This window comes from Vibrio sp. 1562, assembly GCF_033340155.1.
Classification (GTDB): domain Bacteria; phylum Pseudomonadota; class Gammaproteobacteria; order Enterobacterales; family Vibrionaceae; genus Vibrio; species Vibrio alginolyticus.
In genome coordinates, this window is sequence record NZ_JAWOVY010000010.1 from 60,403 (window position 1) to 118,073 (window position 57,671).

The 57,671-nt window shown below is 45.0% G+C and carries 50 protein-coding genes (1 of these 50 running past the window's edge); 31 read left to right on the forward strand and 19 right to left on the reverse strand.

Annotated elements, in window-relative coordinates; all coding sequences use genetic code 11:
* The first annotated feature begins 628 nt into the window (after positions 1 to 628).
* The 9 genes from R7Z49_RS12580 to luxS all read left to right on the forward strand — a co-directional run bounded on the left by R7Z49_RS12580 (position 629) and on the right by luxS (position 11,181).
* Positions 629 to 886, forward strand: coding sequence for an oxaloacetate decarboxylase subunit gamma (locus R7Z49_RS12580; protein ID WP_005379932.1), 258 nt, complete (start codon positions 629 to 631; stop codon positions 884 to 886).
* Between the two features lie 31 nt (positions 887 to 917).
* Positions 918 to 2,702, forward strand: coding sequence for a sodium-extruding oxaloacetate decarboxylase subunit alpha (oadA, locus tag R7Z49_RS12585; RefSeq protein WP_053306769.1), 1,785 nt, complete (start codon positions 918 to 920; stop codon positions 2,700 to 2,702).
* A gap of 9 nt (positions 2,703 to 2,711) precedes the next feature.
* Complete coding sequence (locus R7Z49_RS12590) at positions 2,712 to 3,842, forward strand: sodium ion-translocating decarboxylase subunit beta (protein WP_064368765.1); 1,131 nt, start codon at positions 2,712 to 2,714, stop codon at positions 3,840 to 3,842.
* 123 nt (positions 3,843 to 3,965) lie between these two features.
* Entirely contained in the window at positions 3,966 to 4,916 is a 951-nt protein-coding gene (locus tag R7Z49_RS12595; RefSeq protein WP_064368764.1) for an NADP-dependent oxidoreductase, read from the forward strand.
* Positions 4,910 to 5,371 (forward strand): YqaA family protein, encoded by a 462-nt coding sequence (locus R7Z49_RS12600; RefSeq protein ID WP_318111703.1) that lies wholly within the window; start codon positions 4,910 to 4,912, stop codon positions 5,369 to 5,371. The genes R7Z49_RS12595 and R7Z49_RS12600 overlap by 7 nt, the downstream gene beginning before the upstream one ends.
* A 9-nt stretch (positions 5,372 to 5,380) precedes the next feature.
* Positions 5,381 to 8,224: a M16 family metallopeptidase gene (locus R7Z49_RS12605; RefSeq protein ID WP_064368763.1), complete on the forward strand. Its 2,844-nt coding sequence runs from the start codon at positions 5,381 to 5,383 to the stop codon at positions 8,222 to 8,224.
* 156 nt (positions 8,225 to 8,380) lie between these two features.
* A complete protein-coding gene (gene gshA, locus R7Z49_RS12610; protein ID WP_064368762.1) occupies positions 8,381 to 9,949 on the forward strand; it encodes a glutamate--cysteine ligase in 1,569 nt (522 codons plus the stop codon).
* 23 nt (positions 9,950 to 9,972) lie between these two features.
* Positions 9,973 to 10,578 (forward strand): hypothetical protein, encoded by a 606-nt coding sequence (locus R7Z49_RS12615; RefSeq protein WP_171343190.1) that lies wholly within the window; start codon positions 9,973 to 9,975, stop codon positions 10,576 to 10,578.
* A gap of 84 nt (positions 10,579 to 10,662) precedes the next feature.
* A complete protein-coding gene (gene luxS / locus R7Z49_RS12620; protein WP_017820391.1) occupies positions 10,663 to 11,181 on the forward strand; it encodes an S-ribosylhomocysteine lyase in 519 nt (172 codons plus the stop codon).
* Positions 11,182 to 11,249: 68 nt separating this feature from the next.
* On the opposite strand, the gene R7Z49_RS12625 is transcribed toward luxS, so the two are convergent.
* Both R7Z49_RS12625 and R7Z49_RS12630 read right to left on the reverse strand, forming a co-directional pair.
* Positions 11,250 to 12,530 carry an HlyC/CorC family transporter gene (locus R7Z49_RS12625; protein WP_005379948.1) on the reverse strand — a complete coding sequence of 427 codons (1,281 nt, stop codon included), beginning with the start codon at positions 12,528 to 12,530 and terminating at the stop codon, positions 11,250 to 11,252.
* Between the two features lie 124 nt (positions 12,531 to 12,654).
* Positions 12,655 to 13,449, reverse strand: coding sequence for an inner membrane protein YpjD (locus tag R7Z49_RS12630; RefSeq protein WP_318111704.1), 795 nt, complete (start codon positions 13,447 to 13,449; stop codon positions 12,655 to 12,657).
* Between the two features lie 224 nt (positions 13,450 to 13,673).
* Between R7Z49_RS12630 and ffh the strand changes: the two genes are divergently transcribed.
* The 5 genes from ffh to rplS all read left to right on the forward strand — a co-directional run bounded on the left by ffh (position 13,674) and on the right by rplS (position 17,276).
* Positions 13,674 to 15,056: a signal recognition particle protein gene (ffh, locus tag R7Z49_RS12635; protein WP_005385423.1), complete on the forward strand. Its 1,383-nt coding sequence runs from the start codon at positions 13,674 to 13,676 to the stop codon at positions 15,054 to 15,056.
* 209 nt (positions 15,057 to 15,265) lie between these two features.
* Positions 15,266 to 15,514: a 30S ribosomal protein S16 gene (rpsP, locus tag R7Z49_RS12640; RefSeq protein ID WP_005379962.1), complete on the forward strand. Its 249-nt coding sequence runs from the start codon at positions 15,266 to 15,268 to the stop codon at positions 15,512 to 15,514.
* A gap of 29 nt (positions 15,515 to 15,543) precedes the next feature.
* Complete coding sequence (gene rimM, locus R7Z49_RS12645; protein ID WP_005379964.1) at positions 15,544 to 16,092, forward strand: ribosome maturation factor RimM; 549 nt, start codon at positions 15,544 to 15,546, stop codon at positions 16,090 to 16,092.
* Positions 16,093 to 16,119: 27 nt separating this feature from the next.
* Positions 16,120 to 16,881: a tRNA (guanosine(37)-N1)-methyltransferase TrmD gene (gene trmD, locus R7Z49_RS12650; RefSeq protein WP_064354293.1), complete on the forward strand. Its 762-nt coding sequence runs from the start codon at positions 16,120 to 16,122 to the stop codon at positions 16,879 to 16,881.
* Between the two features lie 41 nt (positions 16,882 to 16,922).
* Complete coding sequence (gene rplS / locus R7Z49_RS12655; protein WP_005379971.1) at positions 16,923 to 17,276, forward strand: 50S ribosomal protein L19; 354 nt, start codon at positions 16,923 to 16,925, stop codon at positions 17,274 to 17,276.
* 483 nt (positions 17,277 to 17,759) lie between these two features.
* Here rplS and yacG read toward each other — a convergent pair whose 3' ends face one another.
* From yacG to nadC, 8 genes are all read right to left on the reverse strand, one after another.
* On the reverse strand, positions 17,760 to 17,954 hold the full coding sequence (yacG, locus tag R7Z49_RS12660) for a DNA gyrase inhibitor YacG (protein WP_017635922.1): 195 nt from the start codon (positions 17,952 to 17,954) through the stop codon (positions 17,760 to 17,762).
* A 158-nt stretch (positions 17,955 to 18,112) separates the two neighbouring features.
* Positions 18,113 to 18,853, reverse strand: a complete 741-nt coding sequence (gene zapD, locus R7Z49_RS12665; RefSeq protein WP_005373086.1) for a cell division protein ZapD — start codon at positions 18,851 to 18,853, stop codon at positions 18,113 to 18,115.
* Between the two features lie 27 nt (positions 18,854 to 18,880).
* On the reverse strand, positions 18,881 to 19,495 hold the full coding sequence (gene coaE / locus R7Z49_RS12670) for a dephospho-CoA kinase (protein WP_064354292.1): 615 nt from the start codon (positions 19,493 to 19,495) through the stop codon (positions 18,881 to 18,883).
* The gene (locus R7Z49_RS12675) at positions 19,496 to 20,365 is read right to left on the reverse strand and encodes a prepilin peptidase (protein ID WP_064354291.1); all 870 of its coding nucleotides are present in this window, start codon (positions 20,363 to 20,365) and stop codon (positions 19,496 to 19,498) included.
* A 64-nt stretch (positions 20,366 to 20,429) separates the two neighbouring features.
* The gene (locus tag R7Z49_RS12680) at positions 20,430 to 21,653 is read right to left on the reverse strand and encodes a type II secretion system F family protein (RefSeq protein ID WP_064368761.1); all 1,224 of its coding nucleotides are present in this window, start codon (positions 21,651 to 21,653) and stop codon (positions 20,430 to 20,432) included.
* Positions 21,654 to 21,676: 23 nt separating this feature from the next.
* On the reverse strand, positions 21,677 to 23,362 hold the full coding sequence (gene pilB, locus R7Z49_RS12685) for a type IV-A pilus assembly ATPase PilB (protein WP_005379975.1): 1,686 nt from the start codon (positions 23,360 to 23,362) through the stop codon (positions 21,677 to 21,679).
* Positions 23,362 to 23,820: a prepilin-type N-terminal cleavage/methylation domain-containing protein gene (locus R7Z49_RS12690; RefSeq protein WP_064368760.1), complete on the reverse strand. Its 459-nt coding sequence runs from the start codon at positions 23,818 to 23,820 to the stop codon at positions 23,362 to 23,364. The genes pilB and R7Z49_RS12690 overlap by 1 nt, the downstream gene beginning before the upstream one ends.
* A 261-nt stretch (positions 23,821 to 24,081) precedes the next feature.
* Positions 24,082 to 24,969: a carboxylating nicotinate-nucleotide diphosphorylase gene (gene nadC / locus R7Z49_RS12695; RefSeq protein WP_017820396.1), complete on the reverse strand. Its 888-nt coding sequence runs from the start codon at positions 24,967 to 24,969 to the stop codon at positions 24,082 to 24,084.
* Between the two features lie 92 nt (positions 24,970 to 25,061).
* Here nadC and ampD point away from each other — a divergent pair, with 92 nt between their 5' ends.
* The 5 genes from ampD to lpdA all read left to right on the forward strand — a co-directional run bounded on the left by ampD (position 25,062) and on the right by lpdA (position 33,105).
* Entirely contained in the window at positions 25,062 to 25,613 is a 552-nt protein-coding gene (gene ampD / locus R7Z49_RS12700; RefSeq protein ID WP_005386614.1) for a 1,6-anhydro-N-acetylmuramyl-L-alanine amidase AmpD, read from the forward strand.
* Between the two features lie 405 nt (positions 25,614 to 26,018).
* Positions 26,019 to 26,786, forward strand: a complete 768-nt coding sequence (gene pdhR / locus R7Z49_RS12705) for a pyruvate dehydrogenase complex transcriptional repressor PdhR (RefSeq protein WP_005379989.1) — start codon at positions 26,019 to 26,021, stop codon at positions 26,784 to 26,786.
* A gap of 48 nt (positions 26,787 to 26,834) precedes the next feature.
* Positions 26,835 to 29,498 carry a pyruvate dehydrogenase (acetyl-transferring), homodimeric type gene (aceE, locus tag R7Z49_RS12710; protein ID WP_005386612.1) on the forward strand — a complete coding sequence of 888 codons (2,664 nt, stop codon included), beginning with the start codon at positions 26,835 to 26,837 and terminating at the stop codon, positions 29,496 to 29,498.
* A gap of 19 nt (positions 29,499 to 29,517) precedes the next feature.
* Complete coding sequence (gene aceF / locus R7Z49_RS12715) at positions 29,518 to 31,410, forward strand: pyruvate dehydrogenase complex dihydrolipoyllysine-residue acetyltransferase (RefSeq protein ID WP_132936923.1); 1,893 nt, start codon at positions 29,518 to 29,520, stop codon at positions 31,408 to 31,410.
* A 267-nt stretch (positions 31,411 to 31,677) separates the two neighbouring features.
* Entirely contained in the window at positions 31,678 to 33,105 is a 1,428-nt protein-coding gene (gene lpdA / locus R7Z49_RS12720) for a dihydrolipoyl dehydrogenase (protein WP_005379993.1), read from the forward strand.
* Between the two features lie 145 nt (positions 33,106 to 33,250).
* Here lpdA and opaR read toward each other — a convergent pair whose 3' ends face one another.
* The gene (opaR, locus tag R7Z49_RS12725) at positions 33,251 to 33,865 is read right to left on the reverse strand and encodes a transcriptional regulator OpaR (protein ID WP_005379994.1); all 615 of its coding nucleotides are present in this window, start codon (positions 33,863 to 33,865) and stop codon (positions 33,251 to 33,253) included.
* Between the two features lie 319 nt (positions 33,866 to 34,184).
* Between opaR and hpt the strand changes: the two genes are divergently transcribed.
* Positions 34,185 to 34,715 (forward strand): hypoxanthine phosphoribosyltransferase, encoded by a 531-nt coding sequence (gene hpt / locus R7Z49_RS12730; protein ID WP_005379995.1) that lies wholly within the window; start codon positions 34,185 to 34,187, stop codon positions 34,713 to 34,715.
* Positions 34,716 to 34,793: 78 nt separating this feature from the next.
* On the opposite strand, the gene can is transcribed toward hpt, so the two are convergent.
* Complete coding sequence (gene can / locus R7Z49_RS12735; RefSeq protein ID WP_005379996.1) at positions 34,794 to 35,462, reverse strand: carbonate dehydratase; 669 nt, start codon at positions 35,460 to 35,462, stop codon at positions 34,794 to 34,796.
* A 281-nt stretch (positions 35,463 to 35,743) separates the two neighbouring features.
* Here can and R7Z49_RS12740 point away from each other — a divergent pair, with 281 nt between their 5' ends.
* The 4 genes from R7Z49_RS12740 to R7Z49_RS12755 all read left to right on the forward strand — a co-directional run bounded on the left by R7Z49_RS12740 (position 35,744) and on the right by R7Z49_RS12755 (position 40,410).
* The gene (locus R7Z49_RS12740) at positions 35,744 to 37,414 is read left to right on the forward strand and encodes a SulP family inorganic anion transporter (protein WP_005379997.1); all 1,671 of its coding nucleotides are present in this window, start codon (positions 35,744 to 35,746) and stop codon (positions 37,412 to 37,414) included.
* A gap of 250 nt (positions 37,415 to 37,664) precedes the next feature.
* The gene (locus tag R7Z49_RS12745) at positions 37,665 to 38,582 is read left to right on the forward strand and encodes an ABC transporter ATP-binding protein (protein ID WP_005380000.1); all 918 of its coding nucleotides are present in this window, start codon (positions 37,665 to 37,667) and stop codon (positions 38,580 to 38,582) included.
* Positions 38,583 to 39,353, forward strand: coding sequence for an ABC transporter permease (locus R7Z49_RS12750; RefSeq protein ID WP_005386598.1), 771 nt, complete (start codon positions 38,583 to 38,585; stop codon positions 39,351 to 39,353).
* Between the two features lie 127 nt (positions 39,354 to 39,480).
* On the forward strand, positions 39,481 to 40,410 hold the full coding sequence (locus R7Z49_RS12755; RefSeq protein ID WP_025768188.1) for a Kdo(2)-lipid IV(A) acyltransferase: 930 nt from the start codon (positions 39,481 to 39,483) through the stop codon (positions 40,408 to 40,410).
* A 53-nt stretch (positions 40,411 to 40,463) separates the two neighbouring features.
* Here the strand turns inward: R7Z49_RS12755 and panC are convergent, their stop codons facing one another.
* The 7 genes from panC to sfsA form a co-directional block, all read right to left on the reverse strand.
* Positions 40,464 to 41,369 carry a pantoate--beta-alanine ligase gene (panC, locus tag R7Z49_RS12760; protein ID WP_005380005.1) on the reverse strand — a complete coding sequence of 302 codons (906 nt, stop codon included), beginning with the start codon at positions 41,367 to 41,369 and terminating at the stop codon, positions 40,464 to 40,466.
* An 11-nt stretch (positions 41,370 to 41,380) separates the two neighbouring features.
* On the reverse strand, positions 41,381 to 42,175 hold the full coding sequence (gene panB, locus R7Z49_RS12765; RefSeq protein ID WP_005386592.1) for a 3-methyl-2-oxobutanoate hydroxymethyltransferase: 795 nt from the start codon (positions 42,173 to 42,175) through the stop codon (positions 41,381 to 41,383).
* A gap of 24 nt (positions 42,176 to 42,199) precedes the next feature.
* Positions 42,200 to 42,685, reverse strand: a complete 486-nt coding sequence (folK, locus tag R7Z49_RS12770) for a 2-amino-4-hydroxy-6-hydroxymethyldihydropteridine diphosphokinase (RefSeq protein ID WP_017635910.1) — start codon at positions 42,683 to 42,685, stop codon at positions 42,200 to 42,202.
* Positions 42,682 to 44,049: a polynucleotide adenylyltransferase PcnB gene (gene pcnB, locus R7Z49_RS12775; RefSeq protein WP_005386589.1), complete on the reverse strand. Its 1,368-nt coding sequence runs from the start codon at positions 44,047 to 44,049 to the stop codon at positions 42,682 to 42,684. Before pcnB ends, folK begins: the two co-directional genes overlap by 4 nt.
* Before the next feature lie 102 nt (positions 44,050 to 44,151).
* Positions 44,152 to 45,015 carry a tRNA glutamyl-Q(34) synthetase GluQRS gene (gene gluQRS, locus R7Z49_RS12780; RefSeq protein ID WP_047102653.1) on the reverse strand — a complete coding sequence of 288 codons (864 nt, stop codon included), beginning with the start codon at positions 45,013 to 45,015 and terminating at the stop codon, positions 44,152 to 44,154.
* A gap of 95 nt (positions 45,016 to 45,110) precedes the next feature.
* Positions 45,111 to 45,557: an RNA polymerase-binding protein DksA gene (dksA, locus tag R7Z49_RS12785; RefSeq protein WP_005386584.1), complete on the reverse strand. Its 447-nt coding sequence runs from the start codon at positions 45,555 to 45,557 to the stop codon at positions 45,111 to 45,113.
* A gap of 136 nt (positions 45,558 to 45,693) precedes the next feature.
* Positions 45,694 to 46,410 (reverse strand): DNA/RNA nuclease SfsA, encoded by a 717-nt coding sequence (gene sfsA / locus R7Z49_RS12790; RefSeq protein ID WP_017635909.1) that lies wholly within the window; start codon positions 46,408 to 46,410, stop codon positions 45,694 to 45,696.
* A gap of 33 nt (positions 46,411 to 46,443) precedes the next feature.
* Here sfsA and hrpB point away from each other — a divergent pair, with 33 nt between their 5' ends.
* The 7 genes from hrpB to R7Z49_RS12825 form a co-directional block, all read left to right on the forward strand.
* Positions 46,444 to 48,945, forward strand: a complete 2,502-nt coding sequence (hrpB, locus tag R7Z49_RS12795) for an ATP-dependent helicase HrpB (protein ID WP_206169861.1) — start codon at positions 46,444 to 46,446, stop codon at positions 48,943 to 48,945.
* Positions 48,938 to 51,310: a penicillin-binding protein 1B gene (mrcB, locus tag R7Z49_RS12800; RefSeq protein WP_005380020.1), complete on the forward strand. Its 2,373-nt coding sequence runs from the start codon at positions 48,938 to 48,940 to the stop codon at positions 51,308 to 51,310. Before hrpB ends, mrcB begins: the two co-directional genes overlap by 8 nt.
* Before the next feature lie 122 nt (positions 51,311 to 51,432).
* Entirely contained in the window at positions 51,433 to 53,763 is a 2,331-nt protein-coding gene (locus R7Z49_RS12805; protein WP_318111707.1) for a patatin-like phospholipase family protein, read from the forward strand.
* 268 nt (positions 53,764 to 54,031) lie between these two features.
* A complete protein-coding gene (gene acnB, locus R7Z49_RS12810; RefSeq protein ID WP_318111708.1) occupies positions 54,032 to 56,629 on the forward strand; it encodes a bifunctional aconitate hydratase 2/2-methylisocitrate dehydratase in 2,598 nt (865 codons plus the stop codon).
* Between the two features lie 99 nt (positions 56,630 to 56,728).
* Entirely contained in the window at positions 56,729 to 57,097 is a 369-nt protein-coding gene (locus R7Z49_RS12815) for a YacL family protein (RefSeq protein WP_017635908.1), read from the forward strand.
* 188 nt (positions 57,098 to 57,285) lie between these two features.
* Positions 57,286 to 57,624, forward strand: a complete 339-nt coding sequence (locus R7Z49_RS12820; RefSeq protein WP_005386570.1) for a P-II family nitrogen regulator — start codon at positions 57,286 to 57,288, stop codon at positions 57,622 to 57,624.
* Between the two features lie 27 nt (positions 57,625 to 57,651).
* A protein-coding gene (locus R7Z49_RS12825; protein WP_005386568.1) for an ammonium transporter crosses the window boundary here: on the forward strand, positions 57,652 to 57,671 show its 5' portion. 1,210 nt of this gene lie beyond the right edge of the window; only the first 20 of its 1,230 coding nucleotides appear in the window; its start codon is at positions 57,652 to 57,654; its stop codon lies beyond the right edge, outside the window.

Here is a 57,671-nt window from a genome sequence, read left to right on the forward strand (position 1 = left end):
GTCCTTAGCTCAGCTGGATAGAGTACCTGGCTACGAACCAGGCGGTCGGAGGTTCGAATCCTCCAGGACGCGCCACTCATTGAAACAGCCTCGCAATTGCGAGGCTTTTTTGTATCTAGACATCTGAAATATGGCGTAGGATCACTAGAGCCTATGTTCCTCTTTTTTAAAAGCGAATATGTGCGTATCTAAGCAATTTGCTATCAAGCTTCTGTCGCATCGTGTGAAATCATCCTGATTATCCCTCCTATACACTGACTTCCATTTTTCATTTCAATTACTCTTATGTAGTTACTTTGTTTGTTATTTGTTTATTAATTGTTAGTTTTATTCATCTTTTTGTTTTTGTTGGTTTTTACTGCGTGAGTACCGATTTGATTTTGAAATCTAAATCGCAGTTTTTATTTATGTCCTCCTTTACTCTGTTCATAAGGTGGTAGCGATTTGAAGTGATTATTTTGTCATGAACTGTGATCTGGGTAGTGAATAAATAATCATTTATCAGGATTACTACAAACCTTCCTTAAACAAAATTGACAAAATTTAACCAATCGAGATAATCCATGGGTCGGGATTTGACACTATTAAAGTCCTGCACGTTGTCAGGATGACAAAGAAAGGAAGCAACATGACTAATATAGGAAGCCTGCTAGTAGATGCGGCCACCCTGATGCTAACGGGGATGGCGGTCGTATTTATTTTCCTCACTATTCTTGTTTATCTCGTTCGGTTAATGTCGAAATTGGTACCAGAAGAAGTACCAGAGCCGATCGCAGCACCAAAAACAAACACTAATATTCAATCAACCTCTTCAGCTGTTAGTCCACAAGTAGTGGCGGCGATCTCGGCTGCGATTCATAAACATCGCGCCTCATTCGCGAAGTAGCCGAACTAGGATTAAAAAGGAGTTTAAGAGCATGTCTAAACCACTAGCTATTACTGATGTGGTCCTTCGTGATGCCCATCAATCACTATTTGCTACGCGTATGCGTATTGAGGATATGCTGCCTATCGCAGCTGAGTTGGATAAGGTTGGTTACTGGTCTCTAGAGACTTGGGGTGGTGCAACATTTGATTCTTGTATTCGATTCTTAGGGGAAGACCCTTGGGAGCGTTTACGTGAACTAAAAAAAGCGATGCCTAATACACCAATGCAAATGCTACTGCGTGGTCAAAACCTTTTAGGATACCGCCATTATGCCGACGACGTAGTAGAGAAGTTTGTTGAACGCGCGCATGCTAACGGCATGGATGTATTCCGTATTTTTGATGCAATGAATGACGTGCGAAACTTCCAGAAAGCCGTTAAAGCAACGGTTGATGTTGGTGCGCATGCTCAAGGTACGTTGTCTTACACTACGAGCCCAGTGCATAACGCAGACACTTGGGTTGACTTGGCAAAACGCCTAGAGGATTTAGGTTGTCATTCGCTGTGTATTAAAGATATGTCTGGCTTACTTAAGCCTTATGAAGCGGAAGAGCTTATCACGCGTATCAAAGCGTCTTGTGATGTGCCATTGGCACTTCATTGTCATGCAACAACGGGGCTGTCTACAGCAACAGCGGTAAAAGCAGTAGAAGCCGGTATTGATATTCTCGATACTGCGATTTCTTCAATGAGTTGTACTTACGGTCATACACCGACTGAAACGGTAGTCGCTATGCTAGAAGGCACCGAGCGAGATACCAATTTGAAACTCGAGCAACTGGAACCTATCGCCGCATATTTCCGTGAGGTACGTAAGAAGTATGCGAAGTGGGAAGGCCAGTTAAAAGGAGTCGATTCACGCATCCTGATTGCTCAAGTGCCTGGTGGTATGTTGACCAATATGGAAGGCCAGTTGAAAGAGCAGGGCGCTGCGGATCGCATTGATGAAGTATTAGAAGAGATCCCTCGTGTACGTGAAGATCTTGGTTTCATTCCATTGGTGACTCCAACTTCACAGATCGTCGGTACGCAAGCGGTGATTAACGTTCTTACTGGCGAGCGCTATAAGAGTATTACCAAGGAAACCGCTGGCCTATTGAAAGGTGAGTACGGTCAAGCGCCAGCGGAGTTAAATGCAGAACTGCAAGCGAAAGTGCTTGATGGTAAAGAGCCAATTACCTGTCGTCCTGCCGATTTACTTGAGCCTGAAATGGAGACGCTTACGGTTGATCTGATGGAGAAAGCGAAATCAGAAGGCATTAAGCTAGCAAGTGAGCGTGTTGATGACGTACTCACTTATGCACTTTTCCCTCAAGTTGGACTTAAGTTCCTTAAGAATCGTGAAAACCCAGAAGCATTTGAGCCAGCACCAACGCTAGAAGCTGCGAAGCCTGCTGTACCTGTAGCTCAACCAGCAACTGGTGGTGTAGAAACTTATAGTGTACGTGTTGACGGACAGGTGTATGAGGTGGAAGTTGGCCCTCAAGGTGAACTGACATCTGTTGCTCCTTCTAATGCACCGGCAAAATCGGCTACACCTAGCACACCTTCTAATGCTTCAGCTGAAGCGGTGCCTGCTCCTCTTGCAGGTAACATCTTCAAAGTGAATGTTCAGCCTGGTGCTGAGGTAGCTGAAGGCGATGTATTGCTCATCCTTGAAGCGATGAAAATGGAAACTGAAGTACGAGCGGCGCGTGGTGGTGTGGTTCAAGAGCTGAACGTTAAAGAAGGCGATGCTGTCACAGTAGGTGCGCCTCTGTTGAGCCTGGCGTAAGGGAGTATCATGGACGGATTGTTAACCCTTTGGGCAGAAACAGGGATCGCTAACTTCGAGTTCGGCCAAATCTGTATGATGCTGGTTGGTTGTACTTTGCTGTTTTTGGCAATTAAAAAAGGATTTGAACCTTTACTGTTATTGCCGATTGGTTTCGGTGCTATTTTGGCGAATATTCCAAATGCTGGCTTTACTGAGCCTGGTGGCTTGCTCTACTACGTTTACTACATTGGGATTGAATCGGGTGTGTTCCCGCTATTGATCTTCATGGGTGTGGGCGCGATGACTGACTTTGGTGCTTTGATCGCAAACCCAAAAACGTTGTGGTTAGGTGCGGCTGCGCAGTTTGGTATTTTTGCAACACTGTTTGGCGCTATTTTGCTCAACTATGTACCTGGCATGGAGTTCTCCATGGCAGATGCTTCGTCTATCGCGATCATCGGTGGTGCTGATGGGCCAACAGCGATTTTCTTAGCGAGTAAGCTCTCTCCAGATCTGCTAGGTGCGATTGCAGTCGCGGCATACAGCTATATGGCATTGGTGCCGATCATCCAGCCACCAATCATGAAAGCACTGACAACCAAGGAAGAGCGTCAAATCAAGATGGCTCAGCTTCGTCATGTTGGTAAATGGGAGAAAGTCATCTTCCCGCTTGCTGTATTACTGATGACGATTCTGTTCTTACCTTCAGCTACGCCATTGGTTGGTATGTTCTGTTTGGGTAACTTGATGCGTGAAGCTGGTGTGGTCGATCGTTTATCGAAAACTGCTCAAAATGAATTGATCAACATAGTGACTATCTTTTTAGGTCTTGGTGTTGGTTCTAAGCTGCAAGCTGAGCAGTTCTTGAACCTAGAAACGTTAGGTATCTTGGGGTTAGGCGCAATTGCATTTAGTATCGGTACTGGTGCGGGCGTCCTGATGGCGAAACTGCTTAACAAGTTCTCGAAAGAAGACATCAACCCACTTATTGGTGCGGCTGGCGTTTCTGCGGTACCAATGGCCGCGCGAGTCGTAAACAAAGTTGGTTTACAAGCTAACCCGCAAAACTTTTTGTTAATGCATGCGATGGGACCAAACGTTGCTGGTGTGCTGGGTTCAGCCGTTGCGGCTGGTATATTGTTAGCACTTGTTGGTTAGACATTATTGAAAATGGAATGATCAACCAATTTACAAAATCACGATTAACTTAGGTTAACAAAATGGTTTATAGTCAAAGGGATGCTTTCGCATCCCTTTTTGTTTTCTTGCAGGGAATGGTTTATGGAACACAAACAGATCGTTACCACTGAGTTTGGTGATGCCAACGTACTCGCGATTCAACATGCTTCTACACCATCACCACAGCCTGGTGAAGTCTTAGTAAAAGTCGCTTTTTCAGGCGTAAATCCTATTGATGTCAAAACTCGAGCTGGGCTCGGTTGGGCAGCAGCGCAGAATAAGGATAATTTACCTTGGGTGCCAGGTTACGACATCTCAGGAAAAGTGATGTCTTGTGGAGAGGGGGCATCACGTTTTAATGAAGGTGATGAGGTGGCTGGATTTATTGGTTTCCCAGTTCGAGGCGGTGGTTACAGCCAATACATATGTGTTCCAGAAACAGAGTTAAGTCATGTTCCTAGCTCTGTCACTTTGGAGGCAGCTGCTGCATTACCGCTGGCGGGACAAACTGCGGCACAAGCTCTCAGTAAGGCTAATGTGACTGAAAACGATCGCGTACTTATCCTTGCTGGAGCCGGTGGTGTTGGACACCTCGCGGTACAAATTGCGATCGCGACGAAAGCGGAAGTCTTTACAACCTGCAGTGAACGAAATCTAGACTACCTTGCGACGCTCGGTGCTCATGCAGTGAACTATCAATTTGCACCAGTGTCAGAACGTGTTGAAGATGTTGATGTTTTGATTGATTTAGTAGGCGGAGATGCTGCGTTAGATGCGCTTAAATGCCTGAAAGACAATGCGAGAGTCATCACCGTTCCAACCATAACTGCTGAGCTGATTTGTGAAAAAGCCAAACTCCTAGGCTTTGAGGCTAGTGGCATGTTGGTTGAACCAGACCCTGCGCAGTTAGATACCTTGTTGTACATGGTCGGCGTTGGCTTACTGAAGACTGAAATTCAACAGGTTTATCCTATGAGTGATGTCATTGGTGCTCACCAGCAGGTCGAATCAGGAAGAACCAGAGGCAAGGTGTTGCTTGATATGACATGCTAGAAGCATTTAACACGAGTTTTGAAAGTTTAGCGCTTTGGTTTTCAGATTCAGCATTATGGGTGCTTTTCATGACCGGTTTTCTCAGTGCCACGTTGTTGCCTGGTGGTTCTGAGGCGGGCTTAGTTGCCACTCTCTCATTAAATCAATACTCCGTTTCTTCAATTGTTATGGTCGCTACTATCGGTAATACGCTTGGTGGCTTAACAAATTATTGGCTTGGCTTGTGGATTCCCAACAAAGCACAAGACGAAAAGCACGGTCATACCGCATTAAAGTGGCTCTCTAAGTATGGCTATTGGGGATTATTTTTTAGCTGGTTACCTGTAATAGGAGACCCGCTGTGTTTAGCCGCAGGGTGGCTAAGAATGAAGTTTCTGCCTTGCGTGATTTTAATATTTTTAGGAAAGGCTGCTAGGTATAGCTTACTTGCGGCCATCTATCTCGGATTATTTTAAGGAAAGTACATGAAGATGTTTTGGGTTGGCGCGTGTTCACTGTTGGTGATCACGGGCTGTGCATCAAATACGCCAGTTTCATCACTGCCGAAAGGGGTAACTTTCGTTGAGTCATCGAAAGCTGAAGAAGGAAAAGTTAAGATTCCATACCAAAAGTATAAACTCGATAATGGTTTAACGGTGATCTTAGCTCCTGAAGATTCTGACCCATTGGTCCATGTGGATGTGACTTACCATGTTGGTTCAGCTCGTGAAGAAGTGGGTAAGTCTGGTTTTGCGCATTTCTTTGAGCACATGATGTTCCAAGGTTCAGAGAACGTTGGTGACCAAGAGCACTTCAGGATCATCACAGAGGCTGGCGGCACGTTAAATGGTACAACAAACCGCGATCGTACTAACTACTTTGAAACTGTCCCTGCTAACCAGCTCGAGAAAATGCTGTGGTTAGAGTCTGACCGTATGGGCTTTTTGTTGGATGCGGTTTCTCAACGCAAATTTGAAATTCAGCGTTCTACTGTAAAAAATGAGCGAGCTCAGCGTTACGATAATCGCCCTTATGGCTTAATTTGGGAGCGCATGTCCGAAGCGCTATATCCTGAAGGTCATCCGTATTCGTGGCAAACCATTGGTTATGTTGAAGATCTTGATCGTGTTGATGTGAACGATCTCAAAGCGTTTTTCTTGCGTTGGTATGGCCCAAACAATGCGACTATCACGATCGGTGGTGACTTAGACGTTGAACAAACTCTAGAGTGGGTAAATAAGTACTTCGGTTCGATTCCTCGTGGTCCTGAGGTTGAAAATGCGCCGAAACAACCTGCAAAACTGCAAGAAGACAAATACATCACTCTAGAAGATCGTATTCAACAACCTATGGTGATGATCGCGTGGCCAACAACCTACAACGGCGAAGAAAGCCAAGCGTCTCTCGATACATTATCAGAAGTATTGGGTGGCGGTACCAACAGCGTGCTCTATCAAGACCTAGTGAAGACTCAAAAAGCGGTCGATGCTGGTTCATTCCATGACTGTGCTGAACTGGCGTGTAACTTTTTCGTTTACGCAATGGGTGATTCTGGAGACAAAGGCGACCTATCAAAACTGTACGACGAGCTTTTACAATCACTAAATCAGTTTGCGGAAAAAGGCGTGACAGAGGATCGCCTTGAGCAGTTGAAGGGTAAAGCGGAAGCGGATGCTATTTTTGCGCTAGAAAGCGTTAAAGGTAAAGTGACTCAGTTGGCTTCCAACGAGACATTTTTCGGCGATCCTGATCGTCTTGAGCAACAGCTTGAACAAATCCGTGCAGTTACGCCGACTTCGGTAGAAAAAGCGTATACGGACTTTATCCAAGGTAAGAACAAAGTGACCCTAAGCGTGGTCCCAAAAGGAAAAACAGACCTTGTCGTAAAACCTGCGACCTTTGTGACACCAAAGCGTACGCTGCCAGAATATGAGAAGATTTCCGATGACCAATTGGCGTATCGTCGTGCGACCGATAACTTCGATCGCTCAGTGCAACCGCCAGTAGGAGAACCAGTGAAAGCGACGATGCCAGAGCTGTACGAGTTACATTTCAAGAATGGCTCAGAGCTGCTTGGTGCAGTTAGCGATGAAACGCCGACGGTGATGATGCAATTTAGTCTACCTGCAGGGACACGTTTTGTTGAAAAGGGTAAAGAAGGTCTTGCCCAATTGACCGCTGCGATGTTGCAAGAAGGTACAACGAAACGCAGTGTCGAAGAGATTCAAGCTGAGCTTGATAAACTGGGTAGTGTTATCTCTGTTAATGCCACAGGTTATACAACAAACATCAGTGTTTCTGCTCTAGAAAAGAACTTAGAGCCGACGTTAAAAATTGTCGAAGAGATGTTGTTGTCTCCTGCATTTAATCAAGATGATTTCGAGCGTGTAAAAATGCAAGCGCTAGAAGGCCTGGTATATGAGCACCAAAATCCAAGTTGGATGGCGTCACAAGCGAGTCGCCAGGTGCTCTATGGGGATTCGGTTTTTGCTCGACCAAAAGACGGCACGCAAGCAGGTGTCAGTGCATTAACGTTGGATGATGTCCGTGAATTCTACTCGAAGCATTACACGCCACAAAGTGCGCAAATCGTCGTTGTTGGTGACATTGATCAACAGGAAATTGAGCAGCAACTGACGTTCTGGAAAAACTGGCAAGATGAAGCTGCGCCATTGTATGCACCGCAAAGCATTGCTGCATTAGGTGAGCAAAAGATCCATCTTGTTGATAAACCAGGAGCGCCGCAAAGTGTGGTCATGATGGTTCGTCAAGGTATGCCTTACGACGCAACGGGCGATTTTTACCTAAGCCAACTGGCAAACTTCAACTTAGCTGGGAACTTCAATAGCCGCATTAACCAAAATCTACGTGAAGACAAGGGTTACACATACGGTGCTTACGGATATTTCTCTGGTAATCCAGAAACAGGCTCGGTGGTTTTCACCGCGCAAGTACGAGCGGATGCAACGGTTGCTTCGATCATTGAGATGGAAAATGAGCTAAATGAATACTCGCAGTCAGGTATTACTGATGAAGAGATGAAATTTATGCGTCAAGCGGTCGGTCAAAAAGATGCACTGAAATATGAAACGCCAACACAAAAAGCGGAGCTCATCAGTGATATTCTTAAGTACAACCTCGATCATGATTACTTGCAGCAAAGAAACGCTATCGTAGAAAAAGTCGATAAGCAGACGTTGAATGCGCTGGCTCAGAAATGGTTTGATCCAAATGACTATCAAATTATCGTCGTTGGTGATGCTAAATCGTTGCGTCCTCAATTAGAAAAGTTGGGGAAAGACGTAGAAGAGCTTGAAATCATTCGATAGAGTACACATTTAATAGCGGAGAAACGTTTCTCCGCTATTCATCTAGATAAGCAACTTTTCGTGGGTTATTTATCTAGATGCATTAACTATCAATAACTTAGCTTACACTTGTGTTATGTAACAAGTGTCCTGCTCCCAATATAAGCGAACCTCATTTTGACTGATTTTGCTGCGCGACTAAAAAAAGTTGCATCAAACCCCGAAGTATTTAAGCAGTTTGGACGCGGTGTTGAGCGAGAAACTTTGCGCTATCGTCAGGATGGACATCTAGCTACAACTCCTCATCCTGAAGGGTTAGGCTCTGCGTTCACAAATCAATGGATCACAACGGATTTTTCGGAATCATTGTTAGAGTTCATTACGCCTGTGTCACATGAAATTCCAGAACTGATGGCACAGCTGAAAGATATCCATCATTTCACTCAAACCAAAATGGGTGAAGAGAAAATGTGGCCACTATCAATGCCTTGCTACGTAGGCTCAGAGGATGATATTCAGTTAGCCCAGTATGGCTCTTCGAATGCAGCGAAAATGAAAACGCTGTACCGAGAAGGCCTAAAGCGTCGCTATGGCAGCCTGATGCAAATTATTTCAGGTGTCCATTTTAACTTCTCGTTTCCTGAAACATTTTGGGATGCGCTCTATGGCGAGCAAGATGAACAAGCCCGCCAAGATGCTAAGTCTGATGCGTACTTTGCGTTGATCCGTAATTACTACCGCTTTGGCTGGATGATTCCCTACTTCTTTGGTGCATCACCAGCGTTATGTGGCTCTTTTATTCAAGGTCGTGAAACCGATCTGCCATTCGAGAAGATTGGCGGGACATTATATTTGCCGAAGTCGACGTCTTTGCGTTTGAGCGATCTTGGCTATACCAATAGTGCTCAAAGTGTGCTGAAAATTGGTTTTAACAGCATTGACCAATACCTCGATGGTTTGAGTGATGCGATTCGCCACCCATCAGAAGAGTTTGCGAAAATTGGGGTAAAAGTGGATGGTGAATACCGCCAGCTTAATTCCAATATCTTACAAATTGAGAATGAACTGTACGCTCCGATTCGTCCAAAACGTGTATCGAAAAGTGGTGAGAAGCCTTCAGATGCGTTACGACGCGGTGGTGTCGAATACATTGAAGTTCGTTCTCTAGATGTTAACCCATTCAGCGCAGTGGGCTTAAATGAAGAGCAAGTACGATTCTTGGATCTCTTCCTTACCTGGGCGGCCTTGTCAGACTCAGACCCTATGGATAACTGTGAATTAGAGTGTTGGCGCGATAACTGGAATAAAGTCATTGTTTCAGGCCGTGAAAAAGGTCTAATGCTGCAAATTGGTTGCCAAGGTGAGCGTCTATCTCTACAAGATTGGGCACACCGAGTTTTCGTCGAGTTACGTCAAATAGCACAGCAAATGGATATGACCGCTGGTGGCAGTGCATACCAAGATGTGTGTAATCAACTCGAGACATGGATTGATAACCCAGAACTAACGATCTCTGGTCAACTATTAGAGCTAACGAAAGAGCTGGGTGGGCTAGGTAAAGTCGGTTGTACTCTTGGTATGAAGTACCGTGATGAAAACCTAGCTCACGGTTATCAGTACTATTCACAAGATACGATGGAAACGGAAGTTGCGTCGTCCGTGGAAAAACAAAAGCAAGCAGAGCAGAGTGACATGCTTTCTTTTGATGATTTTTTGGAAGATTACTTTGCTTACCTGAAGCAGTAATGACTAACTAAGGATTGGTGGGGTTGAACATTAAGTCGTTAGTAGTAGCGGTACTTGGAAGTGTGTTACTTGCAGGTTGTGCTACGGCACCGCCAAAGCAGCAGAATAACTTATGCGAGATATTCCGAGAGAAATCCGGTTGGTACGATGATGCCAAAGATATGGAAGATGAATGGGGGACCCCTATTCATGTCGCTATGGCCATCATTAAACAAGAAAGCAGCTTTCGGCACGATGCAAAACCACCTAAAGATTATTTGCTAGGGTTTATTCCTTGGGGACGAGTCAGCAGTGCGTATGGTTACGCTCAAGCTCAAGACCCTGCTTGGGAAGACTTCCAAGATGCCACAGGTCAGGGTGGCTCTCGTACCAACTTCGATGATTCTATGATGTTTGTCGGTTGGTATACTCATGAAACACGGCGTCAGCTAGGGATTTCATTATGGGATCCCTATAACCAGTATCTGGCTTATCATGAAGGGCGAGGTGGGTATAAGCGAGGTACTTATAATCGAAAGCCTAGTTTAATCAAAGTCGCTCGACGTGTTGAACAAACAGCGAAAACTTATGGCTGGCAGCTGAAGCAATGTCGTCAGGAATTAGAAGACAACAGCAGCTGGTTCTTTTAGCCCACAGTCAGTTCATGTGCTGTAGGGATGAATGACATTTATCCATTACCGAAAGGTACTGGAGTTACAATCAGGAGAGATGTAATGCCTTTACTCGATAGTTTTACCGTGGACCACACTCGTATGAATGCACCCGCTGTACGAGTGGCGAAAACCATGCAGACCCCAAAAGGGGATACGATTACTGTTTTCGACTTACGCTTTACTGCGCCAAACAAAGACATTCTTTCTGAAAAAGGTATTCACACCCTAGAGCACCTTTATGCAGGCTTTATGCGTAATCACCTAAACGGTGATTCTGTTGAGATCATCGATATTTCGCCTATGGGTTGCCGCACAGGTTTTTACATGAGCCTGATTGGCACACCATCAGAGCAGCAAGTCGCAGATGCTTGGATTGCAGCAATGGAAGATGTGCTGAAGGTAGAAAGTCAGAATAAGATCCCTGAACTTAACGAATACCAATGCGGCACGGCAGCAATGCACTCTTTAAAAGAAGCACAACAGATCGCAAAGAACATTTTGGATGCTGGTGTTTCGGTGAACAAAAATGATGAACTTGCTTTGCCTGAGTCGATGTTAAAAGAGTTGCGCATCGACTAGGTGCTCATTAAGAAGCATATTGCCCCAATAAGTAAAAAAGCCTGACATGAGTCAGGCTTTTCTTTTGGTTATTTGGATGTCGATTTTTTCTTCTTCGGATAAACACGAACGAGCTTGATGCGGTTTTCTTCAATCTCAACAAGCTCCATTGGATGACCAGCCACTCTCACGCTTAAATGGCTCTCTGGAATATCTTCCAGGTGCTCCAAAATAAGGCCGTTTAACGTTCTTGGGCCATCCGTTGGTAAATCCCATTTCAGGCCTTTGTTAATATCTCGAATATTGGTGCTGCCTTCAATAAGGAAGCTTCCGTCACCTTGAGGACTGATCTCATCAGAGAGGCTTGGAGAAATTGACGTCGTGAACTCACCAATGATCTCTTCCAGAATATCTTCAAGAGTAATTAGACCGATGATATCACCGTACTCATCCACGATCAGACCGATACGTTGCTTGTTACGTTGGAATTTTAACATTTGCACGTTCAGTGGTGTGCCTTCTGGGATGTAATAGACCTCATCAGCAGCACGTAATAGCGTTTCTTTGTTGAATTCGTTCTTTTCCAACATCAGACGATAAGCTTCACGCAAGCGCAGCATGCCAACCACTTCATCAATTTGGTCACGATAGAAAACTATGCGTCCATGTGGTGAGTGTGTTAGCTGGCGAACAATGGATTTCCAGTCGTCGTTAATATCAATACCGGTAATTTCATTGCGTGGGACCATAATGTCGTTCACGGTGACGTGCTCAAGATCTAAAATAGACACTAGCATGTCTTGGTGTCGGCGAGGGATCAAACCGCCAGCTTCATTTACCACCGTACGCAGCTCATCGGAGCTAAGATGATCTTCTGCTGAGTGATCCGCTCTTACACCAAGTAAGCGGATAAAGCCATTCGTAATAAAGTTAACAAGCATCACTAAAGGCGACAGTAACTTCATCAGTATGGTCAATAATATACTGCTCGCGTAGGACACACGTTCAGGGTAAAGCGCTGCAATTGTTTTAGGGGTAACCTCGGCAAAAACCAATACAACCATAGTTAGTGCACCGGTTGCGATAGCGACACCTAAATCACCATACAAACGCATACCAATAATGGTCGCGATAGCAGACGCGAGAATATTAACGAGGTTGTTGCCGATAAGAATAAGACCAATCAAACGATCTGGACGGTCTAATAGTCTTTCGACTCGCTTAGCACCCTTATGCCCGTTTTTGGCTAAGTGTTTTAAGCGATAACGATTCAGAGACATCATCCCTGTTTCTGAACCGGAAAAGTAACCTGATATGACGATAAGACACGCGAGTAGCGCAAACAAGATACCCGTAGAGATGTCGTCCAAAACGTTGCTGTTCCTTGTAAGTATTGGGTTATATAACGGTTGAGTAAGTCCGTTAAGTCAAAGAGTTAAGGCGTACTGTATTTTATCTAGCCTAAAATATAAAGGATAGGAGCCCTAGAGCTCCTTAATTCAAGATGATTTCTTTTACAAAGCGACTGCCAAAATATGCCAGAGTCAACAGTGTTGCTCCTGCAACAGCGAACCATGTGACTTTTCTACCACGCCAGCCTTTTTGATAGTGACCCCAAAGTAGTATTGAGTACACCACCCAAGCGATGAAAGAAAGAATGCCCTTATGTGCCTTACCTTGGGCAAACATATCCTGCACAAAGACAAAGCCAGTAATGAGCGTGGCAGTTAACAATAAGTTACCGATCAAAATAATTTTGAAGAGTTGACGCTCCACCATTAATAGAGGCGGCAGGTTTGGGTTAATCGCCAAAGATTTTTTTGCTTTCAGTTTGTGATCCAGCCAAGCCAACTGAAGCGCATAGAGTGCCCCGATAGTTAAAGTCGCGTATGAGAAGAGCGCAAATGAAATATGAATGAGTAGCTTAGGGTCATTCTCTAGGTGCTTTATAAACGTGCTTGGCAAAAATGTGGCAGCAGATAAATTGATGGTAGCAAAGCTATAAACGACAGGCAATAAAAACCACAGTCGGTTTTTCAACATAGCAAGGCTCATGACCAGAGAAATAATAAAACTGATCAAAGAAGCCACGTTGAGAATACTCAGGTTTTGACCTGAACCATCAAAAATCAGATCACTCAAAATCCACGCATGAAAAACAAGCGCACAGGCAGCACTAGCAAACACTGTTTTTGCTTTGATTCCTGACTGTTGTGAGAGTCCGGGTATGATGGTCGCAATCGCCAAGACATAAAGTATGGCGGCCGCGATGGCTATTAAGCTATCCATGAATCCTAAATATTATTGTGCACGATGGAGAAATTATACCTTGCATTACACTTTGGGGCTACGTTATATCCGACATCAATCGTGAGAGATGAGATATTGAAATTAATAAGTTACCGCACCATATATAAATAGAGACAAGAATAGGACAGCGGTACGGGTATGACTCAGACCTTGGCTAATGTATACTCACACTAATTAATCGCCATTTTAGCGAAGAGACAAAGATGTTTGAGAATTTAACGGATCGATTATCCAAAACGCTGAAAAATATCAGTGGCAAAGGTCGTCTGACCGAAGACAACATTAAAGAAACCCTACGTGAAGTCCGAATGGCTCTACTTGAAGCTGACGTTGCGCTTCCGGTCGTTCGTGAATTTGTGAACCGCGTTAAAGAAAAAGCGGTGGGCGTAGAAGTTTCTAAATCTCTGACTCCAGGTCAGGAATTTATCAAGATCGTTCAAACAGAACTTGAAGCCGTAATGGGTGAGTCGAATGAGGCGCTAAACCTTGCCGCTCAACCACCTGCTGTGCTTCTTATGGCAGGTCTACAAGGTGCGGGTAAAACCACATCGGTAGGTAAGTTATCTAAGCTTCTAAAAGAACGTGACAAGAAGAAAGTTTTGGTTGTGTCTGCCGACGTTTACCGTCCTGCGGCAATCAAGCAGCTTGAAACACTGGCATCAGACATCGGTGTTGACTTCTTCCCATCATCACCAGACCAAAAGCCTATTGATATCGCCAATGCAGCGATTGACCATGCGAAGAAAAAATTCTACGACGTACTTATTGTCGATACCGCAGGTCGTTTGGCAATTGATGAAGAGATGATGGGGGAGATCAAAGATCTTCACGCAGCTATCAACCCAGTAGAAACGCTATTTGTTGTTGACGCCATGACGGGTCAAGACGCAGCAAATACAGCAAAAGCCTTTGGCGATGCGCTACCTCTTACCGGTGTAGTTCTAACTAAGGTTGATGGTGATGCTCGTGGTGGTGCGGCACTTTCAGTACGCCATGTCACGGGCAAACCAATCAAATTCTTGGGTGTCGGTGAAAAAACTGACGCGCTAGAACCGTTCCACCCAGATCGTGTTGCTTCACGTATTCTTGGCATGGGTGACGTTCTGTCTTTGATTGAAGACCTACAACGCAACGTTGACCAAGAAAAGGCAGAAAAGTTAGCGAAGAAGTTCAAAGAGAAGAAAGGTTTCGACCTTGAAGATTTCCGTGAACAGCTAGGCCAGATGCAAAACATGGGCGGCATGATGGGGATGATGGATAAGCTTCCAGGAATGTCCCAGCTACCAGACAATGTAAAAGACAAAGTCGATGACAAGATGTTCAAACAGATGGAAGCGATCATCAGCTCCATGACAATGAAAGAACGTCAACGCCCAGAAATTATCAAGGGCTCGCGCAAGAAGCGTATCGCGGCTGGTTCTGGTGTGCAGGTTCAAGATGTAAACCGCTTACTAAAACAGTTCACCCAAATGCAGAAAATGATGAAAAAGATGCAAAAAGGTGGCATGAAAGGCATGATGCGCAACATGCAAGGCATGATGGGCGGCATGGGTGGTGGCGGTGGCTTCAACCCATTTGGTCGTTAATTAATCGATCACGCATAGATTCAGGGTGTTAGGTACGTCACAAACTTTAAATTCAATTTATGTTGGTGAAAAAGTAACTAAACTCCTTGCATTGCTCCGGGAGAAGAGTAAAATTCCGGAGCTTTATTTTGGCACGAGACCCCAAACTGTTTAATTTCTTGAATGGTTTTTGGGGTTAATTTTATTTTTGAGAAAGCAAAGAGGACGACATGGTAACCATTCGTTTGGCACGTCACGGCGCTAAAAAGCGTCCATTTTATCAAATCGTAGTAGCGGACAGCCGCAACGCTGCAACTGGCCGTTTCATCGAGAAAGTTGGTTTCTTCAACCCAACTGCTAAAGGTCAAGAAGAAGGTCTACGTCTAGACCTAGACCGCGTTAACCACTGGGTTGGTCAAGGCGCGTCAGTATCTGACCGTGTTGCTAAGCTAGTTAAAGACGCTCAAAAAGCGGCTTAATTTTTTACTTGAAAAGTAGAAACTAGTTTATGTCGATGAAAGGTAAAGAAACAATGAGCAACGAAAAGATTGTTGTAGGCAAGTTTGGTGCTACTTACGGCATTCGTGGTTGGCTTAAGGTTTTTTCCTACACAGACAATGCTGAAAGCATTTTCGATTACAGCCCTTGGTACATTAACCAAAAGGGCAAGTGGGTTGAGTACAAAGTAGAAAGCTGGAAGCGCCATAACAAAGGTATGGTGGCTAAGCTGGAAGGCATGGATGTTCGTGAAGACGCGCATCTAATGACGAACTTTGAAATTGCTATTGACCCTGCGGTACTTCCTGAATTGTCAGAAGATGAGTTCTACTGGCGCGAATTGTTTGGGATGCAAGTTGTAACTACTAAAGGTTACGATCTAGGTGTCGTTACTGACATGCTAGAAACTGGCTCAAACGATGTTCTGGTTGTTAAAGCAAATCTTAAAGATGCTTTCGGGCAGAAGGAACGATTAATCCCGTTCCTTGAAGAGCAAGTGATCATTAATGTTGATCGCGAAGCTCAACGGATCGAAGTTGACTGGGATCCTGGATTCTAATCTCCAAAATTACAGAGCGAGATAAACATGTGGGTTGGCGTTATTAGCCTTTTTCCAGAAATGTTCCGTTCTGTTACTGATTTTGGAGTAACAGGTCAAGCGGTTAAAAAAGGTCTTTTGTCGATTGAGACTTGGAATCCTAGAGATTTCACTCACGACAAACATCGCACAGTCGATGACCGACCTTACGGTGGTGGCCCTGGTATGTTAATGATGGTTCAGCCTTTGCGCGATGCCATTCATACCGCGAAAGCAACATCACCGGGCAAGACGAAAGTCATCTACCTTTCTCCTCAAGGTCGCAAGCTCGACCAGAAAGGAGTGGAAGAACTGGCAACGAATGAGAACTTGCTTCTGATTTGTGGTCGTTATGAAGGGGTAGATGAGCGCATCATTCAATCTGAAGTCGACGAAGAATGGTCGATTGGTGATTTTGTGATGACGGGTGGTGAGATACCAGCCATGACGTTAATCGACTCTGTCTCTCGGTTTGTTCCGGGTGTACTAGGGGATTTCGCGTCAGCAGAAGAAGACTCTTTTGCAAATGGCTTGTTAGATTGCCCTCACTATACGCGTCCAGAAGTATTGGATGACAAAGAGGTACCAGCTGTACTGATGTCAGGCAATCACAAGGACATTCGTCAATGGCGACTCAAGCAGTCGTTGGGCCGTACTTGGCTAAGAAGACCAGAGCTCCTGGAAAACCTAGCTCTGACTGACGAACAGGAACAATTACTTGCTGAGTTTGTTAATGAGCATAAAGCCATTAAAGAACATAACGCAAAGTAACCTAATTTATTTAGTATCAGTTTATTCTAGGAATTTAAAAAATGAGTAACATCATCAAAGCTCTTGAAGAAGAGCAAATGAAATCAGACCTACCTAAATTTGCACCAGGTGACACTGTTGTAGTTCAAGTTAAGGTAAAAGAAGGTGACCGTGAGCGTCTACAGGCTTTCGAAGGCGTTGTAATCGCAATCCGTAACCGTGGTCTACACTCTGCTTTCACTGTACGTAAGATCTCTAACGGTGAAGGTGTTGAGCGTACGTTCCAAACACACTCTCCAATCGTTGATAGCATCGAAGTTAAACGCCGTGGTGCAGTACGTCGTGCCAAGTTGTACTACCTACGTGAGCGTTCTGGTAAGTCTGCTCGTATCAAAGAGAAACTTGCTAAGAAGTAATGCTATAACTAGCGTTCTCATCTTAAACGGAGTCCTTTTAGGGCTCCGTTTTTTTATTTGTGTAATTAGCTTGCTCGTTTCTTTTCGCCCGACCTGCACTGTCGATGCTCATGCACTGACGTACACTCCACGCCTCTGTCTTGTTGTGAATAGACTCCTGATGTCGCTATGGCTCCTCGGAATGACAGGAAATGATGGTCAAAGATTACAGAGTACCGTGGTTAAAATTCGTCATTCTGGACAGCGACGAAGGAGCGTGATTCAGAATCTACTAGTCTAGCATGCAATTGTTTACGTTGTTAGCTTCATCCTTGCTATGCGTAGATTCCTGATGCCGCTATGGCTCCTCGGAATGACAGGAAATGATGGTCAAAGATTATAGAGTACCGTGGTTAAAATTCGTCATTCTGGACAGCGACGAAGGAGCGTGATTCAGGTTCCCCAAGAAGGAACCTAGGGTATTCCTTTACCCTAGGTCTCAATTTAATACTGGTCTTCAGACCAGCCATCACTATCGGACATATCGGGTGCGCCTGGGATGGTGTTTTCTTCATCTGCCCATTCACCAAAATCAATCATTTGGCATTGTTTACTGCAGAAAGGGCGATGAGGACTTTGTTCTCCCCATTCTACGTCGGCGCCACATTGTGGACATTGAACGATGGTAACTTTAGACATAGTTGAGCGTCCCATTACTAATTGGTGTTAAAGGGTAGTATACCTAAACGAATTAAAGATGGCTTATTCAACGCGCTATTGCTGCTACGAAATTTTATCAAATATAAGCGCAATAAAGCGTTGAATTTTAGATTATGGAGGCGAGGCTGAGTGTCGTCTTAGCTGCACACAGCAAGTTCAAATTCAATATCTTGTGTGCACGCTTGACCGTTTTCAAACGACATGAACTTGATCGCAAAGCGGTTTTTATGGCCTGAAATCATAGGATACACGCCATATTCCATTGGGATGTGAAGTCTTAGAATGTTGGCTTCATCAGCGTCACTTTGGAAGAAACCTGCACGACCGATTTGAGCTTTGAAATGTCCGGTCTCTCTAGTGAGCTTTAACCATAACGAAAGCGCATCAGATAAGGGCTTTAAGCTTGCTTGCCACTGTTGTGCATCACGCTTTTTACGTTCAATAGGTAGATGAAGCCAGTAGTGTAATGCTGGCAGATCAAAACAGCATGAACCACCCGGTAGATTAAAGCGTTGACGGATAGAGCTTAGGAAGCGATCTTCTTTTAGTGCTTGACCAAAACGTTCTGCACCCATTAGTTGGCTATGAACGACATCTATCTCTTGTAGTAGGGTATTTAATGCGTCTTGATCGACGCCATCAACATTTAGCCAATGGCGGTACGACAGCCGTTGCTTCTCAAGATCTTTAGCCAGTTCACTTTTCAGTTGGATTTGTTCGAAGATCTCAACCATATCGAATAACGCACGGAAAAACAGTTGATACTGATGATTTTCGCTAAACCCAGAGGCCAAGTGAGCCTGACGCAGCAGAGACTCCACTCTTAGATAAATACGAGTTTTCTCATTTAACGGATGTTCAAATTTGTGCGTGGTCATCGACATAAGCCTTTGTGAGTTTCGTTCCTATTTTCGCAGATTTTTCTTACACATGGCTAGGTACTTTTCGTGCAAATCTGTGATTTGAAGCAAAAGATCAGGGTCACTTGGATTATTCTTAACCACATCGTCTGCAAGCGCGAACCTTTGCTCTCTTGATGCTTGAGAGGCAAGGATGGCGCGAACTTGATCTTCACTCACATTGTCTCGTTTCATCGTGCGAGATATCTGTGTATTCGGTTCTACATCGACGACAAGAACGCGATCACATAAACTATCTAGCTTGTTTTCTACGAGCAACGGCACCACAAGTAACGCATACTCTGAAGTGACTTGCTGCAAATCTTCGATCATCTTTTCACGAATTATCGGGTGCAACAGTGCGTTGAGCCATGCTTTTTCATCTGAATTCGAAAAGATTTTCTCTCTCAGCTTTGCGCGATCTAAAGTTTGGTCTTCACGAACGATATCGTGACCAAAGTGTTCAATAATCGCGTTTAGGCCGGGAGTACCTGGTGCGACAACTTCTCTTGCTACAATGTCGGCATCAACGATATCGATTTTAAATTGTTGTTTGAACAGATTCGCGACGGTTGTTTTTCCACTAGCGATACCACCTGTTAAACCAATAACCAAAGCCATTTACACTCCTAGAACTGAAGTAAAGTACCAGTTTAAAATCTGCTCGCCCCAAATTAAGCTTATCCAACCAGCAATTGCTAAGTAAGGACCGAAAGGGAAAGCTTTTTCAATTCCCTGCTTTTGCAAGCGTAGTTGAATGATGCCAAATACGATGCCAACCACAGAAGAAAGTAGAATGATCATCGGCAGTGACTGCCAACCTAGCCAAGCCCCTAGTGCTGCTAGTAGTTTAAAATCACCATATCCCATTCCTTCTTTACCAGTAAGTAGCTTAAAGCCCCAGTAAACGGACCAGAGACATAGGTAACCAGCAATAGCACCAATGACAGAATCCTGTAGAGTAACAGGACTTATTTCGACTAATGCTAAGGCAATGCCAGCCCAAGTTAATGGTAATGTTAATTGGTCAGGTAACAACATCGTATCTAGATCGATAAATGTTGCGGCGATTAAGATAAAAGTGAAAAAGAGTAGGGCAACGGTAAAGTAACTAAAACCAAAGTGGTAAGCGACAAAGCCTGAGCAGAACGCAGTGAGCAGTTCAATCAGTGGATAGCGTGCGCTAATGGCTGTCTGACAGTTGTGGCATTTGCCTTTTAAAAGCAGCCAGCTAATCACAGGGATGTTGTCTCGAATACGTATCGGCGTTGCGCACTTCTGACAGGAGGAGCGTGGGACGCTCAAGGTCAGCACTTCTTTAGGAGGTTCTATTTTGTATTCAGGAAATGACTCGGCACATTCGCGTCGCCATTCTAGTTCCATGATTTTAGGTAGTCGATAAATAACCACATTGAGGAAGCTACCCACGATCAGACCGAAGATGGTGGCAAACACAACGAATAGCCAAGGGTAGTACTGGAATACTTCCATATTTGTCTCTTGAGCGATGAGTGAAATCAGCAAGATGCTGTTTTAAAGGAGTTAACAGCTCATTCTAGCCCAATACACTCATTAAGTTAAAGATTGGCAAGTACATTGCTGTCACTAATCCGCCAACAACGATGCCTAAAAAAACGATAATTAGCGGCTCTAGAATTTTACTAAGGTTGTCGACGGTGTTATCGACTTCAAACTCGTAGATCGTTGCAACTTTATTGAGCATATCGTCAAGTCGACCAGACTCTTCACCGATCATGACCATTTGTAACACTAATTCAGGGAACACATTACAGTTACGCATGGCAACATACATTGGCATACCTGCGGCGGTATCACGGTAAACTTCTTCTATGGCGAGTTGATAGTGTAAGTTTCCTGAGGTTTTTGATGTGGTTTTTAAACTGGTTAGAATTGGAATGCCCGCTGTAAAGCTCGTGGCGAGTGTTCGACTAAATTTGGCGATAGCGGCTTTTGATAATACGGGCCCGAGGACAGGAAATTTAAGCACAGAGCGATTGAGCATTAAGCGAAAAGAATCTGAACGCTTAGAGAGGATTCTCGCCGAGATGAATAAACTCATGGAGCCTAGTGCGATAAACGGACTCCAGTTTTGTGTCCAGGCGGAAAGATCTAATACTTGCCTGGTAAACCAAGGTAAATCAGCACCAAAACCAACAAACATTTTTTCAAACTCGGGAATGACTTTGGTGAGCATGATAAACGACACACCTAACGCGACTAGCACTACCATAGCTGGGTAAATCAGTGCTTTGATCACTTTCGCACGGAGTTGTTCATTTTTTTCTCGGTAGGTGGCTAAGCGCTCGAACACTTCTGCTAAGTTACCGGATTGCTCACCTGTGGCGATAAGATCGGTATAGAGTGGGTCAAAGTGTTCACTTGCAGTGCGCATGGCTTTTGACATGGGCGTCCCCGCTTCAACGGCGCGTGTCACGCTCATCAAAATGGATTTCATCTCTGCTTTTTTGTGATTCTCTGATACCAATTTTAAAGCCTGAACCAAGGGCACACCGGTTATCAACATCGTCGAAATTTGGCGGGTAAACACCGTGATGTCTCTGCCTTTTACGCGATGGCTGAGTTTAGTGAGAAACGAAATACTGCTTTTCTTTAACTTCTTGATCTTGATGTGCTGTGCGTCTAGATGCTCGCGTACTTCAATTTCTGTCATCGCGAGGGTTTGTCCAGACGTCTTTTTGCCAGAACTGTTGATGCCTTTCCAGCGGAAGTTTTTAAGTTGTGGTGTAGTGCTTTTCATGGATGTGACTGCTGATTAAAGGATTAAAAATAAAGTACGCGCTGTAGTTCACTAAAACTTGTGATTCCTTGTTTGAGTTTTTCTATGCCCGACATTTGTAACGTGCTCATACCATTTGCGATGGCGAGTTTTTCTAGTTCATGTACCGAGGCGCCTTTAATAAGCGCTTCGGAAAGAAATTCATCAAAGCGCATCACTTCATAAATCCCCGTTCGGCCGGAATAACCATGGGTACACTCATTGCATCCATCGGGATTGGCTTTAAAAATGTTGTCGCTTGCTTGAATTCCAAGATGTTGTAGCTGAACGGTAAGCTCTTGTGATTGTTTACAGTGCGAGCACAGTTTACGGGCTAAGCGCTGGGCAATAATCAAACTAAGAGATGAGGCCAAGTTAAAGCTTTCTACGCCCATGTTTGATAAACGAATAACCGTTTCAGCCGCAGAATTGGTATGCAAGGTTGAAAGTACTAAGTGACCGGTTTGCGATGCTTTTATGGCGATTTCCGCAGTGTCTAAGTCACGAATCTCACCGACCATGACCACATCGGGGTCTTGACGAAGAAAAGAGCGCAGGGCTTCGGCAAAACCAAAACCAATCTTAGGCTGAACTTGAACTTGGTTAATGCCCGATAAGTTAATTTCTACTGGGTCTTCTGCCGTGGAAATGTTGATTTCTGGTTTATTGAGAATACTCAGCCCAGTGTACAGAGAAACGGTTTTCCCGCTCCCAGTTGGGCCTGTCATCAGAATCATGCCTTGTGGGCGACGCAGCGCATCCAAGTACAATTGTTTTTGTTGTTCGCTATAACCAAGCTTGTCGATATCCAGTGACGCAGAGCTGCTGTCGAGCAGTCGTAATACAATTTTCTCTCCGAATAGAGTAGGTAGCGTGGATACACGCATATCAATCGCGGTGTCTTGATTCAACTTGAGCTTAATACGCCCATCTTGTGGTAAACGTCGCTCTGCAATATCAAGCTTAGAGAGGATTTTGATACGAGCGGATAAGCGGCGACTTAAGTGGCTTGGCGGCTGCTGTGTTTCGATTAAGATGCCATCGCAACGTAGGCGCACGCGGTACATCTTTTCATAAGGTTCAAAGTGGATATCGGATGCGCCTTTGCGCACAGCGTCCAACAGAATTTGGTTTATGTAACGGCTAACAGGAGACTCATCTTGGCTCAAGTCTTCAATGTTGTCGATTTCATCTGCGCCCACGTCAACCAGATTGGCTAACTCTTCTTGGTTGATCTCTTTTAACCCGGACTTCTCATGACTCAATGAACGACCATATAAGCGCCGAATCGCAGCGGTCAGTTCGCGAAAATCAGCCAGAACAAGTTCGACTTGCAAGCCTGTTGCAAAACGAAAGTCGTCTTCGGCTTGAAGATTGGTTGGATCGGCAACCGCGAGAATCAAAGTTGATGAGGTGCGATTAAGCGGCAGAGCGTTGTGCCGAGTGATCAAATCTCGCAAACCTAGTGTTTGGCATAACGAAGCGTATTCGTATTGATTGAGAGAAGCGCAAGAAAGCCCGAAAACAGAGCTTAGGTGCTCCGTTAATTCATGAGATTGAAAAAAGCCAGAATTGAGCAAAGCCTCCGGCATTGATATACCAGAAGCTTTAGCTTGCTCAAGTAACAGTTCTTCTTGGGAAAAAGTCAGTATCCCTGCTTGGCGAAGAACTGTTGAGAGGTTGGTTAGCATTAGTTACCAGAACAATCTATGCTACGTCCAGCGGTTGTACAGCCAGTACCTGTTAGGTCCCATTGTACAACACCATTACCAATCTGAGGGGTCAATGTTAAAGTCAGGTTAGCACCTTGATCATCAACACCGGTAGTGGTCATGGTGATAATGCCATTTGTAACCGCTAACTCGTCCACATAAGCAATGGTCGCACCAGCGTTATTTGCTGCAATTGCTGCTGGGATGTCATTGGCGGCGTTGTTGCAACCGTTAAGCTGGCCACGCTCTTGAGCACACATGGCAATGGCTGTTTTAAAGCCACTGATCCCTGCTGCTGCACCCGCAACACGAGTTCGTTGTGTGTAGTCTGAGTAGGCAGGCACGGCAAATGCAGCCAAAATACCGATAATCGCCACCACAATCATCAATTCAATCAGAGTAAAACCCTGTTGTTTTTTATGTTTACTGTTTTTCATTTTTAACCCTTTCTTAAAAATTAATAATGCTCTTGCATTAGCGAAAGATTATGGAGAGTTAAGGTGGGTTGAAAATGGGGAAGAGATGGGCTCTCGAGTGAGATAAAACTCTTTGGTAAAAAGTTGCATATCGCATGCAGAGTTTTGCGAGTAGTACTATTATTTTAGTGGATAAAAAGAAAGGGCCAATTGGCCCTTTTAAATGATGAGTTACTCACAACTCACTGAGTTAGTTGAAGTAATTTAGATTTGTTGCTTTTATTATTTGAAGCGCATCGAAAGATCCATCGCTTTTAAATGCTTAGTCAACGCGCCTACCGAAATGTAATCGACACCGGTTTCTGCGTATTCTGCGATGGTCTCTAGCGTAATGTTGCCGGAGTTTTCTAAAGCGGCACGACCTGCGTTAATCGCTACGGCTTCACGCATCATTTCTTTTGTGAAGTTATCGAGCATGATGATGTCGGCACCAGCCTCTATCGCTTGTTTCAACTCTTCTAAGCTTTCCGTTTCGACTTCTACCGGTTTGCCTGGGTTGAGCTCTTTCGCTTTTTGGATAGCTTGAGTGATGCCACCACAAGCAATAATGTGATTCTCTTTAATAAGGTAAGCGTCGAACACACCGATGCGATGGTTAAAGCCACCACCGCAGGTCACGGCGTATTTTAGTGCGCTACGCAGACCAGGAATGGTTTTGCGTGTGTCTAGTAGACGGCACTCAGTATGCGCGATTTTTTCAGCGTACTCTGCGGTAACTGTTGCGCAGCCAGACAGCGTTTGGATGAAATTCATTGCGTTACGCTCACCAGTCAACAGGTCACGAGCAGGGCCTGTCAGCGTGCAAAGGGTTTGGTTAGGTTTGACCTTATCGCCGTCCTTTACGTGCCATTCAATGCTGACCTTGCCACCGAGCTGTTTAAAAACTTCATCAGCCCATGCTTGACCACAGAACACACCATGCTCACGAGTAATAATCGTTGCGGTATTAACCGCATCGGCAGGGATCAAAGATGCAGTAATGTCATTATCTGCGTCGACACTGCCACCTAGATCTTCTTTTAAGGTATCAGCGACAGAGCGAGTGATCTCTAAAGGGAGTTGTTGTTTAAGGTATTCTAGGCGTTCTTGAATGTTGTGTGTGTTCTTCATCGCAAATCTTGTCTTGAAAGGGAGATGGCAACGAATGATACTCTCCGGTGTCAATAATTTCAGCAGTTAATTTGCAAAGTAGAGAGGTTGATATGCGCCCAATTATCGAGAATGGCTGGCTGACACAAGCAAAGCATGTTCCGTCACCATTTTTTGATGCCCGCTCTGATGTAAACGACATCTCTCTGCTGGTGGTACACAATATCAGTTTGCCTCCTGGGCAGTTTGGTGGACCATATATAGAGGACTTCTTCACTGGCAAGCTAGACCCAAATGAACATCCATTTTTTGAAGTTATTCACAAAATGGGCGTTTCTGCACATTGCTTGATTAAAAGAAACGGCGAGGTTGTTCAATTTGTTTCTTTTCTCGATAGAGCATGGCATGCCGGTCAATCCAGTTTCGCGGGCAGGGAGCGTTGTAATGACTATTCCATTGGTATCGAGCTTGAAGGGACAGAATTTACTGCCTACACAGAAGCGCAATATCAATCACTTGCAGAGATCACTGAGGTGATTATGCAGTCTTATCCTCAAATCACCCCGCCACGAATTACCGGTCATCAATATATTGCGCCCTTGAGAAAAAGCGATCCTGGTCTAAGCTTTGATTGGGTGAAATATAGACTGCTTATACAGCGTTGATTTGTAGCGAAAGTGTAAATTCAAAAAAGCGAAATAAATAAGGCATACGATCAGGTATGCCTTTTTTTGATACCAGAAATATTAATGATTGTTAAAAGTTAACTACATTTTTACGCTCGTACATGCCGTTTTGGTGAATAAATAGACTGATAATTTTGTCATTTTCTGTATTTCTTTTCCAAAACTGCTAGCACGTCGACTTCCCATTTGTATGCTTTATGTAATTGGTCATACCAATTCTATTGCTGTTTTAACAGTCGATTGTTATCAGAGTGTTGGAAGTAAGCTCGTTCTATGATTTAGGTCAATTTTCGGCTGGACAGTGGCGTTTTAATTATGTTAATTTCTGCACCAACTTAAAATTGGTATTACCAATTACCTGCAAGAGTAGAAGAACAATAAATTATGGCTTATCAAAGGATTCGTCAGCCAAAACTCTCTGATGTTATAGAACAAGAGTTAGAAAGGTTGATAGTGGAAGGAACATTGTCTCCGGGGCAACAACTGCCTCCAGAGCGTGAACTGGCAAAACAGTTCGATGTGTCTCGTCCTTCAGTCCGAGAAGCCATTCAACGCTTGGAAGCGAAGCGTTTGTTGACTCGTCGCCAAGGTGGCGGAACATTCGTAAGTGAGAATATCTGGAAGAGCTTTTCAGATCCCTTGTTGAATTTGTTGTCTAGTCATTCTGAAACCCAGCTTGATGTGCTTGAGTCTCGTCATGCAATGGAAGGAATTTCAGCTTACTTTGCAGCTTTACGTGGTACCGAAGAGGATTTTGCGCGTATTCAAGGTTGCCTTGAACGCATTAGCCAAGAGCAAGCAAACAACGATATCGAAGCTGAATCTGCGGAAGTGATGCAATTTTTGATCGCTTTGACAGAAGCCGCGCACAACGTGGTTTTGTTGCACATTGTTCGAAGCTTAGCACCTTTGCTTGAGCAAAATATTCTACAAAATTTTAAATTACTACGTCGCCGCCCAGAAGCGGTCGAGAAAGTCAGTAAACACCGAGCCAATATCGTGGATGCGATTGTTTCTGGTCAGCCTGAAAAGGCGCGAGAAATGTCCCACTCGCACTTGGCTTACATCGAAGAAACATTGTTGGATTTGACTCGAGAAGAGTCTCGACGAGAGCGTTCTCTACGTCGAATTCAGCAGGGTAACGACTCGTAAGAGCGTTACTTAAATAAGTAGATCCAACCAACAGAAGGATAGATCGCCATGTCTGATATGAAGCATGACGTAGATGCACTGGAAACTCAAGAATGGCTACAAGCGCTTGAGTCAGTTGTACGTGAAGAAGGTCTAGAGCGTGCTCAATTCCTATTAGAGCAAGTTCTAGATAAAGCACGTCTAGACGGTGTTGATATGCCAACAGGTATCACAACTAACTACATCAACACGATTCCTGCAGACCAAGAACCAGCATACCCAGGTGACACAACACTTGAGCGTCGTATTCGCTCAATTATTCGTTGGAACGCTATCATGATCGTTCTACGTGCATCTAAGAAAGACCTAGAGCTAGGCGGCCACATGGCGTCTTTCCAGTCTTCTGCTGCGTTCTACGAGACATGTTTCAACCACTTCTTCCGTGCACCAAACGAGAAGGATGGTGGCGACCTAGTTTACTACCAAGGTCACATTTCACCAGGTATCTACTCACGCGCATTCGTTGAAGGTCGTCTAACTGAAGAGCAGCTAGACAACTTCCGTCAAGAAGTAGACGGCAAAGGTATTCCTTCATACCCGCACCCTAAACTGATGCCTGAATTCTGGCAGTTCCCGACAGTATCGATGGGCCTAGGTCCAATCGCTTCTATCTACCAAGCTCGTTTCCTTAAGTACCTAGAAGGCCGTGGTCTTAAAGACACTTCAGAGCAGCGCGTTTACGCGTTCCTAGGCGATGGTGAGATGGATGAGCCAGAATCACGTGGTGCTATCTCTTTCGCTGCGCGTGAGAAACTAGACAACCTATGTTTCCTAATCAACTGTAACCTACAGCGTCTAGATGGCCCTGTAATGGGTAACGGTAAGATCATTCAAGAACTTGAAGGTCTGTTCAAAGGTGCTGGTTGGAACGTAGTGAAGGTAATCTGGGGTAACAACTGGGATTCACTACTAGCTAAAGATACGACTGGTAAGCTTCTACAGCTTATGAATGAAACGATCGACGGTGACTACCAAACATTCAAATCAAAAGATGGCGCGTACGTACGTGAGCACTTCTTTGGTAAGTACCCAGAGACAGCTGCACTTGTTGCTGACATGACTGATGACGAAATCTTCGCACTTAAGCGTGGTGGTCACGAGTCTTCTAAGCTATACGCGGCATACAAAAACGCGGCAGAAACTAAAGGTCGTCCAACAGTAATCCTAGCTAAGACTGTTAAAGGTTACGGCATGGGTGAAGCGGCTGAAGGTAAGAACATCGCGCACCAAGTTAAGAAGATGGATATGACTCACGTACTACACCTACGTGATCGTCTAGGCCTTCAAGACATCCTAACTGACGAAGCAGTGAAAGAACTTCCGTACCTGAAACTTGAAGAAGGTTCAAAAGAGTACGAATACCTACACGCTCGTCGTAAAGCGCTACACGGCTACACGCCACAGCGTCTACCAAAATTCACTCAAGAATTCATCGTTCCTGAGCTAGAAGAATTCAAGCCACTACTAGAAGAACAGAAGCGTGATATCTCTTCTACTATGGCATTCGTACGTGCGCTAAACGTTCTACTTAAGAACAAGAACATTGGTAAGAACATCGTTCCTATCATTGCTGACGAAGCACGTACATTCGGTATGGAAGGTCTGTTCCGTCAAATCGGTATCTACAACCCGCACGGCCAAACTTACACACCAGAAGACCGTGGCGTTGTTTCTTACTACAAAGAAGCGACTTCAGGTCAGGTTCTACAAGAAGGTATCAACGAGCTAGGTGCTATGTCTTCATGGGTTGCTGCTGCGACTTCATACTCGACAAACGACCTACCAATGATCCCGTTCTACATCTACTACTCAATGTTCGGCTTCCAACGTGTTGGCGACATGGCGTGGATGGCTGGTGACCAACAAGCACGTGGTTTCCTACTAGGTGCAACTGCGGGTCGTACAACGTTGAACGGTGAAGGTCTACAGCACGAAGACGGCCACTCGCACATTTTGGCGGGTACGGTTCCTAACTGTATTTCTTACGACCCAACATTCGCGTACGAAGTAGCAGTAATCATGCAAGACGGTATCCGTCGCATGTACGGTCCAGAACAAGAAAACGTGTTCTACTACCTAACGCTAATGAACGAAAACTACGCAATGCCAGCAATGCCAGAAGGCGCTGAAGAAGGCATCCGTAAAGGTATCTACAAGCTAGAAACTTACACGGGCGACAAAGCGAAAGTTCAGCTAATGAGCTCTGGTACTATCATGAATGAAGTACGTAAAGCAGCTCAAATCCTAAGCGAAGATTACGGTGTTGCTTCTGATGTTTACTCTGTAACGTCATTCAACGAACTAACTCGCGATGGCCAAGATGCAGAGCGTTTCAACATGCTTCACCCAGAAGCGGAAGCGAAAGTACCTTACATCCAAACAGTAATGGGTACTGAACCTGCTATCGCAGCAACTGACTACATGAAGAACTACGCAGAGCAGGTTCGTGCATACATTCCTGCTGAGTCTTTCAAAGTTCTTGGTACTGATGGCTTCGGTCGTTCAGACAGCCGTGAAAACCTACGTCGTCACTTCGAAGTGAACGCAGGTTACGTAGTAGTAGCAGCGCTAACTGAACTAGCGAAACGTGGCGAAGTTGAGAAATCTGTAGTTGCAGAAGCAATTAAGAAATTCGACATCGACACAGAGAAAACAAACCCGCTATACGCTTAATTAAGAAGGTAGATAAGAAATGGCAATCGAAATTAATGTACCAGACATCGGTGCGGATGAGGTTGAAGTTACTGAGATTCTTGTAAGCGTTGGCGACAAGGTTGAAGAAGAGCAGTCTCTGATCACAGTTGAAGGCGATAAAGCTTCTATGGAAGTTCCTGCTTCTCAAGCGGGTATCGTTAAAGAAATCAAAGTTGCAGAAGGCGACAAGGTTTCTACTGGTTCTCTAATCATGATTTTCGAAGCCGAGGGTGCAGCTGACGCTGCACCTGCTCCTGCGGCAGAAGCAGCTCCAGCAGCAGCTCCAGCTCCAGCAGCAGCGGCAGAACTAAAAGAAGTTCACGTACCAGACATCGGTGGTGATGAAGTAGAAGTTACTGAAATCATGGTTGCCGTTGGCGACAGCATCGAAGAAGAGCAATCTCTTCTAACTGTTGAAGGCGACAAAGCTTCTATGGAAGTTCCAGCGCCATTCGCAGGTACTCTAAAAGAGATCAAAGTTGCAGCAGGCGATAAAGTATCGACTGGCTCACTTATCATGGTGTTCGAAACAGCAGGTTCAGGCGCTCCAGCAGCACCAGCGGCTGCTGAAGCTCCTGCGGCAGCAGCTCCAGCAGCGTCTGCGGCAAAAGAAGTGAACGTTCCAGATATCGGCGGCGACGAAGTTGAAGTTACTGAGATCATGGTTGCTGTTGGCGACACAGTGGAAGAAGAGCAATCTCTAATCACTGTTGAAGGTGACAAAGCTTCTATGGAAGTTCCTGCACCATTCGCTGGCACAGTTAAAGAAATCAAGATTGCAGCTGGCGACAAAGTGTCTACTGGCTCACTAATCATGGTATTCGAAGTGGCGGGTGCAGCACCTGCTCCTGCAGCAGCTCCAGCTCAAGCGGCAGCACCTGCAGCTCCGGCTCCTAAAGCAGAAGCTCCAGCGGCAGCAGCTCCAGCAGCGACTGGCGATTTCAAAGAAAACGATGAGTACGCTCACGCGTCTCCAGTTGTTCGTCGTCTAGCGCGTGAATTTGGCGTTAATCTTTCTAAGGTTAAAGGTTCTGGTCGTAAGAGCCGTATCCTAAAAGAAGACGTTCAAGCTTACGTGAAAGATGCACTTAAGCGTCTTGAGTCTGGCGCAGGTGCAGCAGCATCTGGCAAAGGCGACGGCGCGGCTCTTGGTCTACTACCATGGCCAAAAGTGGACTTCAGCAAGTTTGGTGAGACAGAAGTTCAACCGCTATCTCGCATTAAGAAGATCTCTGGCGCAAACCTACACCGTAACTGGGTAATGATCCCGCACGTTACACAGTGGGATAACGCAGACATCACTGCTCTTGAAGCATTCCGTAAAGAGCAAAACGCGATTGAAGCGAAGAAAGACACTGGCATGAAGATCACACCACTTGTGTTCATCATGAAAGCGGTAGCTAAAGCGCTTGAAGCGTTCCCAGCGTTCAACTCTTCTCTATCAGAAGACGGTGAGAGCCTAATTCTGAAGAAATACGTGAATGTTGGTATCGCGGTAGATACACCAAACGGTCTAGTTGTTCCTGTATTTAAAGACGTGAACAAGAAAGGCATCTACGAGCTATCTGAAGAGCTAATGGTGGTTTCTAAGAAAGCACGTGCTGGTAAGCTAACTGCGGCTGACATGCAAGGTGGCTGTTTCACTATCTCTAGCCTAGGCGGTATCGGCGGTACAGCGTTTACTCCAATCGTAAACGCACCAGAAGTTGGTATCCTAGGTGTGTCTAAGTCAGAAATGAAACCGGTATGGAACGGTAAAGAGTTCGAACCGCGTCTACAACTTCCACTGTCTCTATCATACGACCACCGTGTGATCGATGGTGCTGAAGGTGCGCGCTTCATCACTTACCTAAACTCATGTCTATCTGACATTCGTCGTCTAGTTCTGTAATAGAAATTAGATGAATGAGAGGCGGCAACTTAGCCGCCTCTGCTAATCATAATTACCGACAATTTGGTTATCAGCCTTGCTTCGTTCAGGGTTTTCACAATCGAATTGTTGTCTAGCTCACAGGCTAAATTGATTTACTTTTCACACCATTAACATCTCTGTAAACTGTTAGCGGTCTGAAAATAACTGTTTAAAACAAATCTCTCTTAAACATAAAAAATCGATACCCACTCAGCCTGTTAGGGATAATGACTACAAGAGGTCAAAATGAGCAAAGAAATTAAAGCCCAAGTTGTTGTACTTGGTTCTGGTCCTGCTGGTTACTCCGCTGCATTCCGTTGTGCGGACTTAGGTCTTGAAACTGTACTAGTTGAACGTTACAGCACGCTTGGCGGTGTATGTCTGAACGTGGGTTGTATCCCATCTAAAGCACTGCTTCACGTTTCTAAAGTAATTGAAGAAGCGAAAGCGATGGCTGACCACGGCGTTGTGTTCGGTGAGCCTCAAACAGACATCAGCAAAATCCGCATCTGGAAAGAAAAAGTTGTTAACCAACTAACTGGCGGCCTAAGCGGTATGGCTAAGATGCGTAACGTAACAGTAGTTAACGGTTACGGTAAGTTCACTGGCCCTAACTCTATCCTTGTAGAAGGCGAAGGTGAGCCAACAGTTGTTAACTTTGACAACGCAATCGTTGCGGCTGGTTCTCGTCCAATCAAACTGCCATTTATCCCGCATGAAGACCCACGTATTTGGGACTCTACTGACGCTCTAGAACTAAAAGAAGTGCCAGAAAAACTGCTTATCATGGGCGGTGGTATCATCGGTCTAGAAATGGGTACGGTTTACCACTCTCTAGGTTCTAAAGTTGAAGTTGTTGAAATGTTTGACCAGGTAATTCCTGCAGCAGACAAAGATATCGTGAAAGTATTTACTAAGCGTATTAAAGACAAGTTCAAGCTAATGCTAGAAACGAAAGTAACAGCAGTTGAAGCAAAAGAAGACGGTATCTACGTTTCAATGGAAGGCAAGAAAGCGCCAGCTGAAGCTGAGCGTTACGATGCGGTTCTAGTTGCTATCGGTCGTGTACCAAATGGTAAGCTAATCGACGGTGAAAAAGCGGGTCTAGAAATTGACGAGCGCGGCTTCATCAACGTTGATAAGCAAATGCGTACTAACGTTCCTCACATCTTCGCGATCGGTGATATCGTTGGTCAACCAATGCTTGCTCACAAAGGTGTGCATGAAGGTCACGTAGCTGCTGAAGTTATCTCTGGTAAGAAGCACTACTTCGACCCTAAAGTTATCCCTTCAATTGCGTACACTGAGCCAGAAGTGGCTTGGGTTGGTAAGACTGAAAAAGAAGCGAAAGAAGAAGGCATCAAGTACGAAGTAGCAACATTCCCATGGGCAGCATCAGGTCGTGCAATCGCATCTGACTGTGCAGACGGTATGACTAAGCTAATCTTCGACAAAGAAACTCACCGCGTAATCGGTGGTGCTATCGTTGGTACTAACGGTGGTGAACTACTTGGTGAAATCGGCCTTGCAATTGAGATGGGCTGTGATGCAGAAGATATCGCTCTGACTATCCACGCTCACCCAACTCTACACGAGTCTGTAGGTCTAGCTGCTGAAGTATTTGAAGGTTCAATCACTGACCTGCCAAACAAAAAAGCAGTTAAGAAGAAGTAAGCTTTTTCTGACTGAATGATAGAAGCCGCTGCATTGCAGCGGTTTTTTTATGCTTGTTATATAGAAATATAAATGTGTGCTTAGCTGACAGCAGACAATAAAAAGCCCACCAAACGGTGGGCTGACATATATTACGAGCTAAGCTTTAGTGTTCACGGTTGTAAATGCAAAGCATATCTAAGTATGAATTCACTAGATGTTTCAGCTCCGCTTCACCTTTAGCGCGGTTCGCTTGGACAAACAGTGAGTAACAAATACCGTGGAACAGGTTTGCCAAGTGTTCTGAATCGTGCTGGTCACACACTTCGCCACGTTCAATTGCTTTAATGAACATGTTTTGTACCAGCAACTGGTTAGTACGGTTAGTTGAAACAAACAATGGCCATACTTCGTCACGTGTTGAAGCACTCCACTCGAACCATACTTTTAGCCAGTGACAATCTTGGCTGACAAGCTCGATCATCGCATTAGTAATATTGGCGATGTTTTCACGTGCATGTAAGTCTAGGTCTATGTTATCCGATAGGAAGTTTGAGAACTGACGTACGACGTGATTGAGAACTTCATCCACCAAGTCTTCGCGTGTAGGGAAGTAGTTAAAAACAGTCGCTACAGAAACTTGAGCAATTTCTGCGATATCTGCGTGACCACCACGACCGATGCCGCGGCGCGCAAATACTTCCAATGCGATTTCCATTAACTGTTGCTTACGCTTAATTGGAGAAAGCCTAGTTCTAGGTCTCTTTGCAATTGAGTCCATATCCATTTTCCTTGCCATTTGAGTTGATATTGGTGGTAACCCCCTAATTGATTATTTTAATAGTTGCTTAAAGCAGTGATGAGTGTAATGGTGCATATGCACAAGGTCAACATCTGTAGAACAATTTATATACAGTAATGTCATTATTATTGATAAATTTAGCTATGAACTTTATAAAACTAAGACCTTCTTCCAAGATTTTTTGGCAACAGGATGCGACTTTCAACCCAATGAACGTGGTGATACACTACACGCCGTAAGATTAGGTGATCGTTTGCGTGCGACTTACCTCAACCCACAAATTTAGATTGAGCACAGTATGAAACATACAATAGAAGTCATGATTTCTGAGCAAGAAGTTCAGGAGCGAGTTCGTGAATTAGGCAAACAAATTACAGAGCGTTATCAAGGTAGTGAAGATCTTGTGTTGGTAGGCTTATTGCGTGGCTCATTTGTATTTATGGCAGACTTGGCACGTGCTATCGAACTGACTCACCAAGTTGATTTTATGACTGCGTCAAGCTACGGCAATACGATGGAAAGCTCACGTGACGTTCGTATCTTGAAAGATTTGGATGATGACATCAAAGGTAAAGACATTCTGCTTGTTGAAGACATCATTGACACTGGTAACACACTAAATAAAATCCGTGAGATTCTTTCGCTACGTGAGCCGAAGTCTATCGCTATTTGTACGCTCCTAGATAAGCCATCTCGTCGTGAAGTGAATGTTCCTGTGGATTGGATTGGTTTCGAAATTCCAGATGAATTTGTCGTTGGGGTGGGTATTGATTACGCGCAGAAATACCGCCACTTACCATACATCGGTAAAGTTGTACCTCAAGAATAATCATTGAGAGCAGCATTAAAAATATAAAAAAAACGCCCATCTAAGATGGGCGTTTTTTGTTCAACTTTTAGATATGACTTAGCGACAAAGCAGCTTGTTATCTGTATTTAGAATCGTCGAAAGAGCTTTCTGGTAAGACGCTTCTACGGTTTCCTTAGAGTTAGAACGAATGCCTAAGTACTCTAAGCGACCATCTTCAATTCCGTATACCACACCATGAATTTCAACATCTTGTCCACGCTCCCAAGCGTTTTGCAGGATGGTTGAGTTACCCAAGTTGTACACTTGCTCTGCAACATTAAGCTCGCCTAGTTTATCCGCTCGATCTTGTTGCGGCATTTGATCTAGGTAAGTGCGGTGTTTGAAATAGATATCTCTGATATGTAACAGCCAATTATTAATAAGACCTAGCTTAGGGTTATCAATGGCTGCATTTACGCCACCACATCCATAGTGTCCACAGACAATGATGTGTTTAACCTTAAGAACGTCTACGGCGTACTGGACGACGGATAGACAGTTGAGATCAGTATGGATAACTTGGTTTGCAACATTCCGATGAACAAAGAGTTCACCTGAGTATAGTCCGGTTAGTCGCTCGGCAGGGACGCGGCTATCAGAGCAGCCAATCCAAAGAAAATCAGGCTTTTGCCCCTCAGCGAGTTTTGCGAAGTATTCAGGTCGATCAGATTTGATCTCTTGAGACCATTTCGAATTGTTTTCAAATAACTGTTTTATTTCCGGCATTTTGCAAACTACTTCCCTTAAAAGACAAAATCGCTGCCGCTGTTTGTGTGCACATGCAAGCGATCAGTGTTGTAACTATACACAATGTTACAATTTCGATCTCGTTAAATATTCGTCAGATAGGACTCATCTGACTAGTTTTCATTAAGAAAAAAGTAAAATCTGGTGAAACTATTTGTGGTGTGAATTTAGCCTTAATCTATTTATGGTTTAAATTTTCGCCTAGCTCGTTAAAGTAGTGATATTTTACTTTTTAAAATTGAATGCAGGGAAAATCAGCAGTGTTCGGTAGTCGTTTTGAAGATATCAATTTCAAAGGGGATGTATTTGGCGGGGTAACCACGGCGATTATCTCTCTCCCTCTGGCGTTAGCGTTTGGTGTTGCATCCGGAGCCGGTGCTGAGGCCGGCCTTTGGGGGGCAATAATGGTCGGTTTGTTTGCCTCGTTATTTGGTGGTTCTAATACGTTAATATCAGAACCGACAGGGCCAATGACGGTAATCATGACCGCAGTATTAACCAGTATGATGGCGAAATACCCAGAAACGGGCATGGCTATGACTTTCACGGTTGTCATGATGGCTGGAGCGTTCCAAATCCTATTGGGGACGTTAAAACTGGGTAAATACGTTACCTTGATGCCTTACAGCGTTATTTCTGGGTTTATGTCTGGCATAGGTGTGATTCTTATCATTCTGCAGTTATCGCCTTTGATGGGGCATGCTGCGCCTTCAGGGGGAGTACTCGGAACGTTATCTGCTTTGCCGGAGACCATTTCTAACCTTAAGTTCAGTGAGTTGTTTTTGGGACTACTGACTTTGGGGATTCTTTTTTTCTTCCCTAAGCAATATCGTAAATACGTTCCTGCACAGCTCGTGGCATTGGTCGCGGTGACTTTATTGTCTGTGATTCTCTTTGATACAGAAGATATTCGTCGTATCGGTGAAATTCCTGCTGGGTTACCTTCTCTCGTCGCCCCTTATATTGACACAGATATGTTTGTCGAGATGGTCATTGATGCATTAGTGCTCGGCACGTTAGGTTGTATTGATACTTTGTTAACGGCGGTTATCGGTGACTCATTAACTCGTAAAGAACACGACTCAGATAAAGAGCTGCGAGGTCAAGGGTTAGCTAACATGATCTCTGGCTTGTTTGGTGCGCTGCCGGGGGCGGGAGCTACCATGGGGACGGTAACGAATATCCAAGTTGGGGCTCGTTCGCCATTATCTGGTGTGATTCGCGCACTAATGTTGGCGTTGGTTGTACTGGTTGCTGGTGGGCTAACAGAGCCAATCCCGATGGCTGTGTTAGCAGGCATTGCGGTGTATGTTGGCTTTAACATCCTAGACTGGAGCTTTATTCAGAGGGCACATAAGGTAAGCTTTTCCGGAATGGCGGTGATGTATGGCGTTATGTTGCTTACAGTATTCGTTGATCTTATCGTTGCGGTGGGTTTAGGCGTCTTTATCTCGAACATTATCATCATCGAGCGTTTGAGCCGAGAGCAGGCGCGACAAGTAAAAGCGATCAGCGACGCGGATGAAGATGATGTGCCGCTGACTGACAGCGAGCGTGGTTTGTTGGATCGTGCTAATGGTAAAGTGCTGTTCTTTTATCTTTCCGGTCCGATGATCTTTAGTGTTTCTAAAGCCATTTCACGTCAGCACTCTAGTATTTCGGACTATGACGTGATGATTCTCGATCTTACGGATGTACCAATGATTGATGTAACCGTCGGTTTGGCGTTAGAGAATGCGATTAAGGATGCTCTCGATGCCAATTGTGCCGTGTATTTATTATGCCCGAATGAGCGAACACGAGAACAGCTAGAGAAATTCCATGTGATTGACCTTGTCCCGGATGAAAATATGTACCAATTCCGTTACGAAGCATTGAATGCGGCGGTGGCACATGTTGAGGCAGACCAGTATCAGCGCATAACGGCGTAATCATTCTGACAGTTAAAAACGCAACAGTTTCCTGTTGCGTTTTTTTATGCTCTATTTTGTCTTACTTAGAGATAACCTTTACGAGGTAAGGGTTATATTTCCAATATTATCGAAAGGTTTATTTGTAATCATCGTTATTCAACGATAAACTGATGGACCTCCAGTACGATACCCAAGGCGATTTTGTAGTAAACCGCTGCTAAATATGAGTCGGTATTAGTAATCACAAACAAACGGCAATCAAGACCTTATGTACGCATTAGAAATTGAACAATTGCGCAAGACGTATGCAGGTGGCTTTGAGGCGTTAAAAGGTATAAGTCTCCAAGTGAAAAAGGGTGACTTCTACGCGCTTCTGGGTCCCAATGGTGCAGGAAAATCGACCACGATTGGCATCATTTCCTCCTTAGTGAATAAAACCTCCGGAACGACGAAAGTTTTCGGTTATGACATTGATACCGACCTCGAATTGGCCAAGCAGAATTTAGGCTTGGTGCCACAGGAGTTCAACTTCAACCAGTTTGAAACCGTTGAGCAAATTGTGATGCAGCAAGCTGGCTATTACGGTGTGTCTAAAGTATTAGCCAAAGAAAGAGCAGAAAAATACCTGAAAAAATTGGATTTATGGGAAAAACGCCAAGAGCGTGCTCGTAACCTATCCGGTGGGATGAAGCGTCGTTTAATGATCGCAAGAGCTTTGATGCACGAGCCGCAACTACTCATTTTAGATGAACCAACGGCTGGAGTGGATATTGAACTACGCCGCTCAATGTGGGGGTTTCTGAAAGAGATCAACCAAGAGCAAGGAATTACGATTATTTTAACGACACACTACCTAGAAGAAGCGGAGATGCTGTGTCGAAATATCGGCATTATTAATCGTGGTGAGCTGATTGAAAATACCACCATGAAGGCGTTACTAGGTAAGCTAAGCGTCGAGACATTTATCTTGGATATTGAGTCAGAAGTCGAGGTGCCTGAGCTTGAAGGTGTTAATCGACAAAGTATTGTTGATGGCTCTTTAGAGATAGAACTAGATAAGAGCCAAGGATTGAATTCGGTATTCAGTCAGTTAACAGAGCATGGCATTAAAGTTCTCTCAATGCGTAACAAAGCCAACCGACTTGAAGAGTTGTTTGTCAGCATTGTAAGAGAGGGGAGTAATTAAATGTACGGTTTATATTGGACGGCATTTCGCAGCTTGCTGAGCAAAGAAGTCACTCGTTTTACACGTATTTGGGTGCAAACCTTAGTGCCGCCAGCCATTACGATGACGTTGTACTTCATCATTTTCGGCAATCTTATTGGCTCTCGAATTGGTGAGATGAGCGGCTTTAGTTACATGGAGTACATTGTTCCAGGTTTGATCATGATGTCGGTGATCACTAACTCATACTCGAACGTGGCGTCGTCATTCTTTAGTGCAAAGCTACAGAAGAATATTGAAGAACTGCTGGTGGCACCGGTACCAAACTATGTGATTATTGCTGGCTATGTGATGGGCGGCGTGACTCGAGGTTTGTTGGTCGGTGCAATTGTTACTTGTGTGTCACTTTTGTTCGTTGATTTGCAAGTGGAGCACTGGGGCATTATTGTCGCGACTGTCTTCATGACGTCGGTGGTATTTGCTCTCGGTGGCTTGATCAATGCGGTTTACGCAAAAACGTTTGATGATATTTCGATCATCCCTACGTTTGTATTGACTCCTTTAACTTACTTGGGAGGAGTCTTTTATTCGATCAGTCTGCTGCCTGAATTTTGGCAAGGCGTTTCTAAGATCAACCCAATCGTCTACATGGTGAATGCGTTCCGCTACGGCTTTTTAGGTGTCTCGGATGTGGGCATTGTCACTTCATTTAGTGTACTTGCAGTGTTTGTTGTTGCACTGTATGCCATTGCGCATTATCTAGTAACCAAAGGGATTGGGCTAAGAAGCTAAGCCATTCTCATAAAGCAAAGAGCGGCGATTCACGCTGCTCTTTCGCATGCATAACAATACATACCCATACAATTTTTCGGTTTTTATCATGGTAGGTTTCAATCATTTGTAATAAATGAGTGATCCTATGAATATTGTCCCGCCGCCGCCTTTCTCCTATCAGTTACTTAAGCCCAAATATTGGTCTGTATGGCTGGCATTTGGATCTTTAGCGATTCTTGTTAATGTACTGCCATACGTAGTATTGCGAATCTTAGGTAGAAGCATCGGCTGTATTGCGATGCATGTAATGAAGCGCCGACACAAGATCGCTCTGCGTAATCTCCAGCTGTGTTTCCCTGATTTTACGGATTGGCAATGTAAGGACGTAGTACGAAAAAACTTTCAATATACTGGAATGGCGATCATCGAAACCGGTATCGCTTGGTTTTGGCCAGATTGGCGGATACGTCGGATAACCTCTATTGTTGGAAAAGATCGTTTACTCGCTGAGGAAAAGAATGGACGTGGTGTGTTGGTGGTGTGCAGTCACCATTTAAACTTGGAGATAACCGCTCGTATTTTTAGCCAGTTTGCCCAAGGTTATGGCGTTTATCGCCCAAATTCGAATCCTGCTTATGAGTTTATTCAACATCGAGGTCGAACTCGTTTTGGACATCAAATGATTGATCGAAAAGACGTGAAATCAATGCTCAAAGTTCTGAAAAAGGGTCATCGACTTTGGTATTTGCCCGACCATGATTATGGCGTTAGCCATTCTGTTTTTGCGCCGTTTTTTGCTGTTGAACAAGCGGCGAGTACCGTCGGGTCTAGTGTTCTCATTGATGCAACAAAGTGCGCTGTTATATCTGGCGTTACAGTGAGTAAAAATCACCATTACACGCTGTACATTGGAAAAGACATTAGCGAGCGTTTCGAGAGACGTAATGCGGTTAAAGCGGCAAGCATCTTGAACCAAGAGCTTGAGAAAATGATAAAACGTGATATTCCAGCGTGGATGTGGCTGCACAAGCGGTTTAAAACTCGCCCTGAAGGGTTAGATTGCGTCTATACGTAGAGTATAAAAAAGGTCGACTAAGAGTCGACCTTTTTACTTTTATGACTCAGAGCTTACTCTGCGCTCTCTGAGTTTGTATTGTTAGATTCAGCTTCTTCCTTCGCTTCGACAACCATATCTACCGTTTGGTTATCGATAAGACGAGCCTTGCCTAGGAACGCAGACATCAGAATGACAGCTTGTGTCGTTTCTGGTGTGATCACTTGTAATGTACGAGCATCACGAATGAAGATCTCATCAGGGTGCAGACCTGCAGCTCGAAGTTGGTCGCTTGCATCTTCGATGATCGATGCGTAGTCATCGCGGCCACCGCGAATGGCACTACTGATCCAACGCATTGTACGAGCAAGTACAGGAGCACGTTGACGCTCGTCCAGCGTAAGCAAGCCATTGCGTGAACTCATTGCTAAACCGTCCATTTCACGTACGGTTGGTACACCGATGATTTCAATGTCCATTGCTAGGTCATCAACCATCTTGCGGATAACAGCAAGTTGTTGGAAGTCCTTCTCGCCGAAGCACGCGACATCCGGTTGTACGATGTTAAACAGCTTATTCACAATCGTCGTCACGCCACGGAAATGACCTGGTCGAGACGCGCCTTCGAGAATTGTTGATAGGCCAGGGACATCGACGAAGGTTTGCTTATCCAGACCTTCTGGGTAGATAACTTCTGGTGTTGGCGTAAATACCACATCGACCCCTTCAGAGGTTAACTTGCTTAAGTCTTCCTCTAGCGTGCGTGGGTAATTATTTAAATCGTCAGCACGATCAAACTGCATCGGATTAACAAAGATGCTTACGACAACGATATCAGCGTATTCGCGTGCTTTACGCACTAAAGTTAAGTGGCCTTCGTGAAGGTTGCCCATGGTAGGGACAAACGCCACTTTACGACCTTCACGTTTAAAGGTTTTAAGGTGTTCACGAACTGCTGAGATTTCCGCAAAAGTTTGCATGCATTTATCCTCTAGGCAATGGTATGAGCGTCGTCTGGGAATACACCGTTGGCTACATCTTCAATGTATTTAGTAACGGCTTTGCGCATATCACCTGTTTCAGCAAGAAAGTTTTTGGAGAATTTCGGCATGTAGTTGGCAGAAATACCGAACATATCATGCATTACGAGAATTTGACCATCTGTTACGTTACCTGCACCAATACCGATAACAGGAACGTCAAGCACTTGCGTAATACGTTCAGCAAGCTCAGCTGGTACGCATTCTAGTAAGACGATTTGAGCGCCTGCTTCTTGCAGCGCTAATGCGTCTTTTACCATGCGGTCTGCTTTTTCTTGATCGCGACCTTGGATTTTGTAACCACCAAAAATATTAACAGCTTGAGGAGTTAAACCAAGATGAGCACAAACTGGAACTGATCGTTCAGTGAGCATTTTCACCGTGTCGACAAGCCAGTCACCACCTTCAATTTTTACCATATTGGCACCAGCACGCATCAGTTTAGCCGCATTTTCGCAAGCTTGCTCTGGCGTGGTGTAGCTCATGAATGGCATGTCTGCCATCAACAAACAATTTGGGCTACCAGCACGTACGCAACGAGTATGGTAAGCGATATCATCGACCGTTACTGGCAGAGTATCGTTGTGACCTTGCAAAACCATACCTAGAGAATCACCAACAAGAAGTACTGGCATTTCTTGGCTTTCAAACAGTTGGGCAAAGCTCGCATCATAAGCGGTTGAAGTAGCAAATTTACGACCTTCTTGCTTCCACTTGATTAGGTCGTTGATGGTCATTTTTTTCATGGTTTTATCCTTACTAGGAGTTGGCTATGACTGCCAGATACTGAGGCCGTTTCTATCTACTTGTTCCAGTAGTTCAGAGACCTCGGTCCCATCAGGGAGTTGTAAACTTGGTGCAATTTCCGCAAGAGGGTAGAGTACGAATTCACGCTCTTTCATTCCATAATGAGGAACGATCAGCCTCTCGGAATTAATCACCTCATTGCCATAAAGCACAATGTCGAGGTCCAAGGTTCTTGGTCCCCAGCGTTCGTCTTTACGGACACGCCCTTGTTCTTGCTCTATAGCTTGTGTGCAATTGAGCAATTCAATAGGCGTCAAACTGGTGTTAATAGACACAACCGCATTGATGTAATCCGGTTGGTTTTGTGGCCCCATTGGCGTGCTGCTGTATAGCGAAGAAGCTTGAACAAACTCTGATTTAGGCAGCGTTTTTAATGCTTCAATCGCTTGCTTCGCTTGGCTGACAGGATCCGCCAAGTTACTGCCTACCGCAATGTACGCTGTAATCATGATTTGGGCTTACTCTTTTTCTTGCGATAAGTTTTACGGCGGCGCTGGCCTGTTTTCGGTGATTGACCGTCTAAGTCGGCAGCCATTGCTTGACGCATTTCTCGGCCTGCATTTTGAAAAGTTTCCCACCACTTGGCAAGCTTCTGAGTGTCACCACCTTCAATTTCACCGCGCATTTCAAGAAAATCAAAGCCAGCTCTAAATTTATTGAGCTCCATAAGACGGAATGCACGTTTACCGTTACGTCGTGGAAGACGAAGCTGTAACTGCCAAATCTCGCGAATGGTTGCGGTGTGGCGTCTTGGAATGGCAATTGTGCGAACTTGCTCGTCAAGAATGATGTTGCTCGCTTCCATAATGGCGTCGTAATGGCCTAAGTTGCGCTCTTCCATCAGTTCATCGGCTTTCGCACACAGTGGGTACCACAGCATTGCAGCAAACATAAATGCTGGATTGATGCGTTTCCCATCTTCGATGCGCATGTCGGTAGAATCTAGGACAAGATCCAACATCTGCTCAGTATGAGAGGAGTAATCTTCTGTAAAGTGCGCTGCAATCGTCGGGAATAGTTGCTGGAATAGGTTGTACTCACGCAGTAGGTGGTAGGTTTCTAAGCCATGACCGGATTGCAATAATTTGAGTGACTCTTCAAAAAGACGCGCTGACGGAATGTCACCGAGCAACGGTGCCATGTGTTCGATTGGCGCTGCGGTGTCTTCTTCAATATCAAAGTCTAGTTTTACCGCGAAACGAACCGCACGCAGCATGCGCACAGGGTCTTCACGGTAGCGTGTTTCTGGATCACCAATCAGTCGAATTAGGCGATCTTCTAAATCTTCAATACCACGTGCGTAGTCGTGAATCGAGTAATCTGCGATGTTGTAGTACATCGAGTTAATCGTGAAATCACGGCGCTCAGCATCTTCATCGATGGTGCCGTAGACGTTGTCACGCAGCAGCATACCCTCTTTTGATTGCTGAGAAATGCTCTTATTCTTTTGCTCTTGGTGGTGACCACGGAATGTCGCAACCTCAATGATGTCTCGGCCAAACATAATATGAGCCAAGCGGAAGCGGCGACCAATCAAACGGCAGTTACGAAATAGCTGTTTGATCTGTTCCGGCGTTGCGTTGGTCGCAATGTCAAAATCTTTTGGTTTTTGTCCAAGCAGTAAGTCTCGAACCCCGCCACCCACAAGAAAAGCATCGAAACCAGCACCATTTAGGCGGTACAGTACCTTCAGCGCATTATCACTGATCTGCTTACGCGAAATGTTGTGCTCTTCACGAGTTATTACATTGAGAGCGAGCTCTGGAATTGTGGCAGGTTCGCTTGGTGTATAGTCGTTTGTATTCATGTGCATCTGGCAATAACTGGGTTTAATCCAATCTTGCTTTGGTTAGTTTTATACGCCTCTAGGGCCTAATTTGCGGCTAATGATAGCCTACACAATGCCATTTGAGAATCACGGTGTGATCTCGATCTCTGCTGGAAGCTGTTCCAACCGCCAGTTTTCGCAGCCCCAACGAAGAATATCTTCTATGTTGGCCGCCCTTACGGTTTCAGGTATCTCGAAACCTAAAAATGTCATGGCGCGCAATAGAGTAGGTTTTGGTGTATCTATATCAATAGCCGTCGCGTGATTTTGTTTCGACAATTTATTGCCGTTGTTGTCCATCGCCAATGGTAAATGCAAGTAGCTAACTTCAGGCTGACCAAGTATTTGGTACAGGCTAATTTGACGCCCTGTCGGCTCGATTAAGTCTGCACCTCGCACGACTTCTGTGACGCCTTGGTCGATGTCGTCTAATACTACCGCAAGATTATAAGCAAATAATCCATCTCGACGTTTAATAATGAAATCTTCATTAACGAGTTGCTCTGGAATCGTAATGGTTCCCTGCTTTTGGTCGAGGAAATGAGCGACAGGCTTGGTCATTTTTAGGCGAATCGCGCCGTCTTTCAAGTTTTTATCGCGGCAAGTGCCAGGATAAAAACCGCCATGCTCTTTAATTTGCTTACGAGTACATTGGCAATAATAGGCTTCTCCATTTTCGAGCCATTTGTTTATTTGAGCTTGGTAAAGGTCGTGACGTTCGCTCTGGTATACCACTTCTCCATCCCAATGCAGCTGATAGGCCTTGAGTGCCTCTAGGATAAGTTGCGCTGCACCTGGCATTTCTCTTGGTGGGTCTAAGTCCTCAATACGTACTAACCAAGCTCCGTTTTGTGCTTTCGCTTGAAAATAACTGCCAAGAGCGGCAATCAGTGAACCAAAATGCAGTGGACCAGAAGGAGATGGGGCGAATCGACCTACATAGCGTGTCATGCGTGTATCTCGAATTTAGTAAACAAATAGGGTGCGAAGATAGCCAAAACAAAAAGGGAGCCTGAGCTCCCTTCAACAATCATAATGCTGGGTGATTAACCTTGCATTTGCTTCTCTTTGATTTCTGCAAGTGTTTTACAGTCAATACAAAGGTCAGCGGTTGGACGTGCTTCAAGACGGCGAACGCCAATCTCTACGCCACAAGACTCACAGAAGCCAAAATCGTCTTCTTTGATTTTATCCAAAGTCTTTTCAATCTTCTTGATCAAACGGCGTTCGCGGTCACGGTTACGCAGTTCTAGGCTGAACTCTTCCTCTTGAGAGGCGCGGTCAACTGGATCTGGGAAGTTTGCTGCTTCGTCCTGCATGTGGTGAACAGTACGATCCACTTCAGCTCTTAGCTGGTCGCGCCAAGCTGTTAAGATTTTCGTAAAGTGTTCAACCTGCTCTGGTGACATGTACTCTTCACCAGGTTTTTCCTGATATGGCTCCACGCCGGCAATGGCTAGGATGCCTATCGTTTTCTTCTTTGATTCTGGCATACAGCATCTCCTACTTACACCTAGTCAACTGCTACGCAGTCAATTTAAGGCGGGTATCTATAGCAAAAAGAGGCGGTGCAAGCAAATACTGAATCGCAAAGTTATCGTCAATGTGAAGACGACATCATTTTTTCTCTTAATTGATAAAATCAATAGCGGAAATCAGCTTCATTCCAGTATCGCTCAGTTCAGCTTTGTAGCAGAGAACTTCCACTCCAGCGTCTTGTGCTTGTTTGAGTAATAGTGAATATTTCGCGTCTATATGGTGCGCCGCGGATACTTTTTCAATACCTGAATGTAAAACAGTGAATAAAAGTATGGCTCTACTTCCATTTTGTGCCATTTCTGTGAGCTCTCTCAGGTGTTTTTGTCCCCGAGTCGTGACCGCATCTGGGAAGTATCCTTGTCCAGTAGAGTCGGTCTCATCAAGAAGAGTGACGCTTTTCACTTCTATATAGCACTTTGGCTTGTCGTCTGCGCTGAGCAAGATATCAATTCGGCTATTTTCATTGCCGTATTTCACCTCAGTTTGAAGTGTGTCATAACCACAAAGCTCTGAAATGACATTATTTTCAATAGCCTCTACGGCTAATTGATTGGCACGCGCGGTGTTGATACAAATACGGTGGCCTTGTTCGGTCTCACTCAACTCCCAACTATTGGGGTATTTTCGTTTCGGGTTGTCGGAAGTAGAAAACCAAACCTTGTTTCCGGGCGTTGCACAACCCGTCATTGCACCTGTATTTGCGCAGTGGATTGTACGGATTTCACCAGTATCGAGCTCGATATCGGCAAGAAAGCGTTTATAGCGTTTGAGTAGAGTGGCGGACTCTAAAGCGGGTGTGAAATGCATTTGCTTATTTAGACAAAAAATTTTTTATGTACAATGTTGCCATCATTACACCATAAGGTATTTCCTTTGTCACAATTGCCGATTGAAGCCGTGATGCCTGAGTTGCTGACGGCGGTCAAAAATCAACATCAAGTGATCGTAAAAGCGGCGCCTGGTGCCGGTAAGTCGACTTACTTCCCTTTGCAGTTACTCTTAAATCATTCGGTTGCTGGAAAAATCATCATGCTTGAGCCAAGACGACTCGCGGCGCGTAACATTGCCCGTTATCTTGCTGAGCAATTGGGAGAACAAGTTGGTCAACGCGTGGGTTATCGAGTCCGTGGTGAGGCAAAGGTAAGTTCTGCAACGCAGCTGGAGATCGTGACCGAAGGGATCATGACTCGGATGATTCAAACGGACCCGGAGTTGGATGGGGTTGATCTACTGATCTTTGATGAGTTTCATGAACGCAGCATTCATGCCGATACCGCTTTGGCATTCAGTTTAGAAGTTCAAGAGGCATTGCGAGACGATCTCAAGCTGGTGGTAATGTCGGCAACGCTTGACCAACAAGCATTACAATCGTTGTTGCCAGAAGCCAGTTACATTGAATCTGAAGGGCGCAGCTTTGATGTGGCAATGCGCTACCAGCCGTTAGGTGTGAACGAGCATTTACCTACGAGTATGGCAAAAACAATAGAAAGTCTTATGAACAAAGAGTCTGGATCTTTGTTAGCTTTCCTACCGGGTGTTGGTGCCATAAAACAAGTTGAAGAGCGGTTGTCTCATTTAGCGGATGATATCGACGTATGCCCACTTTATGGTCAACTGAGTTTTGCAGATCAACAAAAAGCGATTACGCCAGCAGAACAAGGTAAGCGTAAAGTCGTTCTAGCGACCAACATTGCAGAAACTTCACTAACGATTGAAGGCATTCGCCTCGTCGTTGATTCTGGGTTAGAGCGTGTTGCCCGCTTTGATTTGAAAAACGGTTTAACACGCTTAGAGCAAACACGCATTGCACAGTCTTCAGCGATTCAGCGTGCAGGACGAGCGGGACGAATAGAAGAGGGCATTTGTGTTCGTCTTTATTCTGAAAGCCAGTTCAAGCAGCAACCGCTGGTTCCCCAACCCGAAATTTTGCATTCCGATTTGGCTAGTTTAGTTATGGAGCTTGCCTTTTGGGGAGCGAGTGATATCCACGCTCTAAAGTGGCTTGATGTTCCAGCTAATGCGTCATTGGAACAAGCGAAGCAGCTATTGGTGTCATTGGGACTACTGACGGAAAAAGGGCAATTAACGTCCGAAGGAAAACAGGCGCATGAACTAGGCGTTGAGCCTCGTGCGGCTGCGATGCTAATTAAAGCGCAATCTTACAGTGATAAGATGTTAAATGCTGCTTTGACGGCGGTCGCACTGATTGAAGAGCCAGAGAGGAGTGTTACCAATATCGCTCATAGCTTGCATCGTTGGCTTGTTGGTACTCATCCAAAAAAGTCGATGTTGTTCAAGCGTGCTCAATCTCTAGCGTACAAATTGGATACGGTATTTGACCTGAAAGGCGTGGATGAAGATGCATTACCGCTGGTGTTAAGTTTGGCATTTCCAGATCGCATTGCGCAGCAGCGCACAAATCAATTTGGGCGATTTACTTTGGCTAATGGTCATGGTGCAGAATGTCGTCAGGAAGACATGCTAGGTGGCTGTGAGTATTTGGTTGCCGTTGACTTAATGCGTTCTCATTCTAACTCAAGTCAAATTCATTCGGCATGTGAATTGGATGTCAATATATTGCGAACGACCTTTGATACGCTATTTTCGTCTGAAGAAGTAGTGGGCTGGGATGAAAAAAGAGGCCGTCTAATAGCTGAGCGACAAACAAAACTCGGCCTGCTAGTCGTTGAAAGCGAGCCGTTGCCAAGCCCGGGCAAAGAAAAAATGACACAAGCTTTACTCACGTATGTCCGCCGCCAGGGCTTACAGAGTCTAAACTGGACACCGGCAGCGGAGAGCTTGTTGGCTCGGATTCGTTGTGCGGTGGAATGGTTACCTGAGCAGTCATGGCCAGTGTTTGATGAAGCCAGTTTGCTGGATTCATTAGAGGAGTGGTTAGAACCATACATGACGTCTGTCAGCTCGGTTAAAGACCTGAGCAAGATAAACTTGGTCGAAGCGCTTAATGCTCTATTAGGTTGGCCACTCAATCAACAACTGGATGAATGGTTACCTGAGCATTACCAACTACCCACAGGTTCAAAGAAGCGTATCCGTTACCAATATGGCCACGAGCCGATATTATCGGTGCGTATGCAAGAAGTATTTGGGGAGAGTGGTTCCCCAACGGTGGCTCTTGGCCGCAAGCGTTTGGTGCTTGAACTGCTTTCACCGGCACAACGTCCATTGCAAGTAACGTCGGACTTGGCGGCTTTCTGGAACGGAAGCTACAAAGACGTTCAAAAAGAGATGAAAGGGCGCTACCCAAAACACGTTTGGCCAGATGATCCTGCCAATCATGTAGCAACAACGAAAACAAAAAGACAATTGAATAATGACTGACAGCAAGAAGCCTAGCGCGAAAAAAGCGCCAGCGAAGAAAAGTACAACCAATAAAGGAACCGCAAAACAGACTCGACGTACGCCGAGTAAAAAGCCGACTAACGAGAAACGTTCGTGGTTGAAAGTTCTGTGGTCGTTTAGCTGGAAAGCTGGCGTTGCACTTGCCGCTGTTTTGCTGTTTGTTGGGATTTACTTAGATAGTGTGGTGAAAGAACGCTTTGAAGGCCAGCTGTTTGAGCTGCCAACGGTGGTTTATGCCCGTATCTTGAATCTAAGCCCTGGTGAGAATATCACCATCCAAGAACTGCGCAACGAGCTAGATGTGTTGAATTACCGTAAAGTGAGTCAACCTCGTTACCCAGGCGAATATTCCTCTTCTTCCACTCGGATTGAATTGATTCGTCGTCCATTCGAGTTTGCCGATGGTCCCGAGCCGGATCGTCACATTATGCTGCATTTCTCTGATTCCGGCTTGCAACGTATTCAGTCTTTAGAATCTCGAGGAGACCTTGGTTACTTGCGCCTAGAACCGAAGATGTTGGGCATGCTGGAGAAAGACCGTGATGAACAGCGTCTTTTCTTACGTCGTGATCAGTTCCCTGAAATTTTAGTGGATGCACTGCTTGCGACCGAAGACCGGGATTTTTATCAACATGACGGGGTGTCACCGCTCGCGATTGCACGTGCATTGGTTGCGAACATTAAGGCCGGCCGTACTGTTCAAGGTGGTAGTACGCTGACTCAGCAATTGGCAAAAAACCTGTTTTTGACTCGTGATAAAACACTGTGGCGTAAAGTTCGAGAAGCGTATATCGCGCTAATTTTGGATTACCGTTACAGCAAAGATCGTATCTTAGAAGCCTACCTCAACGAAGTGTACCTAGGTCAAAGTGGAGGTGAAGCGATCCACGGGTTTGGCTTGGCGTCGCGTTACTATTTTGGGCAGCCAATTCAGGAGTTGCGAATCGATCAGCTGGCGATGTTAGTTGGGATGGTAAAAGGACCGTCTTACTACAACCCAATTCGTTACCCTGAGAGAACGAAAGAGCGTCGTGATCTCGTTCTGCGCCTGTTAATGCAGCAAAACATGTTGACTTCAGAGCAGTATGAACAAGCTGTAAGTCGTCCACTCGATACGCAAAGCAAGCCACGTATTGCGAGCCGTCAGCCAGCTTATTTCCAACAATTGAGTATTGAATTAAAAGAAAAAGTTGGGGAGCGATTTAAGGCAGAGACCGGACTGCGCGTATTTACGTCTCTGGACCCAGTATCGCAAAGCAAAATGGAACAAGCTATCGCGAAAAAGATCCCAGAACTAGCTAAACGGGGTGGTAAAGAGTTAGAAGCCGCAGCTGTGGCCGTTGATCGCCATAGTGGTGAAATCCGTGCGATGGTAGGTGGTAAACGTGTCGGTTATGAAGGCTTTAACCGCGCGCTCAATGCCAGTCGTCCGATTGGTTCTTTAGTGAAACCAGCGATTTACTTAACGGCTCTAGAACAACCGGATAAATACAACCTAGGCACGACGCTACACGACACGCCGTTAAGTCTGAAGAGCAGTAAAGGTAACGTGTGGACGCCGCGCAACTACGATAGAAAATATCGTGGTGATGTACCACTTTACATTGCTTTAGCGAAATCACTCAACGTACCAACCGTGCGCTTAGGTATGGCACTTGGCATTCCTGAAGTCTCCAATACTTTAGAGCGTTTGGGCGTGAACAAAGACGAAATTCGCCCAGTGCCTTCGATGTTTTTGGGTTCGTTTTCTTTGACGCCATTCGAAGTTGCACAGATGTATCAGACTCTGACGAATTCAGGTAAGCGTGCAAAACTGACCGCTCTGCGCTCAGTCATGGATATGGAAGGTAATGTGCTGTATCAATCCTTGCCTCGTTCATCAAGAGCCGTGGATGAACAAGCTGCATGGCTAACGACCTACGCGATGAAACAAGGGGTTGCTCAAGGCACTGGCCGCTTCTTACAAAGCCAGTTTGGTTGGGCTGCATTGGCAGGAAAAACGGGTACCAGTAATGACAACCGCGATAGTTGGTTTGTCGGTGTTGATGGTCGTGAGGTGACGACAATTTGGCTAGGCCGCGACGATAATAAACCCGTGAATCTAACGGGGTCGAGTGGTGCATTACGAGTGTACGCAGAGTACTTGAAGCAGCGTATTCCTGAGCGCTTAGAGCTCCCATGGCCAAGAGAAATCACCACATTAGGGTTCAAGCCTACATCTGATGGAGGTTTAGAAATGAACTGCCGTAGTGATTACAAACTGCCGGTTTGGGATAAAACCGGTCAGATAAAGCAACAGTGTGAGAAGAAATCAAACTGGTTAAATAGCATATTTGATTGGTAGCATCGCCAAATCAACAACATTAGCTTGTTTATCTGATTAATTCTTAGTACATATTAGGGCGTGTTAGTACAGTACTGCTAGCACGCCCTACTTGATCAGATATTCAATAAAGGAAGAAGTGAATGTTCAAAAAGCTGTTATCAAGCCCATCGGTTCGCAACTTTGCGCTTTGGGTTAGTACCTTTTTGATGATCACTCCTTCTGTTTCCCTCGCAAACTCTCTAACAAAAACGGATGACTTGGAACCTCGACCAAAGGTGGCGGTTGTGCTCGCTGGTGGCGGAGCGAAAGGGGCGGCACACATTGGAGTTTTAAAAGCATTGGAAGAAATGCAGATTCCTGTGGATATTGTGACCGGTACCAGTATGGGCGCCTATGTGGGTGGGCTTTATGCCACGGGGATGAGTGCTGATGAAATCGAGAGTTTTATCTACACCGTCGATTGGGGCAGCGGTTATCGAGATCGTGTTGACCGTAGCCAACGTAGAGTTCGTGACAAAGAGTATGAAGACCGCTATCAAATTAATACCGACCTCGGCTTAAGATTCGGTGAGGTACGAGCACCAACGGGTGTGGTGCAAGGCCAGAACATGTTGCGAGTATTGCGTGAGACTACAGGGAACTTAGGGCGATTCGATTCTTTTGATGATCTTGCCATTCCCTATCGTTCTGTTGCGACAGATATTCTTGCCCTAGAAGAAGTCGTACTGGGCAATGGTTACCTTGTGGACGCCATGATGGCTAGCATGTCTGTACCAGGAGCGCTTCCTCCCTATAAGCTCAATGGCCATATGCTTGTCGATGGCGGTGTCGTCAATAACATGCCTATCGATGTGGCTCGCGCCATGGGGGCTGATGTCGTTATTGCCGTCGATATTAGCACCGACTACAAAACCGAAGATGAATTTACGGGGCTGTTTACTGTCGCGGACCAACTCTCTAACTATCTCGTTCGTCGTAGTACACAACAGCAAGTGGACGAGCTTGAACCTCAAGATATCTATATTCGTCCCAATGTGGGCACCATGGAAACTGTCGAGTTCGACAAAATGCCTTGGGCTTTTCAAGCTGGGTACGATATTACCAAGCAGTTAAAAGACAAGCTGAAAGGGTTGCGCTTGTCCAATGCGGACTATCAAAAATACATCGATCGCAAACAAGAAGTTCGTAAAACTTTGATTTATGGCGATCAGCGTGTGGTTGATGACATAGTGATTGTTAATAACACGCACTACAGCGATGTGTTGTTGACGAATCGTATTGAATTAGAAACCGGACGTCGTATTTCAACGGCCGAAATTGAGAAAGCCGTTGAAAACCTCTACGCGTTAGATCGGTTCGAGCTCATCACTTATCACTTTGAAGAGGTTGATGGTGAGACATTGTTGGTTTTTGATGTTAACGAGAAGTCGTGGGGGCCTAATTATCTCAACTTCCGATTTTTTCTTGAAGATGACTTCGATACAGATAGCCAGTACGGCATAGGAATATCGACCAACTTTACCAATTTAAACTCTCATGGCGCGGAGTTGGCGTTCAACGTAGAAATGGGCACGGATAAGCTGATTGAAGCTGAGTTGTATTCCCCTGTTTTATCTAGCCAAGAACTTTTTGTATCGGGGCGAATTTCCTATGGTAGTGAGAGCCGAAACTTACCTTTAACAGAGCCTCAAGCACCAGATTTAGAGTCAGTAAATGACTTTTTTCCGGTCACTTACGATGATTTTACAACAGAGTTAGCGATAGGTATCCAACCCACATTGTGGCAAGAACTTCGATTTGGCGCTCGCTACTCAACCGGAGATATTGAGCTTTCTACTTTGGCTTCTGCTGGTAAATTGGATTTTGAACGTCGTGGCCTGTTTGCCAATTATCGCCTAGATACACTTGATGATTTCGCATTTCCGACTCGTGGGCTTTTAGTCGATCTCGAATATTTAGTGTCTCATGATCAAAGTCCTCAAGGCGTTAGCCTTTTAGAAACTGACAAAATTATTGAAGATACCGTTTATGAAATCTCTGCACGATTTAAAGGTGCAGTGAGTCATCAGCGTCATACTTTAGTCGGACATGCTGAATATAGTTTTGTAGAGAGTAAAAACTCATCTTTACCGCTTGATCCCAGAGAGTTGGGCGGCTTCTTAAGCCTATCGGGAATCCCAAGAAATAGCCTGATCGGACAGAACTTATTTTTCAGCAGTTTGGTGTACCGATATAAGTGGTTTGATAATGATTTCGGATTGTTTGAAGCTCCAGTCTACCTGGGCGCATCGGTCGAATATGGCGGTGTTTGGTCTGATAATGATCTGAAACTAAACGAAGCGCCGCTTTACAATGCTGGCTCCATCTTCTTTGGTGTTGACTCACCAATAGGACCAATAATGTTGGCATACGGTCGTACCGAGCAAGATTTGGATGCTGTGTATTTGATCGTAGGAACATCGTTTAATTAATCGGGTATGAGAAAGCAAAAACTTGGCATATTTGGTCAAAATTAGCAGAACTTTAGTCGTAAGTTGCTATGTTGGTCAAAATGATAAGATTTTAATTTAAGGTTAAATTTGCTATTATTTTGCCCACAGTTTGGCCTCTACGGCGCTGTTTCTCAATCATAATTGAATGAAAACAAGGGCAATGGAGAGCCAAGTTTCCAAGGATGTTCACTCCTTTACTTTAACAATAGTAATAATAGAGGAGGAACCGCAATGAGAGGAAAAAGTCGTGCTTGAAGCCTACCGTAAACACGTCGAAGAGCGTGCTGCTGAAGGAGTTGTTCCTAAACCGCTAGACGCAGAACAAGTTGCTGGACTTGTAGAACTTCTGAAAAATCCCCCGCAAGGTGAAGAAGAAGTCATTCTTGACCTACTTGAAAACCGTATCCCTCCAGGTGTTGATGAAGCTGCTTATGTAAAAGCGGGTTTCCTAACAGCAGTAGCAAAAGGTGAAGTTAAATCACCATTAGTGAGTCGTGAAAAAGCGGCTGAACTGCTAGGCACTATGCAAGGTGGTTACAACATCGAACCGCTAGTTGAGCTATTGGATGATGAAGCACTGGCAGAGATCGCAGTAAAAGCGCTGTCTCATACGCTGCTGATGTTTGATGCTTTCTATGACGTAGAAGAGAAAGCGAAAGCAGGCAATGCGCATGCACAGAAAGTACTTCAATCATGGGCTGATGCTGAGTGGTTCCTTTCTAAGCCTAAGCTTGAAGAAAAAGTCACTCTAACCGTATTTAAAGTAACAGGTGAAACGAACACGGATGACCTTTCACCTGCACCTGACGCTTGGTCTCGTCCTGATATCCCAGTACACGCACTGGCGATGCTTAAAAACGAGCGTGAAGGAATAAACCCTGATCAACCGGGTACTATTGGTCCGATCAAGCAAATTGAAGAGTTAAAAGACAAAGGTCATCAATTGGTTTACGTTGGTGATGTTGTTGGTACTGGCTCTTCACGTAAATCTGCAACCAACTCAGTGCTTTGGCTTATGGGTGATGATATCCCTTACGTTCCAAACAAACGAGCTGGTGGGTATGTGCTTGGTGGCAAAATTGCCCCTATCTTCTTTAACACAATGGAAGATGCTGGCGCACTACCAATCGAAGTTGACGTAACTAAGCTCAACATGGGCGATGTTATCGATGTTTACCCATATGAAGGTAAAGTTTGCAACCACGAAACTGGTGAGGTTCTAGCTGAGTTCTCGCTAAAAACAGAAGTACTGATTGATGAAGTTCGTGCTGGTGGTCGTATCCCATTGATCATCGGTCGTGGTTTGACAGACAAAGCGCGTCAATCGCTAGGTCTTGAGCCTTCGGACGTATTCCGCAAACCAGGTGAAATCGCAGATTCTGGCAAGGGTTACACGCTTGCACAGAAAATGGTTGGTAAAGCATGTGGCGTAGAAGGCATCCGTCCTGGAACCTACTGTGAGCCGAAAATGACGACAGTAGGTTCGCAAGATACTACTGGCCCTATGACTCGTGATGAACTTAAAGACTTGGCGTGTCTCGGCTTCTCTGCTGATCTTGTCATGCAGTCTTTCTGTCACACATCGGCTTATCCAAAACCAGTAGACGTTAACACTCACCATACACTTCCGGACTTTATTATGAACCGCGGTGGTGTATCTCTTCGTCCTGGTGACGGTATTATCCACTCATGGCTAAACCGTATGCTACTACCGGATACTGTCGGTACGGGTGGTGACTCACATACTCGTTTCCCTCTGGGTATTTCATTCCCAGCCGGCTCGGGCTTGGTTGCCTTTGCAGCTGCGACAGGCGTTATGCCGCTAGACATGCCAGAGTCAATCTTGGTTCGTTTTAAAGGTGAGATGCAACCGGGTATTACACTGCGTGATCTTGTTCATGCCATCCCTTACTACGCGATTCAGCAAGGTCTACTAACGGTAGAAAAAGCGGGCAAGATCAACGAATTTTCTGGCCGTATCCTTGAGATTGAAGGCTTAGAAACGCTAACGGTTGAGCAAGCATTTGAGCTTTCTGATGCATCTGCAGAGCGTTCGGCGGCAGGTTGTACTGTGAAATTGTCTCAAGAGTCGATCGAAGAGTACTTAAACTCTAACATCGTGATGCTGAAGTGGATGATCTCTGAAGGCTACGGTGATCGCCGTACTATCGAGCGCCGTATTACTGCAATGCAAGAGTGGCTAGCAAACCCTGAGCTGATGCAAGCAGATAAAGACGCTGAATACGCACATGTGATTGAAATCGATATGGCTGAAATCAATGAGCCAGTACTATGTGCACCGAATGACCCAGATGACGCTCGTTTGTTGTCTGAAGTACAAGGCACAGCGATTGATGAAGTGTTCATCGGTTCTTGTATGACGAACATCGGTCACTTCCGCGCAGCAGGTAAATTGCTTGATAAGTTCAATGGCCAGTTAACGACGCGCCTTTGGGTAGCGCCACCAACAAAGATGGATAAAGACCAACTGATTGAAGAAGGCTACTACGGTATCTTCGGACGTGCAGGGGTTCGTATTGAAACGCCAGGGTGTTCACTTTGTATGGGTAACCAAGCGCGTGTTGCAGATAAATCAACAGTAATGTCGACTTCAACGCGTAACTTCCCGAACCGTCTGGGTACTGGTGCGAATGTTTACCTATCGTCAGCTGAGCTAGCTGCAGTAGGTGCAATCCTAGGTAAGATTCCAACCAAAGAAGAATACCTAGAATACGCGAAGCAAATCGACGCTACGGCAACGGATACGTACCGCTACTTGAACTTCCATAAAATGGATCAATACACCAAGAAAGCGGACGAAGTGATCTTCCAAGAACCGGCATAATCAGAAATGCACAATTCAAAAGCACCTCACATGAGGTGCTTTTTTTATGGGAGCAATTCGCTATACTCGCACCAAATTGATACGAAATAGGCAATCTCGGTGGAATTTGAATTCATTCGTAACACGTTGATGGGCGAGTACTACGTAAAATGTAGCATGGGACATGAGATTGTAGGGCGCTGGTTGCAAGAAGAAATTGGTAAAGATCCGATGAAGATTGCACAGGTTGAAAAGCTAATTGAGCGGTCATTTTCAGCGCCTTCTCAGGAGCATAACCTTACAGGCACGGAAATTAGCTTGATGATTCAGGGCGACGAAGTTCTTGTACAAGAAAACGCATTAGCCCATGAATATGATGTCGAGATGGAAAGTGAGTTCGACTTCTACAATGCAGAAAGTACAGCAAGTTGTGGGATAGAGGATTTCATGGCACTTATCGAACAGTGGAAAGACTTTTTGAACATTTAATGCACAGTTTTGGGTAACTTCTCTGCCGTTGCTTTAAATTTGTGAAAAGGGCGCACCGATATGGTGCGCCCTTTTTGTTTATAGATATGTAAATTGAGGTTAGTTTTTATTATTCAATAACTTAAAAACTTGGCACGTAGATTGGATTATAAGAAGTGTTTCAGGATGAAAGCTTCGGAGATAACTCAATGAAAATAATCAATGCCATTATTAAGCCGTTTAAATTAGACGATGTACGAGAAGCATTGGCTGATGTCGGTATCGAAGGGATGACAGTATCAGAAGTTAAAGGGTTCGGTCGTCAAAAAGGTCACACGGAATTGTATCGCGGTGCAGAGTATCAAGTCGATTTTCTACCAAAGGTGAAAATTGAAATCGCGACTCACGCAGACAATGTAGATCGCGTTGTTGAAGCAATTACAAAAGCTGCGCAAACCGGAAAAATCGGCGACGGTAAAATTTTTGTTTACGATCTGAACCAAGCGGTGCGTATCCGAACTGGCGAAATGGACGCAGAAGCACTTTAAGAATTCAAAGGATTGGAGATACTTATTATGGAATTAACAACAACAGT

What these genes read in the sequence shown, in the direction of transcription:
- R7Z49_RS12580 (WP_005379932.1), top strand. Translation starts at nt 629, where the DNA reads ATGACTAATATAGGAAGCCTGCTAGTAGATGCGGCCACCCTGATGCTA.
- oadA (WP_053306769.1), top strand. Translation starts at nt 918, where the DNA reads ATGTCTAAACCACTAGCTATTACTGATGTGGTCCTTCGTGATGCCCAT.
- R7Z49_RS12590 (WP_064368765.1), top strand. Translation starts at nt 2,712, where the DNA reads ATGGACGGATTGTTAACCCTTTGGGCAGAAACAGGGATCGCTAACTTC.
- R7Z49_RS12595 (WP_064368764.1), top strand. Translation starts at nt 3,966, where the DNA reads ATGGAACACAAACAGATCGTTACCACTGAGTTTGGTGATGCCAACGTA.
- R7Z49_RS12600 (WP_318111703.1), top strand. Translation starts at nt 4,910, where the DNA reads ATGCTAGAAGCATTTAACACGAGTTTTGAAAGTTTAGCGCTTTGGTTT.
- R7Z49_RS12605 (WP_064368763.1), top strand. Translation starts at nt 5,381, where the DNA reads ATGAAGATGTTTTGGGTTGGCGCGTGTTCACTGTTGGTGATCACGGGC.
- luxS (WP_017820391.1), top strand. Translation starts at nt 10,663, where the DNA reads ATGCCTTTACTCGATAGTTTTACCGTGGACCACACTCGTATGAATGCA.
- R7Z49_RS12630 (WP_318111704.1), bottom strand. Translation starts at nt 13,449, where the DNA reads ATGGATAGCTTAATAGCCATCGCGGCCGCCATACTTTATGTCTTGGCG.
- ffh (WP_005385423.1), top strand. Translation starts at nt 13,674, where the DNA reads ATGTTTGAGAATTTAACGGATCGATTATCCAAAACGCTGAAAAATATC.
- rpsP (WP_005379962.1), top strand. Translation starts at nt 15,266, where the DNA reads ATGGTAACCATTCGTTTGGCACGTCACGGCGCTAAAAAGCGTCCATTT.
- rimM (WP_005379964.1), top strand. Translation starts at nt 15,544, where the DNA reads ATGTCGATGAAAGGTAAAGAAACAATGAGCAACGAAAAGATTGTTGTA.
- trmD (WP_064354293.1), top strand. Translation starts at nt 16,120, where the DNA reads ATGTGGGTTGGCGTTATTAGCCTTTTTCCAGAAATGTTCCGTTCTGTT.
- rplS (WP_005379971.1), top strand. Translation starts at nt 16,923, where the DNA reads ATGAGTAACATCATCAAAGCTCTTGAAGAAGAGCAAATGAAATCAGAC.
- yacG (WP_017635922.1), bottom strand. Translation starts at nt 17,954, where the DNA reads ATGTCTAAAGTTACCATCGTTCAATGTCCACAATGTGGCGCCGACGTA.
- zapD (WP_005373086.1), bottom strand. Translation starts at nt 18,853, where the DNA reads ATGACCACGCACAAATTTGAACATCCGTTAAATGAGAAAACTCGTATT.
- coaE (WP_064354292.1), bottom strand. Translation starts at nt 19,495, where the DNA reads ATGGCTTTGGTTATTGGTTTAACAGGTGGTATCGCTAGTGGAAAAACA.
- R7Z49_RS12675 (WP_064354291.1), bottom strand. Translation starts at nt 20,365, where the DNA reads ATGGAAGTATTCCAGTACTACCCTTGGCTATTCGTTGTGTTTGCCACC.
- R7Z49_RS12680 (WP_064368761.1), bottom strand. Translation starts at nt 21,653, where the DNA reads ATGAAAAGCACTACACCACAACTTAAAAACTTCCGCTGGAAAGGCATC.
- pilB (WP_005379975.1), bottom strand. Translation starts at nt 23,362, where the DNA reads ATGCTAACCAACCTCTCAACAGTTCTTCGCCAAGCAGGGATACTGACT.
- R7Z49_RS12690 (WP_064368760.1), bottom strand. Translation starts at nt 23,820, where the DNA reads ATGAAAAACAGTAAACATAAAAAACAACAGGGTTTTACTCTGATTGAA.
- nadC (WP_017820396.1), bottom strand. Translation starts at nt 24,969, where the DNA reads ATGAAGAACACACACAACATTCAAGAACGCCTAGAATACCTTAAACAA.
- ampD (WP_005386614.1), top strand. Translation starts at nt 25,062, where the DNA reads ATGCGCCCAATTATCGAGAATGGCTGGCTGACACAAGCAAAGCATGTT.
- pdhR (WP_005379989.1), top strand. Translation starts at nt 26,019, where the DNA reads ATGGCTTATCAAAGGATTCGTCAGCCAAAACTCTCTGATGTTATAGAA.
- aceE (WP_005386612.1), top strand. Translation starts at nt 26,835, where the DNA reads ATGTCTGATATGAAGCATGACGTAGATGCACTGGAAACTCAAGAATGG.
- aceF (WP_132936923.1), top strand. Translation starts at nt 29,518, where the DNA reads ATGGCAATCGAAATTAATGTACCAGACATCGGTGCGGATGAGGTTGAA.
- lpdA (WP_005379993.1), top strand. Translation starts at nt 31,678, where the DNA reads ATGAGCAAAGAAATTAAAGCCCAAGTTGTTGTACTTGGTTCTGGTCCT.
- opaR (WP_005379994.1), bottom strand. Translation starts at nt 33,865, where the DNA reads ATGGACTCAATTGCAAAGAGACCTAGAACTAGGCTTTCTCCAATTAAG.
- hpt (WP_005379995.1), top strand. Translation starts at nt 34,185, where the DNA reads ATGAAACATACAATAGAAGTCATGATTTCTGAGCAAGAAGTTCAGGAG.
- can (WP_005379996.1), bottom strand. Translation starts at nt 35,462, where the DNA reads ATGCCGGAAATAAAACAGTTATTTGAAAACAATTCGAAATGGTCTCAA.
- R7Z49_RS12745 (WP_005380000.1), top strand. Translation starts at nt 37,665, where the DNA reads ATGTACGCATTAGAAATTGAACAATTGCGCAAGACGTATGCAGGTGGC.
- R7Z49_RS12750 (WP_005386598.1), top strand. Translation starts at nt 38,583, where the DNA reads ATGTACGGTTTATATTGGACGGCATTTCGCAGCTTGCTGAGCAAAGAA.
- R7Z49_RS12755 (WP_025768188.1), top strand. Translation starts at nt 39,481, where the DNA reads ATGAATATTGTCCCGCCGCCGCCTTTCTCCTATCAGTTACTTAAGCCC.
- panC (WP_005380005.1), bottom strand. Translation starts at nt 41,369, where the DNA reads ATGCAAACTTTTGCGGAAATCTCAGCAGTTCGTGAACACCTTAAAACC.
- panB (WP_005386592.1), bottom strand. Translation starts at nt 42,175, where the DNA reads ATGAAAAAAATGACCATCAACGACCTAATCAAGTGGAAGCAAGAAGGT.
- folK (WP_017635910.1), bottom strand. Translation starts at nt 42,685, where the DNA reads ATGATTACAGCGTACATTGCGGTAGGCAGTAACTTGGCGGATCCTGTC.
- pcnB (WP_005386589.1), bottom strand. Translation starts at nt 44,049, where the DNA reads ATGCACATGAATACAAACGACTATACACCAAGCGAACCTGCCACAATT.
- gluQRS (WP_047102653.1), bottom strand. Translation starts at nt 45,015, where the DNA reads ATGACACGCTATGTAGGTCGATTCGCCCCATCTCCTTCTGGTCCACTG.
- dksA (WP_005386584.1), bottom strand. Translation starts at nt 45,557, where the DNA reads ATGCCAGAATCAAAGAAGAAAACGATAGGCATCCTAGCCATTGCCGGC.
- sfsA (WP_017635909.1), bottom strand. Translation starts at nt 46,410, where the DNA reads ATGCATTTCACACCCGCTTTAGAGTCCGCCACTCTACTCAAACGCTAT.
- hrpB (WP_206169861.1), top strand. Translation starts at nt 46,444, where the DNA reads ATGTTGCCATCATTACACCATAAGGTATTTCCTTTGTCACAATTGCCG.
- mrcB (WP_005380020.1), top strand. Translation starts at nt 48,938, where the DNA reads ATGACTGACAGCAAGAAGCCTAGCGCGAAAAAAGCGCCAGCGAAGAAA.
- R7Z49_RS12805 (WP_318111707.1), top strand. Translation starts at nt 51,433, where the DNA reads ATGTTCAAAAAGCTGTTATCAAGCCCATCGGTTCGCAACTTTGCGCTT.
- R7Z49_RS12820 (WP_005386570.1), top strand. Translation starts at nt 57,286, where the DNA reads ATGAAAATAATCAATGCCATTATTAAGCCGTTTAAATTAGACGATGTA.